This window comes from Streptodolium elevatio (assembly GCF_040649515.1).
Taxonomy (GTDB): Bacteria; Actinomycetota; Actinomycetes; order Streptomycetales; family Streptomycetaceae; genus Yinghuangia; species Yinghuangia elevatio.
The window spans coordinates 1-48,373 of record NZ_JBEZFP010000064.1; the positions used below are offsets into that span (position 1 = coordinate 1).

The 48,373-nt window shown below is 70.7% G+C and carries 52 protein-coding genes; 28 read left to right on the forward strand and 24 right to left on the reverse strand.

Annotated features, from left to right (window positions below; all coding sequences use genetic code 11):
- On the reverse strand, positions 1-155 hold a 155-nt coding region (locus tag AB0C36_RS23420; RefSeq protein ID WP_358357068.1), incomplete at its 3' end, for a DUF5670 family protein.
- A 189-nt stretch (positions 156-344) separates the two neighbouring features.
- Between AB0C36_RS23420 and AB0C36_RS23425 the strand changes: the two genes are divergently transcribed.
- Positions 345-1,040: a hypothetical protein gene (locus AB0C36_RS23425; RefSeq protein ID WP_358356974.1), complete on the forward strand. Its 696-nt coding sequence runs from the start codon at positions 345-347 to the stop codon at positions 1,038-1,040.
- 374 nt (positions 1,041-1,414) lie between these two features.
- Entirely contained in the window at positions 1,415-1,828 is a 414-nt protein-coding gene (locus AB0C36_RS23430) for a VOC family protein (protein ID WP_358356976.1), read from the forward strand.
- Positions 1,829-1,917: 89 nt separating this feature from the next.
- Here AB0C36_RS23430 and AB0C36_RS23435 read toward each other — a convergent pair whose 3' ends face one another.
- The gene (locus tag AB0C36_RS23435; RefSeq protein ID WP_358356978.1) at positions 1,918-4,197 is read right to left on the reverse strand and encodes an MMPL family transporter; all 2,280 of its coding nucleotides are present in this window, start codon (positions 4,195-4,197) and stop codon (positions 1,918-1,920) included.
- Between the two features lie 175 nt (positions 4,198-4,372).
- Between AB0C36_RS23435 and AB0C36_RS23440 the strand changes: the two genes are divergently transcribed.
- The 5 genes from AB0C36_RS23440 to AB0C36_RS23460 all read left to right on the forward strand — a co-directional run bounded on the left by AB0C36_RS23440 (position 4,373) and on the right by AB0C36_RS23460 (position 9,011).
- Complete coding sequence (locus AB0C36_RS23440; protein ID WP_358356980.1) at positions 4,373-5,551, forward strand: sensor histidine kinase; 1,179 nt, start codon at positions 4,373-4,375, stop codon at positions 5,549-5,551.
- Positions 5,526-6,188 (forward strand): response regulator, encoded by a 663-nt coding sequence (locus AB0C36_RS23445; protein WP_358356982.1) that lies wholly within the window; start codon positions 5,526-5,528, stop codon positions 6,186-6,188. Before AB0C36_RS23440 ends, AB0C36_RS23445 begins: the two co-directional genes overlap by 26 nt.
- Positions 6,189-6,357: 169 nt before the next feature.
- Complete coding sequence (locus AB0C36_RS23450) at positions 6,358-6,723, forward strand: YciI family protein (protein ID WP_358356983.1); 366 nt, start codon at positions 6,358-6,360, stop codon at positions 6,721-6,723.
- 83 nt (positions 6,724-6,806) lie between these two features.
- The gene (locus AB0C36_RS23455; protein ID WP_358356985.1) at positions 6,807-8,108 is read left to right on the forward strand and encodes an RNA polymerase sigma factor; all 1,302 of its coding nucleotides are present in this window, start codon (positions 6,807-6,809) and stop codon (positions 8,106-8,108) included.
- A 105-nt stretch (positions 8,109-8,213) separates the two neighbouring features.
- Positions 8,214-9,011 carry an SDR family NAD(P)-dependent oxidoreductase gene (locus AB0C36_RS23460; RefSeq protein ID WP_358356987.1) on the forward strand — a complete coding sequence of 266 codons (798 nt, stop codon included), beginning with the start codon at positions 8,214-8,216 and terminating at the stop codon, positions 9,009-9,011.
- Positions 9,012-9,233: 222 nt separating this feature from the next.
- Here AB0C36_RS23460 and AB0C36_RS23465 read toward each other — a convergent pair whose 3' ends face one another.
- From AB0C36_RS23465 to AB0C36_RS23475, 3 genes are all read right to left on the reverse strand, one after another.
- Positions 9,234-9,614 carry a hypothetical protein gene (locus AB0C36_RS23465; RefSeq protein ID WP_358356989.1) on the reverse strand — a complete coding sequence of 127 codons (381 nt, stop codon included), beginning with the start codon at positions 9,612-9,614 and terminating at the stop codon, positions 9,234-9,236.
- A 9-nt stretch (positions 9,615-9,623) separates the two neighbouring features.
- Entirely contained in the window at positions 9,624-9,938 is a 315-nt protein-coding gene (locus tag AB0C36_RS23470; RefSeq protein WP_358356991.1) for a phosphotransferase family protein, read from the reverse strand.
- 501 nt (positions 9,939-10,439) lie between these two features.
- Positions 10,440-11,369, reverse strand: coding sequence for a zinc-binding dehydrogenase (locus AB0C36_RS23475; RefSeq protein WP_358356993.1), 930 nt, complete (start codon positions 11,367-11,369; stop codon positions 10,440-10,442).
- Between the two features lie 89 nt (positions 11,370-11,458).
- On the opposite strand from AB0C36_RS23475, the gene AB0C36_RS23480 reads away from it, so the two are divergent.
- Positions 11,459-12,130, forward strand: a complete 672-nt coding sequence (locus tag AB0C36_RS23480; RefSeq protein WP_358356995.1) for a TetR/AcrR family transcriptional regulator — start codon at positions 11,459-11,461, stop codon at positions 12,128-12,130.
- Between the two features lie 47 nt (positions 12,131-12,177).
- On the opposite strand, the gene AB0C36_RS23485 is transcribed toward AB0C36_RS23480, so the two are convergent.
- The gene (locus tag AB0C36_RS23485) at positions 12,178-12,858 is read right to left on the reverse strand and encodes a helix-turn-helix domain-containing protein (protein ID WP_358356997.1); all 681 of its coding nucleotides are present in this window, start codon (positions 12,856-12,858) and stop codon (positions 12,178-12,180) included.
- Positions 12,859-13,302: 444 nt separating this feature from the next.
- Here AB0C36_RS23485 and AB0C36_RS23490 point away from each other — a divergent pair, with 444 nt between their 5' ends.
- Positions 13,303-15,345, forward strand: a complete 2,043-nt coding sequence (locus tag AB0C36_RS23490; protein ID WP_358356998.1) for a WD40 repeat domain-containing protein — start codon at positions 13,303-13,305, stop codon at positions 15,343-15,345.
- A 46-nt stretch (positions 15,346-15,391) separates the two neighbouring features.
- Here the strand turns inward: AB0C36_RS23490 and AB0C36_RS23495 are convergent, their stop codons facing one another.
- Entirely contained in the window at positions 15,392-15,922 is a 531-nt protein-coding gene (locus AB0C36_RS23495; protein ID WP_358357000.1) for a S1 RNA-binding domain-containing protein, read from the reverse strand.
- A 63-nt stretch (positions 15,923-15,985) separates the two neighbouring features.
- The gene (locus AB0C36_RS23500; RefSeq protein WP_358357002.1) at positions 15,986-16,852 is read right to left on the reverse strand and encodes an IclR family transcriptional regulator; all 867 of its coding nucleotides are present in this window, start codon (positions 16,850-16,852) and stop codon (positions 15,986-15,988) included.
- A gap of 104 nt (positions 16,853-16,956) precedes the next feature.
- On the opposite strand from AB0C36_RS23500, the gene AB0C36_RS23505 reads away from it, so the two are divergent.
- Both AB0C36_RS23505 and AB0C36_RS23510 read left to right on the forward strand, forming a co-directional pair.
- Positions 16,957-17,418, forward strand: coding sequence for a 2,4'-dihydroxyacetophenone dioxygenase family protein (locus AB0C36_RS23505; RefSeq protein ID WP_358357004.1), 462 nt, complete (start codon positions 16,957-16,959; stop codon positions 17,416-17,418).
- Between the two features lie 11 nt (positions 17,419-17,429).
- Complete coding sequence (locus AB0C36_RS23510) at positions 17,430-18,677, forward strand: cytochrome P450 (protein WP_358357006.1); 1,248 nt, start codon at positions 17,430-17,432, stop codon at positions 18,675-18,677.
- Between the two features lie 41 nt (positions 18,678-18,718).
- On the opposite strand, the gene AB0C36_RS23515 is transcribed toward AB0C36_RS23510, so the two are convergent.
- The 4 genes from AB0C36_RS23515 to AB0C36_RS23530 form a co-directional block, all read right to left on the reverse strand.
- Complete coding sequence (locus tag AB0C36_RS23515; RefSeq protein ID WP_358357008.1) at positions 18,719-19,144, reverse strand: nuclear transport factor 2 family protein; 426 nt, start codon at positions 19,142-19,144, stop codon at positions 18,719-18,721.
- A gap of 59 nt (positions 19,145-19,203) precedes the next feature.
- Positions 19,204-19,662 (reverse strand): nitroreductase family deazaflavin-dependent oxidoreductase, encoded by a 459-nt coding sequence (locus AB0C36_RS23520; protein ID WP_358357010.1) that lies wholly within the window; start codon positions 19,660-19,662, stop codon positions 19,204-19,206.
- A gap of 208 nt (positions 19,663-19,870) precedes the next feature.
- Positions 19,871-20,041, reverse strand: coding sequence for a hypothetical protein (locus tag AB0C36_RS23525; RefSeq protein ID WP_358357012.1), 171 nt, complete (start codon positions 20,039-20,041; stop codon positions 19,871-19,873).
- A gap of 5 nt (positions 20,042-20,046) precedes the next feature.
- Positions 20,047-20,586, reverse strand: coding sequence for an ArsR/SmtB family transcription factor (locus tag AB0C36_RS23530; RefSeq protein WP_358357014.1), 540 nt, complete (start codon positions 20,584-20,586; stop codon positions 20,047-20,049).
- Positions 20,587-20,643: 57 nt separating this feature from the next.
- Between AB0C36_RS23530 and AB0C36_RS23535 the strand changes: the two genes are divergently transcribed.
- Entirely contained in the window at positions 20,644-21,549 is a 906-nt protein-coding gene (locus AB0C36_RS23535; protein ID WP_358357016.1) for a S41 family peptidase, read from the forward strand.
- A 126-nt stretch (positions 21,550-21,675) separates the two neighbouring features.
- Here the strand turns inward: AB0C36_RS23535 and AB0C36_RS23540 are convergent, their stop codons facing one another.
- Entirely contained in the window at positions 21,676-22,053 is a 378-nt protein-coding gene (locus AB0C36_RS23540) for an STAS domain-containing protein (RefSeq protein WP_358357018.1), read from the reverse strand.
- 276 nt (positions 22,054-22,329) lie between these two features.
- Between AB0C36_RS23540 and AB0C36_RS23545 the strand changes: the two genes are divergently transcribed.
- Both AB0C36_RS23545 and AB0C36_RS23550 read left to right on the forward strand, forming a co-directional pair.
- Positions 22,330-25,182 carry an ATP-binding protein gene (locus AB0C36_RS23545; RefSeq protein ID WP_358357020.1) on the forward strand — a complete coding sequence of 951 codons (2,853 nt, stop codon included), beginning with the start codon at positions 22,330-22,332 and terminating at the stop codon, positions 25,180-25,182.
- Positions 25,183-25,474: 292 nt separating this feature from the next.
- Positions 25,475-26,362 carry a hypothetical protein gene (locus AB0C36_RS23550; RefSeq protein WP_358357022.1) on the forward strand — a complete coding sequence of 296 codons (888 nt, stop codon included), beginning with the start codon at positions 25,475-25,477 and terminating at the stop codon, positions 26,360-26,362.
- A 203-nt stretch (positions 26,363-26,565) separates the two neighbouring features.
- Here AB0C36_RS23550 and AB0C36_RS23555 read toward each other — a convergent pair whose 3' ends face one another.
- Positions 26,566-27,363, reverse strand: a complete 798-nt coding sequence (locus tag AB0C36_RS23555) for an alpha/beta fold hydrolase (RefSeq protein ID WP_358357024.1) — start codon at positions 27,361-27,363, stop codon at positions 26,566-26,568.
- A gap of 60 nt (positions 27,364-27,423) precedes the next feature.
- Complete coding sequence (locus AB0C36_RS23560; RefSeq protein WP_358357026.1) at positions 27,424-28,641, reverse strand: MFS transporter; 1,218 nt, start codon at positions 28,639-28,641, stop codon at positions 27,424-27,426.
- Between the two features lie 65 nt (positions 28,642-28,706).
- Between AB0C36_RS23560 and AB0C36_RS23565 the strand changes: the two genes are divergently transcribed.
- On the forward strand, positions 28,707-29,060 hold the full coding sequence (locus tag AB0C36_RS23565; RefSeq protein ID WP_358357069.1) for a MerR family transcriptional regulator: 354 nt from the start codon (positions 28,707-28,709) through the stop codon (positions 29,058-29,060).
- A 63-nt stretch (positions 29,061-29,123) separates the two neighbouring features.
- Here AB0C36_RS23565 and AB0C36_RS23570 read toward each other — a convergent pair whose 3' ends face one another.
- On the reverse strand, positions 29,124-29,477 hold the full coding sequence (locus AB0C36_RS23570) for a VOC family protein (protein WP_358357028.1): 354 nt from the start codon (positions 29,475-29,477) through the stop codon (positions 29,124-29,126).
- 237 nt (positions 29,478-29,714) lie between these two features.
- Here AB0C36_RS23570 and AB0C36_RS23575 point away from each other — a divergent pair, with 237 nt between their 5' ends.
- Positions 29,715-29,912 (forward strand): hypothetical protein, encoded by a 198-nt coding sequence (locus AB0C36_RS23575; RefSeq protein WP_358357030.1) that lies wholly within the window; start codon positions 29,715-29,717, stop codon positions 29,910-29,912.
- Between the two features lie 54 nt (positions 29,913-29,966).
- On the opposite strand, the gene AB0C36_RS23580 is transcribed toward AB0C36_RS23575, so the two are convergent.
- Positions 29,967-31,580 carry an MFS transporter gene (locus tag AB0C36_RS23580; protein WP_358357032.1) on the reverse strand — a complete coding sequence of 538 codons (1,614 nt, stop codon included), beginning with the start codon at positions 31,578-31,580 and terminating at the stop codon, positions 29,967-29,969.
- 327 nt (positions 31,581-31,907) lie between these two features.
- Between AB0C36_RS23580 and AB0C36_RS23585 the strand changes: the two genes are divergently transcribed.
- Positions 31,908-32,762 (forward strand): SAM-dependent methyltransferase, encoded by an 855-nt coding sequence (locus tag AB0C36_RS23585; protein WP_358357034.1) that lies wholly within the window; start codon positions 31,908-31,910, stop codon positions 32,760-32,762.
- 359 nt (positions 32,763-33,121) lie between these two features.
- Entirely contained in the window at positions 33,122-33,496 is a 375-nt protein-coding gene (locus AB0C36_RS23590; RefSeq protein WP_358357036.1) for a DUF3703 domain-containing protein, read from the forward strand.
- A 93-nt stretch (positions 33,497-33,589) separates the two neighbouring features.
- On the opposite strand, the gene AB0C36_RS23595 is transcribed toward AB0C36_RS23590, so the two are convergent.
- Both AB0C36_RS23595 and AB0C36_RS23600 read right to left on the reverse strand, forming a co-directional pair.
- Entirely contained in the window at positions 33,590-34,420 is an 831-nt protein-coding gene (locus AB0C36_RS23595; RefSeq protein WP_358357038.1) for an alpha/beta fold hydrolase, read from the reverse strand.
- A gap of 183 nt (positions 34,421-34,603) precedes the next feature.
- Positions 34,604-35,179 carry a GNAT family N-acetyltransferase gene (locus tag AB0C36_RS23600; RefSeq protein ID WP_358357040.1) on the reverse strand — a complete coding sequence of 192 codons (576 nt, stop codon included), beginning with the start codon at positions 35,177-35,179 and terminating at the stop codon, positions 34,604-34,606.
- A gap of 212 nt (positions 35,180-35,391) precedes the next feature.
- Here AB0C36_RS23600 and AB0C36_RS23605 point away from each other — a divergent pair, with 212 nt between their 5' ends.
- Complete coding sequence (locus AB0C36_RS23605; protein WP_358357041.1) at positions 35,392-36,015, forward strand: hypothetical protein; 624 nt, start codon at positions 35,392-35,394, stop codon at positions 36,013-36,015.
- 161 nt (positions 36,016-36,176) lie between these two features.
- On the opposite strand, the gene AB0C36_RS23610 is transcribed toward AB0C36_RS23605, so the two are convergent.
- From AB0C36_RS23610 to AB0C36_RS23620, 3 genes are read right to left on the reverse strand one after another with little or no spacing between them, the layout of a single operon-like run.
- A complete protein-coding gene (locus AB0C36_RS23610) occupies positions 36,177-37,016 on the reverse strand; it encodes a fumarylacetoacetate hydrolase family protein (RefSeq protein WP_358357043.1) in 840 nt (279 codons plus the stop codon).
- Positions 37,017-37,020: 4 nt separating this feature from the next.
- Entirely contained in the window at positions 37,021-37,980 is a 960-nt protein-coding gene (locus AB0C36_RS23615) for a fumarylacetoacetate hydrolase family protein (RefSeq protein WP_358357045.1), read from the reverse strand.
- Entirely contained in the window at positions 37,977-38,558 is a 582-nt protein-coding gene (locus AB0C36_RS23620; protein WP_358357046.1) for a carboxymuconolactone decarboxylase family protein, read from the reverse strand. The genes AB0C36_RS23615 and AB0C36_RS23620 overlap by 4 nt, the downstream gene beginning before the upstream one ends.
- Positions 38,559-38,791: 233 nt before the next feature.
- Here AB0C36_RS23620 and AB0C36_RS23625 point away from each other — a divergent pair, with 233 nt between their 5' ends.
- The 4 genes from AB0C36_RS23625 (at position 38,792) to AB0C36_RS23640 (ending at position 42,673) form a co-directional block, all read left to right on the forward strand.
- Entirely contained in the window at positions 38,792-39,538 is a 747-nt protein-coding gene (locus AB0C36_RS23625) for an SDR family NAD(P)-dependent oxidoreductase (RefSeq protein WP_358357048.1), read from the forward strand.
- Between the two features lie 107 nt (positions 39,539-39,645).
- Complete coding sequence (locus AB0C36_RS23630; protein ID WP_358357050.1) at positions 39,646-40,422, forward strand: SDR family NAD(P)-dependent oxidoreductase; 777 nt, start codon at positions 39,646-39,648, stop codon at positions 40,420-40,422.
- A 155-nt stretch (positions 40,423-40,577) separates the two neighbouring features.
- The gene (locus tag AB0C36_RS23635; protein ID WP_358357052.1) at positions 40,578-41,873 is read left to right on the forward strand and encodes an amidohydrolase family protein; all 1,296 of its coding nucleotides are present in this window, start codon (positions 40,578-40,580) and stop codon (positions 41,871-41,873) included.
- A complete protein-coding gene (locus AB0C36_RS23640; RefSeq protein ID WP_358357054.1) occupies positions 41,870-42,673 on the forward strand; it encodes an alpha/beta hydrolase fold domain-containing protein in 804 nt (267 codons plus the stop codon). The genes AB0C36_RS23635 and AB0C36_RS23640 overlap by 4 nt, the downstream gene beginning before the upstream one ends.
- On the opposite strand, the gene AB0C36_RS23645 is transcribed toward AB0C36_RS23640, so the two are convergent.
- A complete protein-coding gene (locus tag AB0C36_RS23645) occupies positions 42,647-42,817 on the reverse strand; it encodes a hypothetical protein (RefSeq protein ID WP_358357056.1) in 171 nt (56 codons plus the stop codon). The genes AB0C36_RS23640 and AB0C36_RS23645 overlap by 27 nt on opposite strands.
- Here AB0C36_RS23645 and AB0C36_RS23650 point away from each other — a divergent pair.
- Both AB0C36_RS23650 and AB0C36_RS23655 read left to right on the forward strand, forming a co-directional pair.
- A complete protein-coding gene (locus AB0C36_RS23650; protein WP_358357058.1) occupies positions 42,807-43,631 on the forward strand; it encodes an IclR family transcriptional regulator in 825 nt (274 codons plus the stop codon). The genes AB0C36_RS23645 and AB0C36_RS23650 overlap by 11 nt on opposite strands.
- Before the next feature lie 151 nt (positions 43,632-43,782).
- Positions 43,783-44,316, forward strand: coding sequence for a hypothetical protein (locus AB0C36_RS23655; protein WP_358357060.1), 534 nt, complete (start codon positions 43,783-43,785; stop codon positions 44,314-44,316).
- Between the two features lie 41 nt (positions 44,317-44,357).
- On the opposite strand, the gene AB0C36_RS23660 is transcribed toward AB0C36_RS23655, so the two are convergent.
- Positions 44,358-44,876 (reverse strand): hypothetical protein, encoded by a 519-nt coding sequence (locus AB0C36_RS23660; protein WP_358357062.1) that lies wholly within the window; start codon positions 44,874-44,876, stop codon positions 44,358-44,360.
- Positions 44,877-45,086: 210 nt separating this feature from the next.
- Between AB0C36_RS23660 and AB0C36_RS23665 the strand changes: the two genes are divergently transcribed.
- From AB0C36_RS23665 to AB0C36_RS23675, 3 genes are all read left to right on the forward strand, one after another.
- Entirely contained in the window at positions 45,087-46,379 is a 1,293-nt protein-coding gene (locus AB0C36_RS23665) for an amidohydrolase family protein (RefSeq protein WP_358357064.1), read from the forward strand.
- 13 nt (positions 46,380-46,392) lie between these two features.
- Complete coding sequence (locus AB0C36_RS23670) at positions 46,393-46,848, forward strand: MarR family winged helix-turn-helix transcriptional regulator (RefSeq protein WP_358357066.1); 456 nt, start codon at positions 46,393-46,395, stop codon at positions 46,846-46,848.
- Positions 46,849-47,330: 482 nt separating this feature from the next.
- A complete protein-coding gene (locus AB0C36_RS23675) occupies positions 47,331-48,248 on the forward strand; it encodes a DUF4232 domain-containing protein (RefSeq protein ID WP_358357067.1) in 918 nt (305 codons plus the stop codon).
- Positions 48,249-48,373 lie beyond the last annotated feature (125 nt).

Here is a 48,373-nt window from a genome sequence, read left to right on the forward strand (position 1 = left end):
CGTCCGCGGCTGCCGCTTGCCCCGGTGCTGCGGAAGAGGAACCCCAGCAGCCATATAGCCAGGACGATTACAGCGATCCACCACAGCGCCTTGAGGGCGAACCCCGCTCCGAAGAGCACCAGTGCCAGCAACAGAACCACGATCAACGGAATCATGACCTCACGCTGCCCGGAGCGCCCCCCTTCACTCCAACTCCAGATGGAGCGCCTCCCAGATACGGACGCCGGTCTGGTGCCGCGCGCAGGCGTCAGAGGTCGGGGACGCAGGCCGCGCGCTGACGGCGATGGACCGATCGGTAGCCTCCGGGTGGATCCTCACCCATGTCGGCGCGAGCGGAGCTGCCTGTGACGACACGCTCTCGGCTTCGTCTCCTGCTGGCGAACGTCCTGCGCATACTCGTGACCGGAGTTATCGCAACGTCGATGGTGCTGGTCATCTGGGTCAAGCATCCGCAGGAGGCGAGCTCGGCGGAGTTCCTCGCCGGGGTTTCCGACGGGACCATAACGTCCGTCGACTATGACGTGAACGAGCTCCAGAACGTCTATGTCCGATGGCGGGCGTCCGACACAGCTTGGCGCGAGGCCGTGTACTCGCCGGAGGCGCCGACCGCAGACGCGGCGGCCGGGCCGTGGGACCCTGTGGCGGAGTTGCGCGCCGATCTTCGCAACCGGGCGCCCGGACCGGAGCGGGTCACCTTGGGGACGTACCCGTCGATGCGCACCGAAACTGCGATCGACCGCGCGCTCGTGGTGATGGACGTGCTCTATCTGCCGTGGAGTTGGCTGAAGTGGGCAGTGGTGGCGCTCGGCGCCGCGCTGATCTGCGTGATGCTGGGCCGCGAACCGGTCTACTACGAACGTCCGATCCAGTGGGTCGTTCTGTCGCTCGTGACCGGGGTCGGGTTTCTCGCCTACCTGTGGCTGGAGTCACCTGGCAAACGCGCGGCCGCGGTTCGCGCCACGGCCGTACGGAGGCGCCTGGATCCCGTGGCGCTGGGATGCCTGACCGTGGCAGGGGTCTTCATCGTCTCGGGGATCTGACATCACTGCTGTAGCCGCAACGAGGCGGCAGCGTTCCACAGAGCACTCTGAACCGCGCGGCCTGGGAAATACGCGACCGTCGACACCGGGCCGGTGGGGCGCCGGGCGTGCGTGGCGACGCGGGTCTCAGGAGACCGGTCAGGATTCGAGAAGCGCGGTCAACGATGTCGCCCGTAGCGTGATCGTCATGGCAACCACCGCACCGGCCGACGGGTTCGTCTGGGAGGCCGACGCCTCGCCCGTCCCCACGCGGTCCTGACGTCCGGCACCCCACCCCACTCCGCGCGACCCCGACACCGGGGTGCCGGCTCGGAGGACCGGGGCGCACACTTCCGCAGTTCACGATTCACAGTTCACAGTTCAAGGAGCATGCCATGAAGGCACACGTCAGCTCGATCCTGCTCGGTGTCCGGGACATGGAGCAGACCAAGCGGTTCTACGCCGAGGGACTCGGCTGGAAGATCCAGAACGACTACGGGGTCTCGGTGTTCTTCGAGTCGGACGGGGCGTCGCCGGTCGGCTTCTACGCCCGCGAGGGCCTGGCCGCCCAGGTGGGCACCGAACCGGAAGGCAGCGGCTTCAGCGGGCTGGTGCTGACGTACGTCGTCCGCAGCGAGGCCCGCGTCGACGAGATCATCGCGGAGGCCGCCAAGGCCGGCGCCAACGTCCTCAAGCCCGGCGGCGCGCTGCCGTGGGGCGGGTACGGCGGTGCGTTCGCCGACCCGGACGGCTACATCTGGAGCCTGGGCTACAGCGACCAGGGAACCGACCAGCCCTACGCCGAGTAGCCGCGCACCTCTTGTTGCACAACCGCCTGGGACGGCGCGGCGCGAGCCGCTGCCGTCCCGGACACACCCTCGTAGAGCCGCCTGTCGGGTCAACGGTCAACCAGCCGTGGACGCGGGGCCTCACCCGTGGATTCCGCGCCGGTGTCGCCGGTGTCGTCGGTGCCGACCGGGCCGCGGGGAAGCATCGCGTCCAGCCACTTCGGCAGCCACCAGTTGGCCCGGCCGAGGAGTGTCATGGTCGCCGGTACCAGCACCATGCGTACGACGGTGGCGTCGATGAAGATCGCGGTGGCCAGGCCGAGTCCGAACATTTTGGTGGAGGGGTCCTCGGAGACGGCGAAGGACAGGAAGACCGCCACCATGATGAGGGCGGCCGAGGTGATGATCCGGGCGGTGCCCGAGACGCCCTCGACGATCGCCGTGCCGTTGTCGCCGGTGCGCAGGTACTCCTCGCGTACCCGGGAGAGGAGGAACACCTCGTAGTCCATCGACAGGCCGAACAGGATGGCGAAGAGGAACATCGGGATGAACGACACGATCGGAACCGTCGCTTCCAGCCCGATGAGCGCGCCTCCCCAGCCCCACTGGAAGACCGCGACCATGATGCCGAAAGCCGCGCCGATGCTCAGCAGATTCAGCACTACCGCCTTGAGCGGTACGAGTATCGAGCGGAAGACCACCATCAGCAGCAGGAACGACATCGCCAGCACGGTGGCGACGAACACCGGCAGGCGTTGGCTGGTGCGTTGGCCCACATCGGACAGGCTCGCGGCGGCGCCGCCGACGTGGGCCCTGGCCGGGCCGTGCCCGATCGCCGTGGGCAGCACGTCGGTGCGCAGCCGGGCGATGGTGTCGGCCGTGGCCTTGTCCTGAGGGCTGGTGGTCGGGAACACCACGAGGGTCGCGATGCCGGTGGCCGGATCGATGTGCGTCGGCGCGACGGATGCGATGCCCGGATCCGCCGCGACCGTTGTGACGAGTCGGTCCAGCACTCCCGGATCACCGGTGGGGTCCGCGGCGATGACGAGGGGACCGTTGGTGCCCGGACCGAATCCCTCGGCGACGAGGTCGTAGGCCCGGCGCTCGGTACGGCTGTGCGGCATTGACCCGTCGTCGGGCAGGCCGACGCGCAGGCCGAGCACGGGCAGCGTTGCGGTCAGCAGCAGCCCCGCCGCGCCGACCGCGTACGGCACCGGGTGCCGGCTGACGTGCTTGATCCAGCGACGCCACCCGGCGGCGTGGGCGGCGCGTGCCGCCGGGTCCTGCCGCCGTGCGAGTCGGCCCGGTCTCCTGGCCTGCAAAGCCCGGCCGATCAGGCCGGCCCGGCCCAGGCGCGGGCCGGCGGCGCCGAGGAAGGCCGGCAGCAGCGTCACCGACGCGAGCACCATGGTCAGGACGACGATCGAGACGGCGAGCCCGCCCACCGTCATGAACGGTACGTTCGCGACCGCCATGCCGAAGATCGATACGACGACGGTGCCGCCGGCGAAGACCACCGGCCTCCCCGCCGTGGCCACCGCTCGCCCCGCCGCCTCGCGGGGGTCGAGCCCGCGCGCGAGGTACTCCCGGTGCCTGGCGAGCACGAACAGCGCGTAGTCGATGCCCACTCCGAGCCCGACCATGCTGCCCAGGACAGGGGCGAAGGTCGGGACGTCCGTCACCCCCGCCAGTACCGTCATCGCGGCAACCCCGACGGTCAGCCCGAAGACCGCCATGCCGATCGGCAGCGCGGCGGCGACGAGCGAACCGAACGCCAGGAACAGGATCGCGGCCGCGGCGAGGATGCCGATCAGCTCGCTTGCGCCGCCGTCGGGGTCGGAGAAGGCGTAGAAGAGGTCCCCGCCCATCTCGATGCGCAGGGGCAGTTCGGCGCGCAGCCGGTCGCCGAGGTCGACGAGGGCGTCGAGGTCTTCGCCCGACAGCCGGCTCTGGTCGGGGTACTGCACCCGGACGACCGCGATCCGACCGTCGGCCGAGACAAGGCCGCCGCGCACGCTGGTGTCCCCGCCTGCGTCGAGTGCTCCCGCCGGGTCGCTGGTGCCGAGCACGTGCGGCAGCCGCCGCACCTCGGTCTGCAGCCGCGTGAGAGCGGCGCGCGCGCTGCCGTGGTCGAAGAACGTCGCGCCGCCGTCGAGGGGGGTGACGACCACTTGCGCGGTCATCCCCTCCTGGCCGGTGCCGGCCCGCTCGATCAGTTGCGCGGCCCGTTGGGAGTCGAGCCCCGGAGCGGTCATCGAGTCCGCGGTCCGTCCGCCGATGGTGATCGCGGCGAGGACGGCAAGCGCGGCGGCGATCAGCCATGCCGCGATCACCCGCCAGGGATGGCGGGCGGCGCTTGCGCCCAGGCGCAACAGGGCTTTCGAGAGCATCGGTTCCTCCAACCACATCGGCGGCCGTCCTTGTACGGCCGCCGATGCCGAGGTTCGTCGCCACGGCGCTCCGCGGCATCGGCTCGCGGGCCGCGGATCCGTCGGCCCAAGGACGGGGTGAAGCCCCGTCCTTTCGGCCGATGCGCGGCACGGTGCGATCCCTAGGCTGAGAACCGTGCTGCGAGACGACCTGCGAACCCTGTGGACCGAACCCCGACCGCCCGACGCGCCCGCCCGGGTGTGGCGGGACTGGATGCTGCTCGCCGCGGGCCTGAGCGGTGTGGTGCTGGAGGCCACCCTGCGCGAGCACGTCGTGTGGCGGCCGGTGGCGGTGGTGTTCGCCGTATGGCTGTGCCTGCTGCCCCTGTGGCGCCGGACTCGCCCGCTGATGATGGTCACGCTGGCGTTCGGCTCGGTGACCCTGCTCCAGCTGGCCTCGCTGGTTGTCACCGCATCGCGCGAGCCCGTCGGCCTGGACACCGGCGCGGGGGTCGTGTTCGTGCTGGTGTACGCGCTGTCCCGGTGGGGGTCGGGACGGGAGATCGTGCTGGGCAGCGCGGTCATTCTCACGGCCTTCGCGCTCTGCGCCGTCATGGACGAAACCCCGGCCGCCGAACTGGCCGGGGGCTTTGTCTTCCTGTTGCTGCCCGGCTTGATCGGGGCTGCCGTGCGGTTCCGGGTGACCGGTCGTGAGCGGCAGTTGGAGCAGATGCGCTCCCGCGAGCGTGAGCAGCTCGCCCGGGAATTGCACGACACGGTGGCCCACCACGTTTCGGCCATGGTGATCCGTGCCCAGGCGGGCCGGGTGCTCGCGGGCACCGACCCGTCCGCCGCCGTCGAGGCGCTGGACGGGGTCGAGGAGGAAGGGGCGCGCACGCTGGAGGAAATGCGCGCCATGGTCACAGCGCTGCGCAACCGCGGGGCCGGCGCCGAGCTGGCGCCGCCTGCCGGTGTCGCGGATCTGGAGCGCCTGGTGCGCAACCCGGGTGGTCGCCTCAGAGTCGACCTGGGTCTCGACGGCGAACTGGACACGCTGCCCCCGGCCGTGGACGCGGCCGTCTACCGCATCGTGCAGGAGTCGGTGACCAACGCCATGCGCCATGCGGTCGACGCGACCGAAGTCGTCGTCCGGGTCAGCGCGGAACGGCACACGGTACGGGTGAGCGTACGTGACAACGGCCACCGCACCGGTCGAGGCCGTGCCGGATACGGACTTGCCGGACTGCGCGAGCGCGCTGCCCTGCTCGGCGGCAAACTACAAGCCGGCCCCGGCGCCGAACAGGGCTGGCATGTCGAAGCCGAGCTGCCCAGAGGGAGGACTGAGAGCGGTGCCCATCCGCGTCCTCGTCGCTGACGACCAGGCCATCATCCGCACCGGGCTGCGGATCATGCTGAACGCCCAGCCCGACATCGAGGTGGTCGGCGAGGCCGCCGACGGACGGGAAGCGGTCCGTCTGGCCCGCGAACTGCGCCCCGACGTCTGCCTGTTCGACATCCGCATGCCCGCGCTCGACGGGCTCGAGGCCACCCGATTGGTGGCCGGCCCGGGCGTCGCCGACCCGCTGGTCGTGGTCGTCATCACCACTTTCGACCTCGACGAGTACGTCTACGGCGCGCTGCGTGCCGGCGCCCGCGGATTCCTCCTCAAGGACACGGGACCAGACCTGCTGGCCCAGGCCGTACGGTCGGCGTCCGGCGGTGACGCGCTCATTGCGCCCAGCGTCACCGTCCGTCTGCTCCAGGCATTCGCGGACCTGCCCGCCGGCCGGCCCGTGGCCCAGCCGGTCTCCGCCGTCACCGCCCGCGAGGAGCAGGTGCTCCTCGCCGTCGCTCGCGGGCTGACCAACACCGAGATCGCCGATGCACTGCACATCAGCCTCAGCACGGTGAAGACCCATCTGGCGAGCCTGATGGCCAAACTCGGCGCCCGCAATCGGGTCGAGATCGCGATGTGGGCCTACGAAACGCGCCGTATCCTCCCCGGACCCTGAGCCGGCTGGTTGCGATCCTCCACCCGTTCGCCAGCGCGCCGCGGCGGGGCCGTGCACCGGACGCCGCGTGAGGGCAAGGCCGATGGCAAGTCGGCCGGGCTGGTCGGCCGGGGCTGGTCGGGGTGCGTGGCGGCGCTCGGTTGACGGTCGCGTGCGGTAGGGAAGAGCCATGAAGTTCATGTTGATGATCTGCGACGACGAGGCGCGTTGCCTGACGCCGGACGAGATCGCGGCACATCCGGCCCACAGTGCGTGGACCGAGGAGATGACGCGGCGCGGCGTACTGCTTTCGGGTGCGCGGTTGCGGCCGAGTGCGGATGCGTTGTCGGTACGCGCGCACGGCGGCGAAGTCGTGGTGTCCGACGGTCCGTTCATGGAGACGAAGGAGCAGATCGGCGGCTTCGTCATGATCGAGTGCGCGGACGCGGACGAGGCGGTCGAGATCGCCGCGCGGCACCCGTTCGCGGGGCATGGGGTCGTCGAGGTGCGGCCGGTGTGGAGCGAGGCGCGGGTCGAGCGTACGCCGGGAGCCTGATGCGTACGCCGGAACCCGGCCCGGGCGCCGGAGCCGCTCGCGGGGCCACGCACGGTGCCGGAGGCATGCAGCGTGCCGGGGTCATGCACGGTAACGGGGCCGCCGGCAGGACCGGCGGGGACGCCGCGACCGCCGTCGCGGAGGCGTTCCGCGCCGAGTGGGCGCAGATCGTGGCGACGTTGATCGCTCGTACCCGCGACTGGGACCTGGCCGAGGAGTGCGCGCAGGACGCGTTCGCCCGCGCCCTGGAGACGTGGCCGCGCGACGGAGTGCCGGACCGGCCCGGCGCATGGCTCACCACGACCGCGCGAAACCGGGCGGTCGACCGCCTGCGCCGCGAAGCGGTCGGGGCGGAGAAGATGCGGCAGGCCGCGGAGCTTTCCGCGGGTGCGGACGCCGACGCGGCGGACGCGGCGGCGGTTGCCCATGCGGCCGCGGAAGACGGCGTACCCGACGACCGATTGCGGCTGGTCTTCACCTGCTGTCATCCGCAACTGCCTTTCGAAGCAAGGGTGGCCCTGACGCTGCGGACCGTCGTGGGGCTCGAAACCCCGGAGATCGCACGGGCGTTCCTGGTGCCCGAGGCCACCATGGCGCAGCGCCTGGTGCGGGCGAAGCGGCGGATCCGGGACGCGCGCATTCCGTACGAGGTGCCTGCCCGCGAGGAGTTGCCGCGGCGTACGGACGCTGTCCTCTCGGTCGTCTACCTCCTCTACAACGAGGGGTACTCGGCGACGTCGGGCGCGGACCTGATCCGGCGCCGACTCGGCGACGAGGCCGTGCGGTTGGGCCGTCTGCTGGCCGAACTGCTGCCGGGGGAGCCCGAGGTGCTGGGGTTGCTCGCGCTGATGCGTACGCACGATGCCCGGCGCGCGGCGCGGGTCGACGAGGCGGGCGACTTCGTGCCGTTGGAGGAGCAGGACCGGTCGCGGTGGGACCGCGAGGCGATCGCGGAGGCGTCGCGGCTGCTGGACGAGGCAGTCGCGGTGGAACGGGTCGGGCCGTACCAGCTGCAGGCGGCGATCGCGAACGTGCATGCCGTGGCGGGTACGGCCGCGGAGACCGACTGGGCGCTGATCGCCGCCTTGTACGGGCGGCTGGCCGAGACGACCCCGTCGCCGGTGATCGAACTGAACCGTGCGGTGGCGGTCGCGATGTCGGCCGGGCCGGCCGCCGGGCTGGAACTGGTCTCGCAACTGGAGGAGTCGGGGCGGTTGGCGGGGTACCACCTGTTGCCCGCGACCCGGGCGGACCTGTTGCGGCGGCTGGGTCGGCGCGACGAGGCGGCCATCGCGTACGCCCAGGCCCTGGACCTGGCTCGAGCGGAACCGGATCGGCGCTATCTCGCCCGCAGGCTCCGCGAGGTCGAGGAGGAGGGCCGGTAGCGGAGAAAATCCGGTGATCGTTGACTTGAGATGTCGATACCGCGTCGGGCCGTTCGTCGGTCGGCTGACTCCCGCTCGGGAGCCCGGAACGATGTGGAGCCCGACATGCAGCTCAAGAACAAGAACGCGGTGGTCTACGGTGCCGGCGGGGCCATCGGAGGCGCGGTGGCCCGCGCGTACGCCCGCGAGGGCGCCCGGCTCTTCCTGGCCGGCCGGACGTCGGCCAAGGTCGAGGCGGTCGCACGGCAGATCGTCGCGGACGGCGGCCGCGCCGAGGCCGCCGAGGTCGACGCGCTCGACAAGGCGTCGGTGGACGCCCACGCGGCGCACGTGGCCGCGTCCGGATCGCTCGACATCAGCTTCAACGCCATCGGTGTGCACCACGTGCAGGGGGCGTCTCTACTGAGCCTCGCAACGGGGGACTTCCTGCTGCCGATCACGACCTACAGCACCACCCAGTTCCTCACCACGACCGCGGCCGCCCGGCACATGAAGGCCCAACGCAGCGGTGTCATCCTGACGTTGTCCACCACCGCGGCACGGATGTCGCTGCCGTCGAACGGGTTCGGCCCGGCGTGTGCGGCGGTCGAGGCGCTGTCCCGGCAACTGGCGGGGGAGTTGGCGTCGTACGGTGTGCGCGTGGTCTGCCTGCGCCCCGACGGCATGCCGGAGACCGTCGCCTACGGATCGCACGCCGGTGAGGTGTGGGAGCACGCCGCGGAACGCATGGCCGAGATGGCGGGCACCCGCGCGGACATCGACCCCGGCGGACCCGGCGCTCTCCTCGGACGCCCCGTCACGCTCGCCGAAGTGGCGGCAACAGCCGTGTTCCTCGCCTCACCCGGCGCGGGCGGGATGACCGGGACGGTGACGAGCGTGACGGCGGGGTCGCTGCTGGACTAGGCCGCCGAGACGCAGGTCCGGGGGCGGCGGCCCGGGCGCCAGCCGGCGTTGACACGCCCGCCGCCCCCCAGCCTGCGCAGGCCGTACGCCAACAGACGGGCGCTCGCCCACACGCAGACCGAACCACAGGCCGGTCACCCCAACGCCCGTGCCCCCGCCCGCTGCTCGCCACATCGTGATCCCGAGTCATGTGGGCCGCCGGGGCGCGCATCGTTCGAACTGCTACGAATCCTCGTCCTCGTACTCGTCCAACTCCAGTGACAGTCCAGGTGGCGGAACAGGAGCGGGACAGACGTCTCCGTCCCGTGAAGGCAGCCAAACCCGCCCATCGGGGAGGTCCTGGCACGCCCCGAGAAAGTAGTCCACACCGGCGACAAGTTCGACCGACCCAAGAACACCGCGCATCTGGTCCCAGACACCCGGCGGAACGGCGTAGACGCCGGACATCATCCACTCGTCGCCCTCAACGTCGAAGAGGTGCCGCACCGCGATGAACTGCGCTCGTGAGATCCCCACGCAGGAGCGCGGCTGTTCGTCGGGCCCGAAGCCGATCAGCTCCCAAGCCAGGTTCTGCCCGTCGGCGAAGGGATACGCATCAATCACCCGGTCAGCCTAGTTACCTTGCTCGCCCTGCTCTGCCGGCCGTGACACAGCTCGATCTTCTTCTCCGAACGGAGCCACGTCGTCAATGCGGGCGCCCGGTGCGGCCAGGTCCCAGTCGATGAACGCCACCGGCCGACGCGAGCCGCTGACCGGGCGATAGACCGTGTTCCTGGGCGACAAGTCGTTGTGGCACACGACCTCGTGCTCTCCAGCCAAGGCGGTGCCGGCTGTCAGGTCGTGGAACTCGCGTACCAGTCGGGCCACCCGCCTCGAGACTCTCGTCCGACGACACAGCCGCAGGTTGTCGCGACTCCCACGCCACATGCCCGGCAAGGTAACTGAGTACTTCGCGACCCTTCTCGTCCGCACCGAAGCAGCGCGGAGCCCCGGTCCAGCCCCCGGCTTCGAACAACCTCAGCAGATCAGCCACGAACCCCGAGCGGGCAGACGCCGGACGGCGCACCGTGTCCCCGACACGCACGACGGCATTGACGAAACCTCCCGGCAAGGACGACTCGGACATCCGTCCACCCTGCCCGGTCGTCACCTCATCAGGGGCCCCGCCCCAGCGTCCGGGAACCGGGTGGTCGCCGCGCACAGTGACCGCCGCGAACAGCGGCAGAGGTTCCGCAGAGGCTGCCGGCCTGAGCAGCGGGCCAGCAGCGCGGGACGCGTACGGGAATGCGAACTGGTCTCAAGGCCCGTGTTTGTGCAATCTCTGCGGTACACCCAGCTGTTCATGGGGTACGCGGTGCTCGTAAGTACTGTTCCCACCCGCATGCGCGCCTGTCCTGCGGGCGCGAAGAGTGCGCTGGGTTGCGCGAGTCAGGGGATGTCCAGGACGGCCTTGCCGTGCACCGTGCGGTCCAGGAGCGCCGCGATGCCTTCGGAGGCTTTGTCCCATGGGGCGCGCCAGGTGATGTGAGGATCCACGCTGCCCTCGGCCACCAGCTTGGCAAGGAAGGACAAGTCCGGTCCGACGTCGGTGCATCGGAGGAGGAAGAAGCTCGTGATCGAGCGGTCGTGGCCTTCGGGCGCACCGGAGAAGGCGCCGGACGCGAACTGCTCGGGAGCGTCCGTGGCGCGGCCGACGGAGACGAGGGTGCCGTGTTCGGTGAGTCGCGCGTAGGCCTCGACGAGTTGCGGACCGCCGACCATGTCCACGACGCCGTGGACGGTGGCGGTCAATTCCGTTGGATTTCCGATGACTTCGTGTGCTCCCAAGGCCTGCAGTCCGTCCCTGTGGGTGGCGGGGGCACCGGTCGAGGCGATGACGTGTGCGCCCGCTCGGCGTGCCAGTTGCACCGCGTACCGGCCCACGCCGCCGGTGGCGCCGGTGATGAGGACGCGGCGCCCGAGGAGCGGCCCCAGGCGCCGCAGGGCGCGCAGAGCGCTGGCTCCGGCAACCGGGACGGTGGCGATCGCGCCGAGGTCGGCACCGGCGGGTACGGTCCCGAGCCAACTGGTGTCCACGGCACGCAGTTCCGCCCATGCGCCGTCGGGGGCGAGGGTGACGACGGGTGTGCCGGCCGGTGGGCCGGATCCGTCCGCGGCGGCGCGCTCGACCACGCCTGCCGCGTCCCAGCCCGGGACGGACCCTTCGGGCGCGGAGGCAAGGACGTGCTTGGCCTCCCCGTAGTTGAGGGATGTGGCTCGGATGCGGACCAGGGCCTGGTGAGGGGCCGGGCTTGGTGCAGGGACCTGTCCGAGACGGAGGTTGCCCGGAACAGAGCGGTCGATGAGGAGTGCGCGCATGCCGGTGGTGCCTTCCGCTGGACCAATAGTGCCACTCAGTGGCAAAAACCTATCAGGGGCGTTCGCCTCTTCGCTACACTCGACGCACGATGACTGCCACCCGCAACCTCGACGCCGGCCCCTCGCTCCGCGAACGCAAGAAACTGCGCACGCGCGAGGCGCTGATCGGCACCGCCCTGGAACTGTTCACCGAACGCGGTTTCGACGGTGCGACGCTGGACGAGCTGTGCGAGGCGGTCGAGGTCTCCAAGCGCACGTTCTTCCGCAACTTCGCGAGCAAGGAAGACGTGGTGATGGCGCCGACCCAGGACATGTGGGCGGCGTTCGTCGACGAACTGGAGCGCCGCACCCCCGGCGGCGACACTCTCCTGGAGTTCCTACAGGAGTCCCTGCTCGCCGCGGTGGACCGCATGACGGACGAGGACTGGCCCTCCCGGGTCCGGCTCAGCCGCCGCTTGGCCGCCAAGACGCCGTCGATGGACGCTCACGGCCTGCACTTCTGCGACCGCACCATCCGCTCGTCCCTGTCCACGCTGCACCGCAGACTGGCCTTCGACGAGCCGCAGGACCCGCGCCCCCGCCTCGCGCTCGACGTCCTGGTCGCTGCCACCCGCCGCGCGATGGAGACCTGGGTCGAACTGCCGCGCGAACCGGGGCGCAAAGCCCTCGCTGACGAACTGCGCGCCGTGTTCGCGGCGATCCCGGGCACCATGACGCTGCCGGCCGTACCCCGAGAGGCTGTCGCCGGACAGATCCGCTGAGGACTCGACAGCGGCCGTGCCACGCGCGCGCAACCACGACAGAACCTTCACCGTCGTCCGGCTCCTTCCAGCCCGGCCTTCGACGCCGTGCTGTTGCGGACGTAGCGCATCGAGCTGCACCGGTACGCGACGACCGCCACGTCGCCGACCCGGATCGGCGCGGTCATCCGGCAGGTGAAAGTCGCGAACGTCCCGGCGTCATACAGGTCTTCGATGGTGAAGCCGTACGCGGGACCGGGCACGGGGACGAGCGTGAGCGCCCCCTTGCCCTCGGGGAACGTGAGCTGCTGGGGCAGTCGGGAGATCGGCCGACCGGTCGTGTTGACCACCGTATGCCGGTACGTGACGCGCATCAGGCCGTCCGGGCCGACCTCCACCTCGACCCCCGTCGCCACCTCGCCCAGGAACGGCGGCTCCTGTGCGTTGCAGGGGTGTGGCGAGGGGGCCGAGGGGTGTGGGCCGCCCTCCCACGGGCGGCTGCGCAACCCGAGGATCTCGCCCGGGATGCGCAGGCCGTCGGCGACGCGTTCGATCACACGCTGGTCGCGGGCCTGCGAGGCACCTCGCACGTACGCGCTGACGCGGCTCGGCGTCATGTCGCACAAGCGCGCCATCCGGCTGATGCTCAGGCCCGCGTCGCGGCGCGCGAGCCGGAAGATCTCCCCGATGTCACGGCGGGCGCCGGCGTCGCGTATCGCGGGGCTCGTCAGCACTCCGGCGGGGAGCACGCCAGCGATCACCGGGGTTGGGGCGACAGGCCGCGCGACGGAACCCTGGTGCACTGCGTCCTCCAAGATCGGATCGCGCCCCGGAGGGTCTGACGGCGGACGCAACGACAATCGCACTGTCGCCATCCGGAAATCGGCGTTGTGCGCACGCGGAACCGACAATCCGCGCACGGGGGCAAGTGGGTTCATACGGAGTGCTCGGCCAACGGGTCGGGCGGCTTTGGTTGGGAGGCGAGCAGCCTGCTCTAGGCAACCACACAGCGCGGGCGACCTCGCGCTTGGACATCTGCCCCAATGCGCTGACCGGCCAACCGATGTTCACGCCCAGGTAGTTGGGCATCCCTGTCCTGGTGGTTGCATATAGTGTCTGCGCATTTAGGGGGGGCGGTGAGAGGTGTGCCGGCGCACCGGGAATTGTGGGCGGTGGGGCCGCGGCGTGACGACGTGGCGTCGTTCGATTGCGGGGCCGAAGCCGTCCAGGCCCTGTGCGCACTGGAGTTGGCGGAAGCGACGCGGGTTGCCTGCGGAACCAGTGACGGCCTGATCCGTATCTGGGATCCGGCCACCGGCGAGGAGACTCTCGTCCTGGGCGAGCAGCGATCCCCGGTGTACGCGCTGTGCGCGCTCCCCGTCGACGGGGAGATGATGCTGGCCGCCGGCGGCCACGATGCGGCGGTGCAACTGTGGAATCCGCGTACCGGCGAGCTCCTTCGCACCTTGTCGGGACGCGGCGGCCAAGTGGTCAACGCGCTCTGCCCGGTGCCGGTCGACGGCCTCATGCTGCTGGCGAGCGGCGTGGACGACGGCACCGTACGCCTGTGGGATCCGAGTTCCGGCCGCCTCTTGCGCTGTCTGGACGCGCATACGGAGCCGGACATGCGCACCCACCCGGTGCGCGGGCTGTGTGCCTTCACCCTCGCCGACCGCACCGTACTGGCCGCCGGGGGCGATGACGGCACGATCCGGCTGTGGGACGCGGCCACCGGCACGCTGCTGCGCGAACTCAGGGGCAGGCCCGACCCGTACCGCAAGTCCGACGCTTTCCCCCACCCTCTCAGGACCACCGTCGAGGGCCACACCGGGCCGGTGTACGCACTGTGCGCACTGTCGATCGCAGGCCGCACGGTACTGGCCAGCGCGGGCGACAAGGTCCTGGTGTGGGACCCGGCCACCGGTCGACTGCTGCCCACGCTCGACGCCCACGCGCGGTTGACCTTCGGGCTGTGCCCCGTGCAGTTGGGTGAACGCACCGGTCTGGCCGGCGCAGGCAGCGGGGACGACGGGGTGCGGGTGTGGGACGCGAGCACCGGAGAGCTGCTGCGTACCCTTCGGGGGCACACGGGCCCGGTCTGGGGTGGCGTATGCGCACTCCCGCACGTCGGCGGCCGGACCCTGCTCGCCAGTGGGGGCGGCAAGTTCGACGGGATGGTGCGGCTGTGGGACGCCGCCGGCCAGTCCGCGGCGGACCCGGGCCTGCCCGACCACGTGGAGTCGGTCTGCACGTTGCCGCTCGGGAGCCGGACCCTGGTGGCGAGCGGCGCCGGCAACGGGGCGGTTCGCCTATGGGACGCGGAACTCGGCACTCGTACGGATGTGTTGGACCGCACGGAGACCCATTTCACCCGTGACTGGGTCGGCGGGGTCTGCGCGCTGTCTGTCGAGGACCGGACGCTCCTCGCTGTCGCCGCCCGCAACGGCACCATCCGGCTGCACGATCCTGCCGCGGGCCAGGAGGTCCGCATGATCGGGTACCTGTGGGACCCGGCGCTCCCGAGCCGCCCCGGAACAGGCGCTTACGCCCGCACCGCCGAAGGGGAGTTGGTCTCCGATCGGTTCATGTCCGTGTGCACGGTGCCGTCCGGCGGGCGGCAGTTGCTGGCCACCTGCGGAGAGCCGGGGACGGATTACGTGGCGCACGTACGCCTCTGGGACCCCGCGACCGGCGAGCACCTGCGCACCGTGGCCCGCCACAAGGGCAGACTCCAGGCCATATGCGCCCTCCCGCTGGCGGACCGCACTCTGCTGGCCGGTACCGGCTGGGACAACTACGCCTGGCTGTGGGACATCGCGTCCGACGACCACCCCAAGCCTCTGGTCGGACACCGCGGCTGGGTCAACACCGTGTGCGGAGTGCCGGTCGACGGCCGGATCCTGCCGGCCAGCGGCAGCCACGACGGCACCGTGCGTCTGTGGGATCCCGTGACGGGACGTACCAAGCGCGTGTTGACCGGGCACCGGGACTGGGTCCGCGGGCTGTGTCTCCTGCCGCTCGGCGGGCGCACCCTTCTGGCCAGCGGCAGCAAGGACCGGACGGTACGCCTGTGGGACCTGGCTGAGTTGCGGTGTGTTGCGGAGATTGCCGTACGCTCGCCGGTCGTTGCGCTCGCGGCCGCCGAGTCGCGCCTCTTCGTCGCGTCCGAGGACGGGTTGCACGGGTACGCGGTCGGGGCGGACGGCGCGATCGAGTCCACAGTTCGAGGCGACTGACCAACGCTTCGAGTGCCACCCTGCTCCTGCGAAGCAAGTCGGGGTGCTATTGGGGGGTCTCGACGACGCGGAGTCGGATCTGTCGTCGATGCAGGTTGATGTTGCAGACGCGGACGGTCAGCGGGTCGCCTTTGGCGCAGTTGCGGCCGGCCGCTGCCAACCGCGTCAGGGCCGGATCGCCGGCAGACACCAGCCCGTGGATCCCGGTGTCCAGGCGGACCACGACCCCGGGCGGGATGACCTCGCTCACGATCCCCGGGATCTCCTCGCCGAGCCGGGACCGGGCAAAGGCGGCCAGGGGATCCGGTTCCAGATCCCTGAACGACAAGGAGACCCGTTCGCGGTCCCAGTCGATGTCGAGCACGACGACGGTCACCGACTGCCCGACTTGGGCGACGTCGGAGATGCGGTCGACGGGTGTCCAGGACATGTTCGCGACGGTCACCAGGCCGTCGAGTCCGCCGAGGTCGACGAAGATCCCGAAGTTCGTGAGCGCGGACACCACTCCGCGTCTGACCTCACCGAGTTCCAACGTCTCCAGCACCGTTCGCCGCTGGGTTTCGCGTTCGTCTGGCAAGTCACATCCTTCTGTCAGCAGCGCTCGCTATGGACGAACGTCCGCGGCGCTGACGGGGCGTGGTCATGAGTCGGGGCGGGGGGTGCCGCCGCAGCGGAGGGTTAGGTCTTTGGCTACGGCGCGTAGTTCGTCGGCGAGTTCGCGTACGTCGTCCGCGCGGGCGTCGGGCCGCAGGAGATGGAGTTCGACCTCGAACTGCGGTCTGCCGTCGTGGCCGAACACCGGTGCGGCCATGTAGGAGACGGGCAGGGTCCTGGCCTCCGCCAACTCGCTCGCCAGGTATCCGCGTCCGATCCGCTGGAGGAAGGCGGACATCTGAGGCAGGTCGCTTCGGCCCGTCATCGTCGACATGGTGCGGATCGCCTCGGCGACCTGCTCCATGGCGTCGTCGAGGCGCCAGATGCCCACGCCTTCGGCGCGTACCGTCGACAGGAACCGCTCCAGGTGTTCGCGGGTCGCCGTGTCGGGGGCGTGGGCCAGCCACTCGCGGCGCTCGGCCGGGCCGCGGAACGCCATCACGACCGCGCCGAACGGGGGGAACATCGGCAGGCGGGTCCGGTCGGCCGGGCCGGTGCGGTCGCGACCGTACGACGCGATCACGCTGGTGTGGTCCGCCGCGACGCGGCTCAGCGACGCGGCGAGACCTGTGGTGTCGCCGAGCTGCCGCAGCAGCTTCCGGGCGCCGTCGACGATCGGCACGCGTGTCAGGATCGCGCCCGCCACCGGAACCAGGGCCGTGCCCACGCGGTACGTGCGGTCCGGGCCGCGGTCGACCCAGCCGTGGTTCTCCAGCGCGCCGAGGACGGCGGCGCACGTCGCGCGGTTGAGGCCGAGGCGCTCGCTGATCTCCGAAACGGTCGCCCCGTCCTCGACGTCGAGCAGCAACTCCACGATCGCGACGACCCGGTCGGTGGGCGGTGACGTGGACATGGCTCTTGTTCCTCCTCGGCGGCGCCGCTATCTTCGCCAAATAGCTGACCATGTTACGCCGAATATTCGTCACCTGTACAGGGGCGACCCTGGAGGAGCCCGCCATGCCAACCGCCACCGAGGGTCCCGAGCTGTCCGTCCACATCGGCGCGGACGACCTGCCGTTCGTCGAGATCGGCGGCGGCAACAAGCTCAAGGTCATCTGCGTCAAGGCGCAGGAGGGCCTGTGGATCGTGGAGAACGTGTTCCAGCCGGGCTTCGCCGTGCAGACACACCGGCACACCGGCCCGGTGTACGCCTACACCGTCTCCGGCGCGTGGAAGTACGCCGAGTACGACTACGTCAACCGCGCCGGGTCGTTCCTCTACGAGCCCGCCGGCTCCGTCCACACCCTGACCTGCATCGAGCCGGACACCCGCGTCTGGTTCCAGATGTACGGCGCCAACCTCAACCTCGACGCCGACGGCAATGTCGAGTCCGTCACCGACGGCCCCGGCTCGCTGCGGTCGTACTACCGGCTGTGCGAGATGCAGGGCCACGGCCGTCCGAACGTCCTGGTCGCCTGAGGAGCAGCAGCATGACCGTCACCCCAGACACCGCGCCCGACATCTACAGCCCCGACAGCTACGCGTCCGGCGCCCCGCACGCGCTCCTCGCCGAACTGCGGCGCACCAGCCCGGTCTTCTGGCAGGACATGCCGGGCACCGCGACCTCGAAGGCGGGGGGTTACTGGGCGGTCCTGCGGCACGAGGACGTCGAGTACGTCTCGCAGCACCCGGAGATCTTCTCCGCGGAACGCGGCGGCATCGTGCTGGAGGACCTGGACGAGGACCGCCTCGACGCGCTCCGCGGCACGCTGCTGGCGATGGACCCGCCGCGACACCGGGCGTACCGCAAGCCGCTGGTCAAGTCGTTCACCGCCAGGGTGGTGGGCGGCATGGAGGGGCGCATCCGGGAGATCTGCCGGGAGATATTCGCCCGCATCCCGGACGGTGACGTCGAGTTCGTGCACGACGTCACCTCCAGCCTCCCCACCCAGGTCATCGGCGAACTGATGGGCCTGCCGCCGGAGGACTGGGACCACATCCACCGCCTCGCCGAGCGCACCAACAGCCAGCAGGACCCGGAGGTCGCCGGCAACGACGGCTACGGTCCGGGCGACGCGTCCCGCGAAATGGCGATGTACGCGGTGCGCTTCGCCATGCGGCGCCGGCAGGAGTTGGACGGTGCCGAGGAGCCGCCCGAGGACCTCACCACGCTCATCCTCGAATCCGAGTTCGGCGGCAAGCTGATGACCGACCTCGACTTCGGGTCCTTCTTCATGCAGCTCGTCACCGCCGGCAACGACACCACCAAGACCATGCTGTCGGGCGGCCTGCACGCCTTGCTCACCCACCCCGACCAGCTCGCCGCACTGCGCGCCGACCCGTCGCTCATCCCCGGCGCGGTCGAGGAGATCCTGCGCTGGGCCAACCCGCTGCACTACTTCCGGCGCACCGCCACGCGGGACGTCGAACTGCGCGGCGTACGGATCAAGGAGGGCGACAAGGTCGCGGTGTACTACACGTCCGCCAATCGCGACGAGGACGTCTTCGCCGACCCGCAGGCCTTCGACATCACCCGCAAGCCCAACCCGCACCTTTCGTTCGGCTTCGCCGAGCACTTCTGCCTCGGTGTGCACATCGCCCGCCTGGAAGGCCGGGTGTTCTTTGAGGAGTTGCTCGCGACGTTCCCGCACATCGAGCTGACCGGCGAACCGAAGCGGCTGCGCTCCAACCTCAACAACTCCCTGACGCAGCTACCGGTACGGCTGATGCGCAACTGAGTCGTCGTACGCAACCCGTCTCGCCGTCGAGCGCGGTGGAGTCAGCCGCGTTTGGCGGTGGGCCAGCCGTGTCCCCAGCCGCCTTGCACCATCGTCTGGAACGCCCAGCCGTCCTCCGTGCGGACCAGCAGGTCCACGTAGTGCATGCTCTGCGGCTGCCCGTCGACGGTCATCGTGGCCTCGGTCTCCACGACGACGAGGTTCGCGCTGAGGAAGCGAGGCGTCCGGGTGGACTTGAGGTCGAGCCCGGCGGTTCCGCCGCCGATGGCCTCGCGCATCGTCTCGATGTACTCCTCGCGGGTCCACTGCCGCACCGCGGCGTGGCCGCCGGGGACGTCGGTGGCGAGGTTCATCGGGAACACCGCCAGATCGGCCAGTCCCTCGATCGAGCCGCGCTCGGCGAGCGCGTCGAACTCGGCGAACCACGCCTCGATGGCCTGCGTTTCCTCGGCGGTCGGCTGGTACACGGCTGTTCCTTCCGGTGCGGTGGCGCTACTCCGTACAACGTACGGTACGCCGTACGGAGTTACAACTCGCTTTCCGCCTGCGGGGTGAGCACGACAATCGGGATCGTGCGGCCGGTCTTCTGCGCGTACTCGTCGTAGAGGGGAAAGATCCGCGCCATCTCGGGCCACAGGGTTGCGCGTTCGTCCGAGGACGCGACGCGCGCCCGCGCGGTGAACCGCCGGGTGCCGGCCTGCACCCCGGCACTCGGGTCCGCAAGCAGGTTCTTGAGCCACGCCGGATCCTCGTCGGCTCCGCCGTTGGAGGCGACCACCACGAAATCGTCGCCTGACATTCCGTAGATCAGGCAGGTCCGGCGCGGCTTGCCGGTGGCGCGGCCGGTGGTGGCGAGCACAAGGACGTGCACCCCGTTGTTCACATGTCCTTCGGTGCCGCCCGAGGCCAGGTACGCGCGGGTCTGCTCCGCAACCCAGTCCTGCTGCGAGTCGGTGGCGCGGTCAATGTCTTCGGCGACGGCCATGCCGCGGTTCCTTCCAGGAGCGAGCGTGCACTGAGGCCACGGTGGCCCCATCTGCTCTGCCCAGAGAACGAACCTGGCAACCCGTTCTCGACATCCCCGACAGCCAGCCCTGCCGCAGGACAAAGACGGTCGCAAACCCTCCCGTCCAACACCGCGAGCAACCCGTTTTGATGAACCACCAGCACCTTGCCGACAGACGGGGAAACGATCACAAGATCGGCTGAGAGTCGTCGATCTCGAACGGGATCCACGATTCCGGGCTCAGGCCGGAAGTTCCGTCGGGCTCCAGTCCGGTGGAGCCCGGCAGCACCTCCGACGACACCTTCTCCGCAGGCCACCAGTTCGGGTGGTTCCGGGCAGTCTGATTCGGCAACGCCATGTCTCCTAGGCGGAACCAGTCGTGCCGGTCGGTGGGGCCTGCTGGTAGAGCGCCACCAACACGCCGTGCAGGGGCTGGTCGGCTCCGCCTTCCTCGGTTTCGTCGACCAGGTTGGTGAGGGTCTCGCCGAGTGCTCGTGCCTGTGCGGGGCTGAGGCGCAGGTGGCGCAGCCTCAGGGTCTCGGCGGGTGAGCGTTCCAGCTCCTGGGCGAACGCGGCGAGCATCGCGGCGGTGCCTGCCGCCTGGGGTTCGGCGACGACCATGTGCCGGGCCGTGCGCTGGAAGTACTGCTCCGTGCCGCCGCGGACCTGGCGGGTCTCGGCGATGTGCACCAGCCCGGCTTCGCGGAGCACTTTGAGGTGGTGGGCCACGTTTCCCTTCTTCGCGTCGAGCTGCGCCGCAAGCCGGCTGACGGTGGCGGGCTGGTGGCCGAGGGCGAAGAGCAGCCGCTGCCGCAGCGGATGGGCGAGCGCCGCGAACTGTTCCGGTGCGCCGATCTCCAGGACGTCCTCGGGAGGCGGCAGGTGGGAGGTCTCATCAGGCATGGCGAAAGTGTCTAAAGTTCTTGACGCTTTCGCAAGGGCGATGATCTACTTCCGGCCATGACGACACCGACGAAGATCTCGCCTGCCCCTGTCATCGACGAGACAGCGCGGCTCCTGACCGAGCACTACACCTTCCCCGAGATAGCCGAGCAGGTCGCGGGCCTGCTGCAACGACGCCTTGCCGAGGGCGCGTACGACGTCGACGCCGCCGAGGAGCTTGCCCGGCTGGTCACCGCCGACCTCCAGTCCGCCAACGGCGACCGGCACCTGCGACTGAAGCACCACACCGAACCGGTCCCCGAGAAGAAGGGGGCGGCCACCCTGGAGTCCATGCGCCGGGAGTTCGACACCTCGCTGGGCGGCGTACCCCGGGTCGAATTGCTCGACGGAGGGGTGGCCGTGGTGGAGCTGGCACCCATGCTGTTCCCGCTGGAGTGGGCCGCCGAACCGCTGAGCGCCGCGCTCACCCTGGCTTCTCGCGCCCAAGCACTCATCGTGGACCTTCGCGGCAACCGCGGAGGCGACCCGGACACGGTCGCCTTCGTGTGCAGCTACCTGCTCGACGAGCGCACCCACCTCAACACCATGTCCTGGCGCCGTGGCGACCGCACCGAGCAGTCCTGGAGCCTGCCGCATGTTCCCGGCGCGCGCTTCGGCGGCAGCAAGCCGTTGTACGTGCTGTCCAGCGGCACCACCTTCTCCGCCGCCGAGGAGCTGGCGTACGACCTCCAGCAGCTCGGCCGCGCCGTGGTCGTCGGCGAGCCCACCCGCGGCGGCGCACATCCCTGCCAGGGCTGGACCGTGCATCCGCACCTGGAGGCCACCGTCCCCGTCGGCCGCGCCGTCAACCCCGTCTCCGGCACGAACTGGGAGGGCACCGGTGTGCAGCCGGACGTCCCCTGCCCCGCTGCCGAATCCCTCGACCGCGCCCGCACCCTGGCCCTCGCCCAACTGGCATCCTGACCTGGCCGGCTCGTCGCCGGTTTGTCGTGTGTGTCGCGCGTGCGGCGATTCTCCAACTCACGTGCTGGGCATCGAGGTCGTCCGTCATGGTCGGCGCAGCGCTGCCGGCAAGGCTGTCCCCTCCAGTCAGTCCGCTTGGGACCGATGGGCGGCGGTGAAAGGCCCTGTGTCGTCGATGCTGCGGTGCAGGGGGAAGTGCTCCTCAAGCCCGGTGGCAACGAGGATGCGGGGGAGCAGCGGCCGGGTGGAGACCACGCGCAGGACGCCCTGCCGTTGGAGCACCCGGGTGCGGGCGCGCAGCAGCAGGTGCAGCGCGGTGCTGTCCATGAAGGTGACGGGCCGCAGGTCGACGGCCAGGAGCGAATACCAGCTCCGGGTCAGGTCGTCCAGGACGATGCCGATCCCAGGGCCGGCGACGATGTCGATCTCGCCGCTCAACTCCGCGACGATGCTGCCGTGTTCGCAGCGGTGGCGAATGTTGGGGGACGCGGTGGTGTGCCACATCGGTGATTGCCTGCCCCTGGGTCGGGGCCGGGCCGTGCGGGTCCTTTCCGCCTGGCCCGGCGTGCCGTTGTCGTGCGGGCCACCGGGCGTCTGGGGCGGTTACCGGCTTACGTTAGGCGTGGGGGCGACTCTCGGCATGGGAGTCCGTGGAACCGCCGGGCGTGTCGGCGGGGGCGCTCGAAGCACAGCACGGGCGTGAACCCGCCCCGCCGCACACTTCACGCCGGGTATTGGTTGGCCGGGCGTGTTCGGCCGAGCAGCATGCACACTCTGAACGTGGCCAATCGGAGGACACCTCCTGATGCAGGAATCTCGGCCCGTGAGGCCGAGGTCCTTGCCGCGCTCGGCGAGTATCTGACCAACGCCGAGATCGGCGCCCGTTTGTCGATCTCCATCCGCACCGTCGAGAGCCATGTCTCCTCGTTGCTCCGCAAGTTGCGGGTGGACGACCGCCGTGCGCTCGCCGTCGTTTCGGCGAACCTGCCCTCCGATTCCGCGGCCGGGCCCGCCGGGCCCAAGGCGCTGCCTTCGCCGTTGACGCCGTTCGTGGGGCGGGTGGCCGAGCGGGCGGCGCTGACCGAAGCGCTGCACGACCATCGGCTGGTCACGGCTGTCGGACCGGGCGGGGTGGGCAAGACCCGTCTGGCCCTGAGCCTCGCCGCCGAGGCGAACGACCGGTTCGCCGACGGTGTCTGGTACGTCAACCTGGTACCGGTGAGCGACCCTTCGCTGATCGCGGCGGCGATTGCGGACACGCTGGGCCTCGGGGCGAGTGCAGGCCGCTCACCGACGGACACCCTCCTGGCATGGACGGCCGACCGGGAAACGCTGCTCGTGCTGGACAACTGCGAACACCTGCTGGACGGCGTGGTGGTCCTGCTGGAACGGCTGCTGGCCGGCAGCCCCCGGCTGACAGTACTCGCCACCAGTCGGGCGAGGTTGCTGGTGCCGTTCGAATGGGTGTTTGCGGTGCCCGGCCTGTCCGTCGAAGCCGATGGGGGCGGCCCCGGTGACGCGGTCGAGCTGTTCTTCGGGCGAGCCGCGGCCGGCGGGAGCCTGCCGATGTCCGACGACACCGAGCGCATCACCGCCGTCTGCCGGGGCCTGGACGGCATGGCGCTCGCGATCGAACTGGCCGCCGCCCGGTACTCGTCGCTCGGCCTTGACGGACTCGAAGCCGGACTGGCCGACCGGCTGCGGCTGCTGACCGGCGGACCGCGGATCGACGACCGGCACCGTTCGTTGCGGTCCACGCTCGACTGGAGTTACGCACTGCTGGCGGAACCCGATCAGGCGGTGCTCCGCCGGATCTCGGTTTTTGCCGGCTCGTTCACCGCCGACGCCGCGGCGACGATTCTGGCCGGGTGGCCGCCGGTGGAGACCGGTGCCGTCGCGACCGTCCTGGCCGGGCTCGCCGACCAGAGCCTGCTGACCGCGATCGCGGAGCCGGGCGGAACCCGCTACCGCGTTTTGGAGACGATTCGTCAGTACGGCGTGGACCGGCGTGACGACGCCGGCGAGTCGGTCCAGGCACTCGCGCGCCATCTCCACTGGTGTCTGGAGGAAAGCGCGGTTCTGCGGGCCGCCTCCCGCGAGCCGGCCGGTGCCTGGAGAGGGGCGTTCGATCGGGTCGCCGACGAGTTGCGCGGTGCCCTGGCCTGGGCGGCCCGCAGCGCCGAACATCGCTCAGAGGGGCACCGGTTGGCGATGGCGTTGGCGGAGCTGACCTTCGACCAGGGCATGCCCGGGGAGGCGCAGCGCCGCTACGAACAGGCGGCCGAGCTCGCCGCCGACCACACCGGAGCCGCCGGCGCATTGCGTTGCGCGGCGGGTGCCGCGGAGTCCCGGCATTTCGGCAACGAGGCGTTGCGGCTGCGCAGGGCCGCGGCCGATGCCGCGATACGAGCAGGCGATCGGATCGGCGCGGCCGGTGACCTCGCCCGGAACGCCGAGTTCGTCAACCGCGCCCCAGGGCTCCTTGCGACCGAGCCCGCGGCCGGTGAGGTGGAGGCGCTGATCGCCGAGGGCTGGACGCTGGCCGACGGCGACTTGGCCGCGCAGGCGCGCCTGCTCACCGCCGAGGCCGCCAACGGCTCGATCGCCGATCCGGCCACCCTCGAACTCGTCGAGCGCGCACTCGCGTTGGCCCGCCGCCTCGACGACCCGTTGATCGAGAGCGCCGCGCTCGACCAGCTCACGGTGATACAGATGGGGCGCGGCGACGTCCGCGCCGCGGCGGCCGGCGCGATGCGGCGTACCGAGTTGCTCGCTCCGCTGCGGGTGACGGCCATGACCGGATTGGAGTTCTTCGACGGGTTCGGCATGGCCGACCATTGCGCCGTCGCCGCCGGTGACCTGCCGGCCGCGAGGAGATATGCCGAGCGCCTGCGGGATCTGCCGTTCTACCGCGGGGAAGGCCACTTGGCGGTACGCCGGCTGCTCGTCGTCACGGCGCTCGCGGGCGACTGGGACGAGACGATCGCACTGGCGGAGCGCTTCCGCGAGGGGTGGGACCGGGCGGGTCGACCGCGTGCGGGCAACCTCAGGAGCGGCGCGTACGCCGCCGCGACGGTGCACGGGCTGCGCGGAGACGACGACGCCCGTGCCGAGTGGTTGGACGTCGTCGACGCTCTCGGAACCCAAGGCCCGCCGGGCCGCTCGGCGGCGCCGCTTCGCTTCGGTGAATTCTTCGACGCCTTGCTCCTGCTGCACCGCGGCCTGCCCGGACAGGCAGTGCAGGTGTTGCACACGCCTCCGGACGAGTTGACGGACTGGTACGACAGCGTGTGGCGTACCTGGTACGCCGCGGCGTGGGCCGAGGCGGCAGTCCTCGGCGGACACCAGGACGCGGCCGCTCGCGTTCGGAGCGCACGCCCGGCGACCGCGGGAAACCCGGTCGCCACCGCCGTCGTCGACCGAGCGGCGGCCGTGGCCGCGGGAGACCGCGACGGGTTGACCGCAGCCGCCGCTGCCCTGGAGGGGACCGGCTGCCGCTACCAGTGGGCCCGGGCGCTCGTCTTCCTCGACGGGGAGCAACGGGCACGTGGCGAATCCGAGCTGGCGCGCATGGGTGCGACAGCCATGGTCCGGCCTCGGGAACAGCCATGGCCGGTCCGGCCTCCGGGATAGGGAGATCTCCGTGAAGCGGGACGCATCGACGAACACAACGCGGTCGGCGTAGCCGAACGCGCCGGTGTCGACGACGCCACCGAGGAAGAACCGGCCGTTCTGGTTCGCGACGACCAGAGCCTGGCCGTCGCCCGCATGCCGCGCATCGGTGCCGAGCACGCAGACCACCACGCACTCCACAGTCCGTGGTGAGCACGGATGTCGGACGAGCCGCTCTGGCTCAGGGTTGGTGCCAGTTCCTCCGATCAGGCCCCGCGCAACGCTCGTCCGGACCGACAGAGAGAAGAACCTCGTGAAGGCATACGGCAAGATGTTCGCGTCGGCGGTGACCCTCGGCCTCACCGTCCTCGCCACACAGGTGTCGGGAACCACGCCGGCGTCAGCGGCCAGCATTCCGCCCGGTTCCGTGCAAGTCTTCGCCAAATCGTCGCCGGTCAACAATCTGGCGACGAAGGCCCCTTTCCGCGCGAACTGCCCGTCCGGCCAGCGGGTGCTCGGCGGCGGCGCGTTCACGGTCGGCGGCGTCCACGCCGTCATCACTCAGATGCAGCCGATCCACACCGATAGCGGGGACAGCTTCGAAGTCACCGCGGCGGCGGACCAGTTCGGCATACCCTCGGCATGGAACTTCCAGGTGTTCGCATTCTGCGCCGCGGTTCCCGCCGCGCTGGGCGTGGAGATCGTCTCCCACGCCAACGCGCCGACATCGGCCAGTACGGACCAGGCTCCGTCGCAGTGCCCGGGAGGCAAGCAATTGATCGGCGCCGGCGGCAAGATCACCAACGGCAACGGGCAGGTGGACCTGGGCACCTTCACCAACAGCAGCGGGTGGTTCGCGTTCGGCAGCGCCGCGTTTGCCAAGGAGGACGCCGACGGGTTCGCCGGCAACTACACCGTCACGGGCTACTCGGTCTGCGCGAAGGCGAATGCCTTCGGCGACTTCCAGCAGTTCAAGACCCAGTTCACCACGTCCGCCCCGAGCCAGTCCCAGATCGTCGCCTGCCCGTCCGGGCTGAGGCTCACCGGCCTTGCCGGCGGCACGACAACGCCCGGCACGCACTTCCAGGAGATCGCGCCGCACACCACCAACGCCCCCAACCTCGCCGACTTCGGTGCCCAGTCGTCGGTCCCGGCCGGCGGGCCTTGGCTCATGGAGACGACCGTCTTCTGCGCCAAGTAGCCGCGGCGGCAGTGGTCAGCGCGGGAGCACGCCCTTCGGGGCGTGCTGCTTACGGTGCTGCCCGACCGTGGAGACCTCCCCGGCGCGCGCTGACAGCTTGCAGTGAAGACGAACTGTCGGATTCGCCGGCCCCCTCGGATCCCTGGTTGTTTGTCACGCGCATGGGCCCGCGGCGGGAGCGGGCCCATGCGGTGGTGCGTCGGTCAGCGGTGTACCTCGTCGAGGAATGCGCGCATGGAGTCGAGCCATTCCTGCGGGCGCTCGACGAAGGGCAGGTGACCGCATTCGATCTCTGCGAGGCGGGCTCCGGCGATACCGTCCGCAACCTCCCGGTGCAGGTGCGGTGTGGCCAGTTGGTCGAGGGTCGTCGATATGACGAGTGTCGGTGCGCGTACCGCCGCCAGGTCGGCCCGTACGTCGATGTGCGCGACAAGTTGGACGTGGTCCTCGGTGCCGGGCGGGGTGTTGGCGGCGCTGTCCTTGACCAGCGTGTCGACGGTGGCCTGGTCGAGTCGATCCAGCATGGGGGCGCTGAAGCCGGTCAGGATCAGGAACTCGGCAAGCCGGTTCGGGTCCAGCTCCAAGGCGCGCAGGTGGCCGAGCCACGCGCGGGCCGCGAGACGCAGGCGAGGGTTCGGGTGGGCGAACCCTGCGGTCAGGACGAGCGCCTTGACGCGCTCGGGATGCCGGGTCGTCGCGCGGATGGCCAGGGGCACGCCCATCGAGTAGCCCGCGATGGCGAACGTCTCCAGGCCTTCCTCGACGGCGGTTGCCACGAGTTGGTCGGCCAGGGTGTCCAGGTCGAGGGGTTCGGTGGCGCGTGGGGTGCGGCCGGTGCCCGGATAGTCGGGGCCCACCACGGTGTACCGCTGGGCGAGGCCGTCGAGGATCGGCCCGAAGTTGGGCTCGACGCCGCCGCCTCCGCCGTGGGCGAGGAGCAGTCCTGGTCCGGTGCCCCGGACGATGCGGGAGAGCGGCGATGCGGGGAGGGTGCGTGTCATGTCCGTCCTTGATGATGATCTGTCGAGATGTACTACTCGATGGTGATGTGTCGGGATGTACTACTCGGCGGTGCGGTCAAGCCGTGCGGCGGCCAGCGCCGGGGCGAGCGCGACGAGCGCCACCGCGCCGCCGAGCCAGGCCAGGTCGGGAAGTCCGAGTCCGGTGTCGAGAGCGCGGCCGCCAAGCCACGAACCGCCCGCGATACCGAGGTTGAAGGCCGAGGCGCTGACGGCCGTCACGAGCGTCGGCGCGCCGGGGCCGGCGTCGAGCGCGCGCTCCTGAAGCAGCGGAACCAGTACGGCCGATGCCGTCCCGAGTGCGAACACCGCGCCCACGGCGGCCAATTGCGCGTGGATGGCACCCGCGGTCAACGCCAGCACCGAGGCGAGCACGACGATCGCGACGCACAACGCGCTGGCGGGTGCGCGGTCCGCCAGTCTCCCACCGAGGCCGTTGCCGAGCAGCGCGCCCACACCGAACACCGCGAGCAGGACCGAGACGCCCGCGCTGGAGAAGCCGCCGGGGCCTTGCAGCAGCGGACTGATGTACGTGTAGGCCGTGAACAGGCCGGCCTGGACGAGCACCGTGGCGGCCAAGACCAGGCCCACGCGCGGGCGCAGGAGTGCGGCCACCTCCGTGCGCGGCGTCGGCGGGGCGGCTGACCGCGGACGGACCAGCGTCGCGGCCGCGACGAAGACCAGCAGGGCGAACGCGGCGATGCCCCAGAAGGTCGTACGCCACCCGAACCGGTCGCCGATCCATGTGCCGAGCGGGGCCCCGAGCACCGACGCGAGGTTCCACCCGGACGCGACCACCGCCACCACGCGCCCGCGCTGCCCGGCCGGCGCACTGGATATGGCCGCCACCATCGCGACGGCGAACGTCGTACTGTGCGTGAGCGCGGTGAGAACACGTGCCGCGAGCAGTGTGTCGAAGCCGGTGGCCAGGGCCGCTGCAGCGCTGCCCGCGGTGAAGGCGGCCAGCATGCCGAGCAGGACACGGCGCGGCGGCAGGCGCAGCAGGGCGATGGTGACCAGGGGTCCGGCGAGTGTGACGGTCAGCGCGTACCAGCCGACCAGGGAGCCGGTTGTCGACACCGGTCGGTCGAAATCGGCAGAGAGCGCGGGCACGAGTCCGGTCATCACATATTCGGCGGTGCCGATGATGAACACAGACGCGGTGAGCACGGCCAGTGTGGCGAGCGGGCCGAGTCGGTGCTTGAGGTGCCTGCGCCCGGCCGGAGCGTCGCCGGTGGGGGCGGTTGCAGTGGTCGCCATGCCGCGAAGCTAAGGTCTGACATCGATGTCAGAGTCAAGCGCGGGAAGTGAGGTTCGCAATGGCAATGCGCATGGGCGAGATGGTCCGGCGGACCGGAGTGAACGAGCGACTGCTGCGCTACTACGAGACGCAGGGACTCCTGTCGCCCTCTCGCCTCCCCAGCGGCTACCGCGAATACGCCGAGACCGACGTCGCCACGGTGCGGCGCATCCGCACCCTGCTCAACGCCGGGTTGTCGACGACGGTCATCGCCCAGGTGCTGCCCTGCGTCCGCGACGACGGACCGCGCCTGGTCCCGACCTGCGCGGACCTGATCGCCCAACTCCGTGACGAACGCGCCCGAATCGACGCCGCAATCGCCGACCTGGCAGCCTCACGCGACCTCCTGGACACCGTGATCACGGCAAAGCCGGGATAAGAGATAGTCCTCGAAACGCCCGGAGCAGGGCCTTCGGGGCTCGGACAATTTCCCGGCCTCCGCTCACTTCCTCCGCTCACCCAGGACGCAGAACTCGTTGCCCTCGGGGTCCAAGAGGGTCACCCAGTGCTGCTCGCCCTGCTCGGTGTCGGCGCGCCGGGCGCCGAGGGAGAGCAGCCGGGCGACTTCGGCTTCCTGGTCGTCGGGGCGGAAGTCGGGGTGGAGCCGGTTCTTCGACGTCTTGCCCTCGGGGACGGGCACGAAGAGCAGGCCGGGCATCCGGTCCGGCTCAGGACGGATCTCGATGATCTCCTCGGTTTCGTCGACCACAACCCAGCCGAGAGCCTCCGCCCACCAGCGCCCGAGAGCGACGGGGTCGGCGGAGTCGACGATGATTTGTTCCCATTCCAGTGCCATGGGCCCGAGCATAGACAGGGCCGTCGGTCCACCCCGCGAAGCCGGGGCTGGACCAAGTTCGTGATGCCGAATTCGGTCCGGCGCGTGGCGACAGCCCTTCGAGGCCGGGCTGGTTGTCGGTCCGGACGGCACGTCGCGCTGGGCATGGCGGGCCTTCCAGTCGGTCGTCTCGTCGGTTCGGGTGCTTCGGCGGCGAGACACGGAACCGCACGCGTGGATAACGCGAGAGGATGGGGCATGCCCGAGACTGCCTCCGAACACCGCGTCCGCGCCGAAGCCCTCGCCGACGAAGCCCATCACCTCCACCAACTGCTCCTCGACGGCGAGTTGTCCGGCTCCGAGCGGGCCTTGGTGATCAGCCATCTCCACGCGCTGGCTACTCTGGGGCAGCTCTTCCTCGGACTGTCGCAGCCGCCGGACGCGGACAGGACGTGAGCGACTGACGCACTGACCACCGAACCGGCGTGGCGGTGCCCGGGAATCCGGCCCCTATGGCTGCGCCGGGCGAGGCTGGGAGCTCGGGATCCGCCCGGTGAAGAACATCGCAAGCAGCGCGGTGAGGGCGAGGATCGCGAGTGCGGCGCGTAGGCCGTCGAGTCGCGCGGTGGTGTTCGCGTCGACGGCGGCCTGTGCGACCGCCGGTGTCGTACCCGCCTCGGCGAGCGCGGACTTGAGCTGGTCGTCCGACAGGAACGGCACGCCGCCTTCGAGTTCCACGGTCGCCTGGCTCGTGACCGCCGCGGGGACCGCGAGGTTCCTCTCGACGCCGGTCAGGAACGACGTCGTCATCGCGGCGATCAGGATCGACCCCGCCAGTGCGGTGCCGATCGAGGCGCCGAGGTTGGTGACGGCGTTCTGGATGCCACCGACTTCCGTGCTCTTTTCGTCCGGCACCGCGGACACGGTCACCGACCCGAGCTGGGACGCCAAGGCGCCCATGCCGAGTCCGATCAGCAGGAGGGGCACGGTGACGATCTCGGCACCCGCGTCCGCGTCGAGCGCGGCCATCAATGCCAACGCGCCGGCGAGCAGGGCGAGGATCCCGATCCGTACGACGCGCCGCGGCGAGACGTCCGGGAGGAACCGCGGAATCAGGACCGCCGCGGCCAGCAGTGTGAGCGAGAGGGGCAGAATGCGGGCTCCGGTCGCCAGCGCGGACAGGCCCAGCGCGACCGACAGGTAGAGCGGTACGACGAAGAACACGCCCATCTGCACGAGGTACTGGAAGAAGAACATCGTCAAACCGCCGGTGAGCTGACGGTTCCGCAGCATGGACGAATCCACCAGAGGCTCCCCGCCTCGGGCCGACACACGGGCCTCCCAGGACAGGAACATCCCGACCAGCGCCAGGCCGGCCAGCATCAGCCAGACGACCAGCGAGACCCCGAGCCACTCCGGCGCATCGGGCTTCGGCTGGAACCATCCCCATTCCGCCGACCGCAGGACCCCGAACACGAAGACCCCCAGCCCCAGCGCGGACAGCACGGCGCCGACCAGGTCGATGCGCCCGTGCTCCCCACTCGGCGCGTCGGTGACCCGGCGTGCGAGCACCAGGATCACGACCACGATGACGACCTCGCCCGCGAAGACCCAGCGCCAGGAGAAGTACGTGGTGGCCACGCCACCGATCAGCGGCCCCACCGCGATCGCCGCGGCCCCTGCCGCCGCGACCATTCCGTACGCGGAAGCACGCCGCTCCACCGGGAAGTTTCCCGCGACCAGCGCCACAATCGCGGGCAGGATGAGGGCCGCCCCGACGCCCTCCAGGAATGCCCATCCGAGCAGAAGGACGGGCAGGTTCGGGGCCACTGCCGTCGTCAGGGAGCCGCAGCCGTAGATGCAGCAGCCGATCGTGAACGCGCGTTTGCGGCCGATGAGCCCCCCGACCTTCCCCCCGGGGATCATGAGCATCGCCATTACGAGCGTGTAGGCCGTGATCGCCCCCTGGATCCCGGTCACGGTCGTGCCCACGTCCTCGGCCACGGTGGCAATCGAGACGTTCATGACCGAGCTGTCGAGCGCCATCAGGAATTGCCCGGCGACGAGCGGCAGGAGGACCACTCCCGACGCCGCACGTCCCGGCACCTGCGCACCAACCGCCATGGACGCATCGTGCCAACCGAATGTGCGATCGCGGGACTGCACCGCCGCGATGTCAGCCAGACGGCGGCGCCTGAGTACATGGGCCAGCCGGCCGGCCTGCGACGGCAAGCCGATCGCCCGTGCGCCGAGCCCTCGGGGCGATGTCCAGATGCCGGTTGGGCGGCGTCGGTGTCGGGCAGTGCGTCGACGCAGCCGAGACAGGGCCGAGAGAAGGCGGTGGGGCCTTTCGTACCGGGAGTTGGCGGGACCGATGCGCGGGCGGTCGGGCGGGGTGGATATCGTCGGGGTGCGCGTTGCTTCGTCGCCTGGCCGGAGGGGGTGGTCGAGATGTCCGACGACACCACGCCGTGGCGTTTGCCGCGGGGGAACGAGATCGAAACCCAGAGTCCTCAGGGGATCGACACGTCAGTCGCGCATCCCGCACGCATGTACGACTACTACCTCGACGGCAAGAACAACTTCGCCGTCGACCGTGCTGCCGCCGATCGGATCCTGGATGCCGCCCCGGAAGCGCGCCTCGTGGTCCAGGCGGGCCGCCAATTCCTGCGCCGCGCGGTGCGTTTCGCGGCCGAGCGGGGGATGACCCAGTTCCTCGACATCGGCACCGGCCTGCCCACCGAAGGCAGCGTCCACGAGGTGGCCCAGGCCATCCGGCCCGAGACCCGGGTGGCGTACGTCGACAACGACCCGGTCGTCCTGGCCCACGCACGCGCCCTGATGCCCGGTGACCCGCGGGGCCGGGTCACGTACACGCAGGCTGACGCGCGCGAACCCGACAAGGTGATCGGCGCCGCCGACGTGGGCGAGGTCGTCGACTTCGACCTGCCGGTCGTCGTCGTGCTGGCGATGCTCCTGCACTTCATCCGGGACGAAGAGGACCCGGCGGGCATCGTCGCCCGCCTGCGCGAGGCCATGGCCCCGGGAAGCATGCTGATCGTCAGCCATGTGACGTACCGGTCGGAGGAGTTGAAGCACCTCGCCGAAGAGGTGTACGAGCGGACGAACTCCCCCGTTGTCCCCCGCACCAGGGAGGAGATCGCCGCACTCCTCGACGGCTTCGACCTGGTGGACCCGGGCCTGGTCAGGATTCCGCTGTGGCGCCCCGAGCCGGACGCCCCGCTGCTGAGCGAAGAAGACCTCGACAACATCGTCGTGTTCGGGGCAGTGGGGATTCGCACGTAGGACGGGTGGCGGCGACCGGCCGGACGGCGGCCGCGGGGTGTCCGGGGCGGTCCGAATGCGGACCCTGTCGGGCACACGTCGATCCGAACTGCGATGTCGCGTCGACGAGGTGTCCATCCGCGCCCCTGTGCCGAGTTGAGGACGCTGAACTGCCTTTCACGGTCCGGCGCGTGGCCACCGTCCGCGGTACTTCATTGCCCGGCAAAACGGTCGTGGATGACGCGGGGGAGGGTGACGTCGGGGGCCGCATAGGCGACATTGGTGGGGCCGGGGTAGTCGAAGCCGTCTTCGGCCGGTCGGTGGCGGGTCGCGCCGGCGAGCGCGCGCCCGAACGGAGATGATGTCGATGGAGGACCACTGTGCCGAGCCGTGCGATGCCGGATGCGCTCCGGGCCGCGTACGCCGCCGAGATGGCCGCCGCCCGCGCCGCGGGGCCGACCGCGGACCGGTGGAAGGCGGCTGAGCGCGCGCACATCCTGTCCCAGCCCTGGCCGGGCGCCCACACCCGTACCCACGCGGTGATGCTGCGTCTGGCGTTCCGGGACCGCGATGCGCGCGAAGTGGTGGGCCAGGCCGTGCGGTTGCTCGTCGCCGCGCCCGGTTCGGCCGCGGGCAGATACCCGTCCGGCAACACCGGCCGTACCCGTGATGGCCTGACCCGGCCGATGCCGGTGCCCGAGGACTTGGCGGCTCTGCTGCGCGCCGCGGGCGTGACGCTCGGCCCATCGGCCTGACCTACCTGGGAGCGGGCTTGATCGGCCGGCTCCAGAGCCGAGCTCCAGAGCCGAACTCTAGAGCCGAGCTTCAGACAGGGCCCGGGCCGGGTGTCAGGTGGTGGTGAGAAAGCGCAGCACCGCGTCGGCCGTCTCCTTCGGATGTGTCAGAAGGCCGCCATGTGCGGCCCCGTCGACCTGGGCGAACTGTCCCCGCGGCAGCAGTTCGGCGGCGGCGCGCCCGGTGTGCGGCGGGAAGTACAGGTCGTGCTCGAACGCGAGCGCCAAGACGGGAGTCCTGATCTCGGTGAGCGCGGCCATGCGGTCCGGGTCGCGCAGCCACACCTGCGACGCGGCCGACTGCCCCGCCTCCCCGTCAGGCGACGCCCACACCGACTCCTGCCCGCCCAGCAGTTCGCGCCAGTTCGCCACCTGCTCGACGTCGTCGCGCAGTACAAGCGGCGGCAGCGTGCTCAACAGCGTTTGCAACGCCGCGAACTTCGGTGGCAAATAACCTGCCAGCGCGATCAGTTCCGCTTCCGCGTCGAGTACCGCGTCCACCACGCCCGTCATCGGACCGGCTCCGGCCATCAGCACCAGCGACCCGACCAAGTCCGGGCGGGTCCGGGCCAGAAGCTCCGCGGTGAAGCTGCCCAGCGAATACCCGAGCACCGCCGCGTCCCGGAACCCCACGTGGCCCATCAACCCGGCCAGATCGCCGGCCAGATCGGCCATCGCGTACGGGGCAGGCGGCGCATCAGACGGCGCCACCCCGCGCGCGGCGTACGTCACCACCTCGCAGCCCGCCACCACCAGTGCGTCGCGCAGCCCGCTGAACTCCCAGGCGACCGGCGGCATTCCCGTCCCGCCCGACAACACCACCGGACGCCCCGAGCCCACCCGTTCGAACGCGATCCGCACCCCGCCGACAACCACTGTGTCCATGCGTCCCTGCCCTCCCCGTCCCCTGACAAAGCGTCAGGCGAGCCACTGTTGGTCGGCATACGGCTCGGCAACGCCGAATGTTCCCAAGACTCATGACTTTCTGCCGTCGGCCGAGACGCCGAGTTGGCGCCTGGCACGACCCCGGGGGATGAGTGATGGCAGGCAGGCCCGTGCGGACGACCGTCAGCTGGGCTTCTGCCGCATGATCCATGTGGGCAGCGGTTCGGACACCGTGTCCACGATCTCCCAGCCCGCGCGACGGTAGACCTCGACGTTGGCCGCGGTGCCGGTTTCGAGGACCGCGGGCAACCCGTCGGCGGCGGCGCGTCGCAGTCCGGCTTCCATCACGGCGTGGCCCCACCGCCGCCCGGCGTGGTCGGGATGGGTTCCCAGGACTCCGAGGTACCAATAGGGCGCGGGAGGAAGGACTTTGTGCACCGCCTCGTCGTACGCGTGGACGCGGTCGAGCACGTCGGCGGGAAGCGAGGCGGCCCACGCCGCGTCCGACGGGGGCGCGTCGTCCGTGTACGGCGGTTCCCAGATCGCCACCGAGGCGCCGTCGGCGATCGTCCAGACCGCCCCCTTGCCCACCCGCTTGTCGAAGAGGTGACCGAAGAAGGCGGCCGCGTATGCCGGGTATGTGGTTTCGTCGGGGAACAGGTAGCGCAGTACCGGATCACCGGTGAACGCAGCCACCAGTGAGGACACGATCCGTTCGCGGTTTGCCAGAGTGGCGACGGTTATCACTGGTTCGGTCACGGCAACGGACGATAGCTCAGCGCCTGCCGACAGGCGAATGACCACCGAACCCCCCCCCGCGTTCGGTGGTCATTGCGCGCGTGGCCGGGAGGCAGCGGGCGGCGCATCTCCGAAGTGATCTCCGGGAAAACCCTGGTGCCGCGTCGTCGCGGCAACCTGGGGCGCGGGGCAGGCGTCCACCCCCTGACGGGCAATCATGTGGGGGAGAGGCAATGGGAATTCGCATCAGGGGCCGCCGGGCGGGTTGGGTGGCCGCGTCGGCCGGTGCCGTGGCCGCGTTGGCGGTAGCGGCTGCTCCGGCCACGGCGCAGGCTGCCGAAACGCAGCAGAGTGTGCCGACTTCGACGACCTTTCAGCGCGGCCACGCGCTGGCCTGCGAGGGCACTGTCGGCGGGGTGTCGGTCACGGTCGACCTGTACGAGAACTCGGTGCACGGCGCGCACGCCGGCATCTTCGTCGAGACGGCCGAGGGCGCGTACCGGGGTGGCTTCGGACCACAGGACACACGGATGTTCCGGCACGGCCGCGTGAGCGCGCAGATCGCCCTCGAACCGGCCGAAGAGGACGGGGTGGCGCGGTCGCCGATTGCGGCGGGCGCGGTGGCCGACGTCGGCGGTACCTACGCACGCACCGGACGGCCGGAACGGGTGCACGAGGAGATCGAGGACGCCGGGCAGCTCATCGTCACCGACGGGCTCAACCAGCGGCTGCGTACGGATGTTTCGGTGTCCGTGCTCGGACGCGACGTGCCGCTGTCGTGCGGGACGGCGTTCGCGTTCGACCTCCTGGTCCGGGCGTATCCGGCGGGGTCCGGAGGCAACTCGGCGTCGGCGTAGCCGTGTCGGTGACATCAGGCGCGCCCGGGGTCGGCCTAAGGACCCTGGGACTGAGGTGAGCTGAGCAGAGGTGAGCTGAGCAGAGATGAGGTGAGGCAAGTGAGGTGCTGCCGCCGCAAGATGGCGCGCAGCACCTCCGCCCGTCGTCGGAGAGCCGTGCCTCAGGGGGCGCGGAAGCGCGTACGCAGGGTGCCGATCCCCTCGACCCGGCTGACCAGTTCGTCGTCTGGTGTGAGGTAGCGCGGAGGCGTCATGCGGTTTCCGACTCCGGCCGGCGTCCCGGTGAAGACGAGGTCGCCGGGAAGGAGCGGGCAGACCGCCGAGATCCGCGCGACGAGGTCGGCTACCGGGAAGATCATCTCCTTGGTGCGGGCCTGCTGGACCATGGCGCCGTTCACCAGCCCGGTGATCTCCAGGTCGTCCGGATCGGCGAACTCGTCGGGGGTGACCAGCACCGGGCCGGTCGGACCGAAGCCCGGGAAGGACTTCGCGAGCGAGAACTGCGGTGGTGTGCCCAGCATTTGCGTCCGGCGTTCGGACAGGTCCTGGCCCACGGTCAGCCCGGCGACGTGGCGCCAGGCGTCGGCCGCGGCGATGCGGTGTCCGCCGACCCCGACTACGGCGACGAGTTCGACCTCCCAGTCCACCCGGTCGCCGGGCAGTTCCACCGTCGTCTCCGGCCCGGTGACGCAGGTCGGATACTTGGTGAACACCAACGGCTCGGCGGGAGGCCGGTATCCGGCCTCGGCCGCGTGCGGCGGGTAGTTCAGTGCCACGGCGAAGACCTGGCGCGGGCGCGGCGACGGCGCGTCGAGACGGGCGGCCTCGAAGGGGGTAGGTGGCGGCAGGCGGGCCGTCGCGGCCCAGCGTACGAACGCCGCCCAGTCGGCGAGCAGCGCCATCGGGTCGGGGCCGAAACGGTCGGAACTCGCTCCGGCGATATCGACCGCGCCGCCGTCCACCACCAGGACCGCGCGGTCGGCGAGGTTGGCAAGGCGCACGGCTTCACCACCGCCACTGGTCGGCGGACGGGGGCTCGGCACCGTACGCGTCGCGCCACGACACCACCGGGTTCCGCAGCACGCCGAGATGCTCGATCTCGGCCTCCACCACGTCGCCCGGCTTGAGGTAGTTGGCGAACGGGTCGCTCGTACCGGCCGCGACACCCGCGACGGTGCCGGTGGTGATGATGTCGCCTGCGCTGTAGATCTGCGGGGAGTGGTACGCGACGAGCTGCGGGATCGACACCTGCATCCGGCTCGTGTTGGACTTCTGCCGAACCTGGCCGTTCACGCGCAGCTCCATGTCGAGGTCGTGCGGGTCGTCGACCTCGTCCGCGGTGAGGATGTACGGCCCGATCGGACAGAAGGTGTCGATGGCCTTCGAGAAGGAGAACACGCCCGACTCCATCTCGCGGCGCTGGATGTCGCGTGCGGTGATGTCGTTGAACACCAGGTAGCCCGCGATGTGCTCGGCGGCTTGGTCGGCGGAGAAGAACTTTCCGGGTTTGCCGATCACGACGGCGAGTTCGAGCTCGTAGTCGAGTTCGTCGGTCAGGTGTTCCGGGCGGACGATCGGATCGTCGGGCCCCACAATCGCGTCGACGTTCTGGAAGAACACGATGCCCTTGTTGACCGGATGGGACCAGTTCACCCGGGCCAGGTCGTCGTGGTGCTCGCGGAAGTTGCCGGCCGTGTGGAAGAACTTCTTCGGCACGATCGGCGCGCGCAGCCGTACGTCGGCCTGCCGGTGGCGGCGCCCGGTCTCCGGCACTTTCCCACCGCGCTCGAAGAATTGGCGGGTTGTGGCGGTGTCCAGTTCCACGACGACATCGTCGGTCAGATACCCGACAAGTCCCTTGCCGTGCGCGGTGCCTGACGCCATGCCCGACGCCATGTCCGACGTCGTCTCTGACGTCGTGTCTGACGCCGCGTCGGATACGGCGTCGAAGGTCACGAGCTTCATCGGGGGCCGTCCTCTCCGGGGGCGGTGACGCGGAAGGCGCGCATTTGGAGCGCGAGCGTCGCGTAATAGCCGACCAGCGTGGTCAGTTCGAACACCGTGCGATCGTCGAGCACCGAAACGGCACCGGCGTACGTGTCGTCGTCGGCGTCCCCCTCGCGCAGTAGGGCCAACACCAGTCGCAGGGCCGCGTGTTCGGTGGCGTCGGCCAGCTCGGGGATTTGCCCGCCGCGCAGTGCGCTCAGTTGCTCGTCGGTGACTCGGTAGGCCCGTGCGACCGGCTCGTGGGCGTAGCGCTCGAACGCGCAGTCCCAGTGGGCCGCAACCGCGAGGATCGCGAGTTCGCGGACGCGCGGGCTCAGTGTCGTGGCGTACCGCACCGCGGCGCCGAGCCCTTGCAGTGCGGTGCCGAGCGGCGGCGCGAGGAGCATCGCGTTGAAGGGGCCTGCCAGGCGGCCCGTCTCGTCGGTCAGCGCGAACCCGGACGGGTCGGCGGCGCGCGGGACGCCGGTGATGGTGTCGTACAGCTCGCGCTGCGGCTCGTCCAGCCCGCCCGGGTCGAAAAGCGGCAATCTGCTCATCGGCCCAGCACACCGGAGCGGGGCCGCACTCCGTAACCGCCTTGCCATTCAATGAAAACCGCGTTCCGACCGTCCTTCGGGCGGGCCTACCGTCGGCGTGGCCGGTGGATCGGTGGATCGGTGGGCAGGTGCACCGCGCCGGCAAGTAGAGACCGCCGTACGCAGCCGGCAACGGCTGACGACGCGGCTGACGACACGGCGGACGAAACGGCTGACGACGGCGAGGTGTTGCGGTGACGGACTGGCTGGGCTTGCGGGGCCGCAAAGCGTTGGTGGCAGGCGCCGGGGGTATAGGCGCGGCCGCCGCGGCCGGCCTCGCGCAGGCCGGCGCTCGCGTGGTCGTCGCTGACGTCGACGAACAGCGGCTCAAGGCCCTCACCGAGGACACTCCCGCGATCACTCCGCTCGCCGCGGACCTTGCGACTGCGGACGGTTGCCGTGCCTGCGTCGGCGAGGCGGCGTCGATCTTGGGAGGACTCGACATCTTCGTGCACGCCGTCGGCGTCAACGACCGGCGTCCGGTGCTGGAGACGCCCGACGAGGTGTGGCGCGACATCGTCGGCATCAACCTCGACAGCGCGTTCTGGACCGGCAAAGCCGTGGGGGAGCAGATGGTCGACGCGGGCTACGGCCGCATCGTCTACCTGTCGTCGGTGTCCGGACTGCTCGCCCACGAGCACCATGCGCCGTACGCGGCCACCAAGGGCGGTGTGAACCAGCTGTGCCGCGTCATGGCCCGCGAGTGGGCGGCCTCGGGCGTCACGGTCAACGCGGTCGCCCCCGGCTACACCGAGACGGGCCTGACCCGCGGGCATCTGGACCGGGACGGCGTCCGCGCATCCCTGACCTCCCTCGTCCCGGCCGGGCGCCTCGGAACCGTCGACGACCTGGTCGGCCCGATCTTGTTCCTGTGCTCCGCGCAGGCGTCGTTCGTCACCGGCCATGTCCTGTACGCGGACGGCGGGCGCACCCTCGTCTGACCTGACCTGACCTGACTTGACCTCTGCCCTCCGACCTCGACTTCCATGGGCGCATCCGCCCCCAACCCGCCTGCTTCCCGCCCCACCGCACGTCCCGAGGAGAAAACGTGGCAGTCCCCCAGCGTTTCGACGGCCGGACCGTCCTGGTCACCGGTGCCGGAACCGGCTTCGGTGCGGAGATCGCCGTACGCGCGGCCCAGGAAGGCGCCGACGTCGCCGTGCACTACCGCAGTTCGCGCGCGGGGGCGGAGCGGACGGCGGCGCGGATCGAGGAAACCGGCCGCAAGGCGTTCGTCGTCCAGGCCGACATCGCCGAGTGGGACCAGATCAAGCGCATGGCCGACGAGGTGTGGGAGCACTTCGGGCACGTCGACGCGGTGGTCAACAACGTCGGTGACGTCGCCCGCGAGCAGCTGTCGTGGCGGGACATCTCCGAGGAGTCCATCGACCACGTCCTCGCCGTGGACGTGAAGGGCACGATGCTCTGCACCCACGAGTTCGGTGTGCGGCTCCTGGACCAGGGTGGCGGGGCCATCGTCAACATCGGCTCGACGGTCGTCGTGCGCGGCAGTGCCCGGGCGCCGCAGTACGCGGCGGCCAAATACGGCGTCATCGGTCTCACCAAGTCGTACGCGCACGCCCTCGCACCTACCGTGCGCGTCAACGTCTTTGCACCCGGGTTCATCGAGACCGAGGCGACCCTTGGCCGCCAGGACTGGCAGTCCGGCCGGGGCGAGCAACTGCGGGCGAATACGCCGCTGGGACGCATCCCCGGTCCCGAAGAACTGGCGGGCGCCGCGCTGTTCCTGGCCACCGACGACGCCGCGCATGTCACCGGCGGATTCCTCGTCGCCGACGGCGGCTACAACATGGTCGGCGCCTGATCCCGACCGCCGACACCCAAGTGCTTGAGGACCGGAGCATCCAAGCGCCGGAGCACCCAAACGCCGAAGCACCAAGCCCCTAGGCACTCAAGCACCCAAGCACCCAAGCACCCAAGCACCAGTACCACCTGACGCGCATCGGGAGGACAACTGCCATGGATGACAGCGCGATCGAAGGCCGCGTGCGGTTCGTCGGCGGCCTCGTGTTCGACGGTTCGGGAGCGCCGAGCGTGCCGGGCGAGGTCGTGGTGCGCGGCGACCGGATCGAGAGTGTGCGCATCGGGACCCGCACCGAACCCGAGCCGGGCGACCGCGTCGTGGACTGCCGGGGCGCCACGGTCATGCCCGGCATGATCGAGTCACACGCGCACCTCACCTTCCCCTCGGCCGTCGGTCACCTCGACCCGTCCTTCAACCCGCCGATGGACGTCAGCTTCTTCCACCACATGCCGACACCCGACGAGCACCTGGCGATCGCCGAACGCAACGCCCGCATCCTGCTCGACCACGGCTTCACCGGCGCCTACTCGGCCGGCTCGCTGACGCCCGTCCCCACCGAGGTACGCCTGCGCGACCGCATCGCGGCCGGGAAGGTCCCGGGTCCGCGCATGCGCGCGGCCTCCTTCGAACGCGACAACAACCCGGTGCGCATGGGGCCTGACGGTCCGGCACCGCAGGCCACCGGTCCGGACGCGGTACGGGAGTTCGTCCGGGAACAGGCCCGAATCGGCTTCGACAGCGTCAAGTTCCTGCTCAGCAACGACGACGTCTTCTTCGTCGGCGGCTCGATGGTCACGCAGTACGGCCCCGACGAGGCCGCCGCCGCGGGCGCTCAGGCCCGCGAGTCGCACGTATGGCTCAACTGCCATGCCCAGTCGCCCGATTCGATCAAACTTGCGGTCCGCAACGGGTTCCGTTCGATCTACCACTGCTCCTACGCCGACGCCGAGGCGATCGATCTGCTGGAGGAGCACAGGGAGTCGGTCTTCCTTTCGCCCGCCGTCGGCGTCATGTGGGCGAACGTCCACGAGGGCGCCGAGTTCGGGATCGACGAAGCCATGGCCGCAAAGATGGGCTCGATCGCGTCCCTCGACGCGATGACCAGGCTCTACCCGGAGCTGCGCAAGCGCGGCCTGCGTGTGTTGCCGGGCGGCGACTACGGGTTCCCCAACAACCCGATCGGGCGGAACGCACGCGACCTGGAACTGTTCGTGTCATTGTTCGAGCACACTCCGGCGGAGGCCCTGCGCGCGGCGACCTTCTACGGCGGACTGCTCCTCGACATGCCGGTCGGCCTGCTGACTCCCGGCTACCTCGCCGACGTCGTCGTGGTTCGCGGTGACCCGACGAAGGACATCGCCCTCGTGCAGGACCCGGACAACTTCCTCGCGATCATGCGCGACGGCCGGTTCCACAAGATCACCGAGTCGCTGCCGAGCGAGGCCCGGTGACGGCGCCGACCGTACGCACTGCCGCCTACCGCCAGGTGGAAGGCCGCCGCGCGCCCGAACTGGACCTGTACCTGCCTCCGGAACCCGCGGCCGTGATCGTGTACCTGCACGGCGGCGGGTGGCGCCGCGGCTCGCGCCGCGAACCACTGGACGCACTCGGCGGCCTCGCGTTCTACAGGCAACTGGCCGGACAGGGCTTCGCGGTCGTGGCCACGGACTACGCGCTGAGCGGGGAAGCCCGGTTCCCGGCGCAGCTGGACGATGTACTGGCGGCCGTCGTGTGGGCGCGCGAGCACGGTCCCACCGGCCTTCCGGTGTACCTGTGGGGCGAGTCCGCCGGAGCGCACCTCGCCCTGCTGGCCGCACTCGGCGCGGGCGGCGATCCGCGCCCCGACGTTGCGGGAGTGGTCGCCTGGTACCCGCCCACCGATCTCCTCGCCCTGCCCGCCGACCTCGCCGCCGTGGGAGCGGCGGCGGACACCGGCCCCGACTCGCGCGAGGCGCACCTACTCGGCGCGCCTCCGTCCGACGTCCCCGACCTGGCCCGGGCCGCGAGTCCGACGACGTACGCGCGCCCGGACGCCCCGCCGGTCCTGCTCGTGCACGGTACGGCGGACCGCATGGTGCCGCCCGCGCAGAGCGTCCGCCTTGCGGACGCCCTGCGCGGCGCGGGGGCCCGGGTGGAACTCGACCTCGTGCCCGGGGCAGGCCACATGTGGACCCATACCTCCGACATACCCGGCATCGTGTGCCGCTCGGTCGAGTTCCTGCACTCACTCCGTGCCGCCGAAGCGCGCTAGGAGCACCGCGACGCCCGCGACGCCCGCGCCGACCGAGACGACCACGACGACCGAGACGCCCGCGCCGACGGCGATGCCCCCGACGGCGGTGATGCCCCCGATGACGGCGATGCGCGCGATACCGTGCGAAACGATGCCGACCACCGCAGGCGCCGGGGAACCCGCACACCCCGGAACCGACCCGCCGCCGCACCGACGCGGGCGGCGTCCCGAGAACGGTGAGCCCGTGGTCGACCGCGCGCTCTCGCTCCTCGCCGCCTTCGACGCCGACCACCGCACGCTCAGCCTCAGCGAACTGGCCCGCCGCACCGGAATGCCCGCGAGTTCCGTCCTTCGCCTCGCGAACCGGCTGACCGCGTGGGGCGCGCTGGAACGCGACGACGCCCGGCGGTACTCCGTCGGCCTGCGGCTCCTCCAGGTCGCCACCCTCGCCCCACGCGGCCACGGCCTCCGCCAGGTCGCGCTGCCGTTCATGCACGATCTCGCCGAGGTCACCCGCCAACACGTGCAACTGGCGGTCCGCGACGGCCTGTCCGCGATTCTCGTGGAACGGCTGTCGGTGCCGCACGCCGCACCGGTGGACTACCGCATCGGCGGCCAACTGCCCCTGCACTCCACCGGCGTCGGCCTGGCGCTACTGGCCTTCGCCCCTCCCGAGGTCCAAGAGCAGATGCTCTCCCGTCCCCTCCACAGCGAACCCGGCAACGACCTCGTACGCCCGGACGCCCTGCGCCGCACCCTCGCCGAGGTACGCCGTCGGCGCCTGGCGGTCTACCGCCGCCAGGACGCCGCCGAGACCATCGTCTCGGTGGCCGCGCCCGTCTTCGGCGGGGACAACACCGTGGCCGCCGTCCTCGGCGTACTCGTCCCGCACCACGTCGCCCGCCCCCGCCAACTGGGCCTGGCCGTGCAAACCGCCGCGCGCAGCATCTCCCGCGAACTGGCCGCCTGCCCCTGAAGCCTTTCGGGTCGGCGTCGGATCCGTTCGCGTCCGCGCCGGCAGGGGGAGGAGCGTCCGGTCGAAGGGGGCCGTACCCTACCGTCTGGTCGGTCTCGGTCGGTCTGCCGGGCAGCCGGCCGTCAATGGACGTCTCGGGGAAGAGAAGAGTATGCGCCGCAAGATATCCGTCGTTGCCGCTGCCGTTGTCGCCGCTGGACTGTTGACCGCGTGCGGTGGTGACGGGGACGGCAACGGGCTTGGCCTGACCGACGATGCCGGCGCGCCGAAGCCGGGTGCGGGCGCGAAGGGCTTCGACGACGGCCGGCAGGACCTCCCGTCCTTCACCGCCCAGGCGCCGGCCGGTGCGGAGGACAAGCCCACGGCCACGTCCGCCGGGAGCCCAACGAAGTCTCCCGACGGTGCCGGCACCGCGGCGTCCCGGGCGTACGCCGCCTCGCTCCTGGCCTGGCTGCGCACGCAGCCGTACGGCGCGGACATGGAGGACGTTCGCCTCGAGCCGCAGCCCGACGGGAAGTTCGCGGTTCAGGTCCTCACGATGTTCGACGGCGCCGACGACGGCGACGCGGTCATCGACGGCGTCATGCAGTACTACACGACCAATTCCGAGGTGAAGATCACCGAAGTCACCGTCCTGGGACTGGCGAACCGCCAGGTGGCCTTCACCGTCGTCAAGTCCAACTGACATCCGCCCGGCGGCGGCGCTGCCGCGTCGCCGCCCGGCGTTCACCGCGGCTGTGCCGCGGGGTCTCCATCGGTCCGTGCCGCCAGCCAGTCCGGCCACGGCACGGGCGGGTTCGGCAGGGGAGTGATGTCGCGTTCGGCCAGGAGGCGTTCGAAGCCCTCGCGGTCGGCGGGGAACGCGCGAGGGTCACCCGCCATGATCTCGTAGAGGGTGGCGCCTTCGGGGCCGGCGACGAGCGGACCGAAGACAGCGCCCTGCTCAAGGGTGATGTGTGTGCCGGCCGGGCAGGGGCGATCGCCGATGAGGACTTCGCCGGCGATGACGAAGACGTAGTGCTCCGACATGTGGCCGTGGCGTTCGACGACGACGCCCGCGTCGTAGCGGGCGTAGATGACCATGCGCTCGGGTGTCCACTCCAGGAACTTCTCCCAGACCGAAGTGCGGCGCCCGTTGTGCGACTGGGCCTTGACCTCGTGCCAGGGGGCCTCGGAGATGTGCGTGATCCGCAGCTCCGGGGCGCGTTCGGAGGCGGCGTGTGCGGGGGGTGTCTCGTCGGCCATGAGGGCGGTCGTCCTTCCGCTGTGGCGCGAACCGGGGCTTGTGCAGATCGCTTTGTGGAAAGTAGCTTTTTGAAAAGCTACTTTCAAGGGGCGCGAAGCAGAGCCCGGTCCTGAGCGCGGATCCCGCACGCGAAACGGCCGTACGCGCTCGAGCGGGTACGCCGCCCGGCCTCGGCGTGCCCTCGACCCTGACCCGGAAGGCCCACCGCAATGACCCCTGCCCCTGTCCCTGCCGCCACAGCCTCCGCTTCCGTTGCCCCTGCCGCCTCCGCGTCCGCCTCGGCCGGCGTCACGCCCGCGCCCGATGCCATGCCGCTGATCATCTCGGTCGACGACCACGTCCTCGAACCGCGCGACCTGTGGCAGAACGAACTCCCGGCGGAGCTGCGCGAGCAGGGTCCGCGCGTGGTGCGCGAGAAGGTGAAGCTCGCGTTCTCTGGTGGCAATTACGGGTTCGAGCGCAATGTCGAGGACGGCCAGTGGTGTGACGTCTGGGTGTACGACGACCTGGTCTTCCCGACCGGGCGCCTGCACGCGCCGGCCGGCTTCCCCGAGGACGAGGTTCGCAACGTCCCCGCGATCTACGAGGACTTCCGCCCCGGCGTGTACGACCAGGCCGCGCGCCTCGCCGACATGGACGTCAACCACGTCGAGGCGGCCGTCAACTTCCCCAACACGTTCCCGCGCTTCTGCGGACAGGGCTTCGCCGAGCGCAAGGACAAGGACCTGGCCTACCGCTGCCTGCGCATCTACAACGACTGGATGATCGACGAGTGGAGCGCGGGCGCAGGCCGGGGGCGGCTGATCCCGCTCACCCTGGTCCCGCTGTGGGACCCGCAGCTCGCCGCCGCGGAAGTGCGGCGGTGCGCGGCCAAGGGCTCGTACGCCATCGCCTTCTCCGAGAACCCCCACCGGCTCGGCTTCGCGTCCATGCACTCGGGCGAGTGGGACGTGCTGTGGGCCGCCTGCCAGGAGACCGGTACCGCGGTCACCATGCACATCGGCTCGTCGTCCCACATGCCCAGCACCTCGCCGGACGCACCGCTCGCCGTCAGCATGGCACTCAGCTCGCAGAACGCCCAGGGCTCGCTGATGGACTGGATCTTCTCCGGAACGCTGGCCCGATTCCCGGCGCTGACCATCGCGTACGCCGAGAGCCAGGTCGGCTGGATGCCGTACCTGCTGGAGCGCGCCGACCTGGTCTGGCGCGACGGCGTCGGCGGCGTCGACCTGCCCGACCCGCCGAGCTCGTACGTGAAGGGCCGCGTGTACGGCTGCGTCTTCGACGACCAGCACGGCCTGATCTCGCGCGAGTCGGTCGGCATGCGGAGCATCCTGTTCGAGACCGACTACCCGCACTCCGACGGCACCTGGCCCAACTCCCGCGCCGTCGCGCACCGCCTGTGCGAGGGCGCCGGGATGAACGCCGACGAGGTGTATGCAATGCTGCGCGGCAATGCCATCCGGGCGTTCGGGCTCGAACGCTTCGGGATCACGTCGTGAGGTGCCCAGGTCGATGAGCGACGCCCCCGAGTGGCCCGGCCTGCCCGAGGGCGAGGCCGGGCTGCTCACCCGCATCGTGCGGTTGAACATGCTGGTGACGACGGTTCTGGACCGGCTGGTCGAGCCGTACGGCCTGTCCGTCGCCGACTACCTGGTGTTGGCCACCATCCGGCGCTCCCCGGACCGCCGCGCGTCGCCGGTCACGGTCGCGGGCGTGCTGGGCCGGACTACGGGCGGGCTGAGCTTGGCCGTCGACCGCCTCGCGGCCGCGGGCTGGGTCCGCCGCCTGCCCGATCCGGCGGACCGCCGCCGCATCGCGCTGGAACTCACCGCGGAGGGACGCGACATCGCCGAAAGCGTCAACGCGTCCCTGCACGAGTGGGAGGCGGGCCTGCCGCTGCCGGCCAAAGGCCGCGGCGAGTACGTGCGCCACCTAGACGAACTCATCGCCTTGGTCGAGGACGCATAACCGGCTTTGGCCGTGCCGGATGACGGGCGATCTCCTCATCCGTGTCCCGGTGGGACGATCCCCGGTCGGACATGTCGCGGACGTGTCCCCGATGCCCGCGTCCGAATCGAATGTCGTCGTCGGCGTCGGTGGCCCCACCGACACGCCCGCCGCCACCACGAGGTTCCTCCCATCGCCGGCAATTGCCGCTCTTGAGAAGCCTTCCCGCGAACGCCGCGGTTCGGGCCTTCCCCTCAACGGATGTGGAATCGGGCTCGACTCCCGTGCAACCCCAGGGCGCCGAGTCGGGGTTTGTCCGGGCAGAGAGGTGCGAGGGAAGCGTGAGGAAGCGGCTGCCTTGAACGAATTAGCCCTGCTGTGACACCCCGTCGGTTCGTGGCACGGCGAGGCGGCGCACCCACCTCATCCTCGCCGGTGTCATGCCCGGGCCGGCAGCGGCATTCCGCCGGCCACCGGGCTCCACAACAGGAAGGAACAGCAGAATGTATGGGTCTCAGCACCGCACACACGGGGATGACGCTTCGTTCCTGGCGCCGGACGACGCAGGGAGCAACGCCCGCCGCCGCAACCGCCGGGTCGGGTGGGCGACTTGCACGGTCTCCGCGGTTGCCGCCGTCGCTGTCGTCTCCACGGTCGCCCTGACGGGCAGCGGTGGCGAGAAGCGGCAGACGGTGCTGCCGCCCCCGGGTCCGCTGGTCGCGGCGGCGCAGCCGGAGGGCGTCGCCACCACGTCGTCCGATGCCGCCCAGAGCGCCGCGGACCCGGGCACTCCCGGAACTCCCGCCGACAGCCCAGCCGGTACCCCGAGCGCCGCGACCGCTCCGAAGACCGCGAGCGCTCCGAGCACTCCCGGCGCCTCGAAGCCGAGCGCCGCGAACCCCGGGGCCACAAAGCCTGGAGCCGCGCCCGCCAACGGAAGTGCCGTCGGCACCGACAGCGCGAGCGGCAAGGCGACCATCGCGCCGTGCGCCCCGGACGCGTTGGCGGTCTCCTCCCAGAAGGAGCCCCCGGACGCCACAGAGACCAGGCACCTCCTGATCACCGTCCAGAACGCCGGCAGCACGACCTGCAATCTCTACCGCCACCCCTACATCCTGCTCGGCAACGGCCAGGCCCCGGCCCCCGTGATCGAGGACAGCGACCCGGACCCGGGCGTGCCGGTCACGCTCGCACCGGGGAAGGAGGCGTACGCGGCCATGGTCCTCAACGGGCCGATGGACGAGTACGAGGTGACGAGCATCAGCCTCACCCTCCAGGGCAGCGCTCCCGGCAGCAAGGCAGGCGGGCCGATCGACGTCCCCATGCCCGGCGCGACTCCGCTGTACGCCAACGACTTCCAACGCGTCACGTACTGGACCACCGCCCCCGGTTACGCGCTGGACTTCGTCCTGTCGAGGTGACCGTCCCGAACAGGCCCTTCCGGCCGGGCGCGGGCGCGTCCTCCGGCACCGCGTCGAGGAGCAGCGCGCCGAGCGAGAACGCGGCGATGCGGCTGCCGGCCTCGGCCGCGCGGTACCACCAGCGG

What these genes read in the sequence shown, in the direction of transcription:
- AB0C36_RS23430 (WP_358356976.1), top strand. Translation starts at nt 1,415, where the DNA reads ATGAAGGCACACGTCAGCTCGATCCTGCTCGGTGTCCGGGACATGGAG.
- AB0C36_RS23435 (WP_358356978.1), bottom strand. Translation starts at nt 4,197, where the DNA reads ATGCTCTCGAAAGCCCTGTTGCGCCTGGGCGCAAGCGCCGCCCGCCAT.
- AB0C36_RS23450 (WP_358356983.1), top strand. Translation starts at nt 6,358, where the DNA reads ATGAAGTTCATGTTGATGATCTGCGACGACGAGGCGCGTTGCCTGACG.
- AB0C36_RS23455 (WP_358356985.1), top strand. Translation starts at nt 6,807, where the DNA reads ATGCACGGTAACGGGGCCGCCGGCAGGACCGGCGGGGACGCCGCGACC.
- AB0C36_RS23460 (WP_358356987.1), top strand. Translation starts at nt 8,214, where the DNA reads ATGCAGCTCAAGAACAAGAACGCGGTGGTCTACGGTGCCGGCGGGGCC.
- AB0C36_RS23470 (WP_358356991.1), bottom strand. Translation starts at nt 9,938, where the DNA reads ATGTGGCGTGGGAGTCGCGACAACCTGCGGCTGTGTCGTCGGACGAGA.
- AB0C36_RS23475 (WP_358356993.1), bottom strand. Translation starts at nt 11,369, where the DNA reads ATGCGCGCACTCCTCATCGACCGCTCTGTTCCGGGCAACCTCCGTCTC.
- AB0C36_RS23480 (WP_358356995.1), top strand. Translation starts at nt 11,459, where the DNA reads ATGACTGCCACCCGCAACCTCGACGCCGGCCCCTCGCTCCGCGAACGC.
- AB0C36_RS23500 (WP_358357002.1), bottom strand. Translation starts at nt 16,852, where the DNA reads ATGTCCACGTCACCGCCCACCGACCGGGTCGTCGCGATCGTGGAGTTG.
- AB0C36_RS23505 (WP_358357004.1), top strand. Translation starts at nt 16,957, where the DNA reads ATGCCAACCGCCACCGAGGGTCCCGAGCTGTCCGTCCACATCGGCGCG.
- AB0C36_RS23510 (WP_358357006.1), top strand. Translation starts at nt 17,430, where the DNA reads ATGACCGTCACCCCAGACACCGCGCCCGACATCTACAGCCCCGACAGC.
- AB0C36_RS23520 (WP_358357010.1), bottom strand. Translation starts at nt 19,662, where the DNA reads ATGGCCGTCGCCGAAGACATTGACCGCGCCACCGACTCGCAGCAGGAC.
- AB0C36_RS23525 (WP_358357012.1), bottom strand. Translation starts at nt 20,041, where the DNA reads ATGGCGTTGCCGAATCAGACTGCCCGGAACCACCCGAACTGGTGGCCT.
- AB0C36_RS23530 (WP_358357014.1), bottom strand. Translation starts at nt 20,586, where the DNA reads ATGCCTGATGAGACCTCCCACCTGCCGCCTCCCGAGGACGTCCTGGAG.
- AB0C36_RS23535 (WP_358357016.1), top strand. Translation starts at nt 20,644, where the DNA reads ATGACGACACCGACGAAGATCTCGCCTGCCCCTGTCATCGACGAGACA.
- AB0C36_RS23540 (WP_358357018.1), bottom strand. Translation starts at nt 22,053, where the DNA reads ATGTGGCACACCACCGCGTCCCCCAACATTCGCCACCGCTGCGAACAC.
- AB0C36_RS23555 (WP_358357024.1), bottom strand. Translation starts at nt 27,363, where the DNA reads ATGACACGCACCCTCCCCGCATCGCCGCTCTCCCGCATCGTCCGGGGC.
- AB0C36_RS23560 (WP_358357026.1), bottom strand. Translation starts at nt 28,641, where the DNA reads ATGGCGACCACTGCAACCGCCCCCACCGGCGACGCTCCGGCCGGGCGC.
- AB0C36_RS23565 (WP_358357069.1), top strand. Translation starts at nt 28,707, where the DNA reads ATGCGCATGGGCGAGATGGTCCGGCGGACCGGAGTGAACGAGCGACTG.
- AB0C36_RS23570 (WP_358357028.1), bottom strand. Translation starts at nt 29,477, where the DNA reads ATGGCACTGGAATGGGAACAAATCATCGTCGACTCCGCCGACCCCGTC.
- AB0C36_RS23575 (WP_358357030.1), top strand. Translation starts at nt 29,715, where the DNA reads ATGCCCGAGACTGCCTCCGAACACCGCGTCCGCGCCGAAGCCCTCGCC.
- AB0C36_RS23580 (WP_358357032.1), bottom strand. Translation starts at nt 31,580, where the DNA reads ATGGCGGTTGGTGCGCAGGTGCCGGGACGTGCGGCGTCGGGAGTGGTC.
- AB0C36_RS23585 (WP_358357034.1), top strand. Translation starts at nt 31,908, where the DNA reads ATGTCCGACGACACCACGCCGTGGCGTTTGCCGCGGGGGAACGAGATC.
- AB0C36_RS23595 (WP_358357038.1), bottom strand. Translation starts at nt 34,420, where the DNA reads ATGGACACAGTGGTTGTCGGCGGGGTGCGGATCGCGTTCGAACGGGTG.
- AB0C36_RS23605 (WP_358357041.1), top strand. Translation starts at nt 35,392, where the DNA reads ATGGGAATTCGCATCAGGGGCCGCCGGGCGGGTTGGGTGGCCGCGTCG.
- AB0C36_RS23615 (WP_358357045.1), bottom strand. Translation starts at nt 37,980, where the DNA reads ATGAAGCTCGTGACCTTCGACGCCGTATCCGACGCGGCGTCAGACACG.
- AB0C36_RS23620 (WP_358357046.1), bottom strand. Translation starts at nt 38,558, where the DNA reads ATGAGCAGATTGCCGCTTTTCGACCCGGGCGGGCTGGACGAGCCGCAG.
- AB0C36_RS23635 (WP_358357052.1), top strand. Translation starts at nt 40,578, where the DNA reads ATGGATGACAGCGCGATCGAAGGCCGCGTGCGGTTCGTCGGCGGCCTC.
- AB0C36_RS23650 (WP_358357058.1), top strand. Translation starts at nt 42,807, where the DNA reads ATGCCGACCACCGCAGGCGCCGGGGAACCCGCACACCCCGGAACCGAC.
- AB0C36_RS23655 (WP_358357060.1), top strand. Translation starts at nt 43,783, where the DNA reads ATGCGCCGCAAGATATCCGTCGTTGCCGCTGCCGTTGTCGCCGCTGGA.
- AB0C36_RS23660 (WP_358357062.1), bottom strand. Translation starts at nt 44,876, where the DNA reads ATGGCCGACGAGACACCCCCCGCACACGCCGCCTCCGAACGCGCCCCG.
- AB0C36_RS23665 (WP_358357064.1), top strand. Translation starts at nt 45,087, where the DNA reads ATGACCCCTGCCCCTGTCCCTGCCGCCACAGCCTCCGCTTCCGTTGCC.
- AB0C36_RS23670 (WP_358357066.1), top strand. Translation starts at nt 46,393, where the DNA reads ATGAGCGACGCCCCCGAGTGGCCCGGCCTGCCCGAGGGCGAGGCCGGG.
- AB0C36_RS23675 (WP_358357067.1), top strand. Translation starts at nt 47,331, where the DNA reads ATGTATGGGTCTCAGCACCGCACACACGGGGATGACGCTTCGTTCCTG.